Raw genomic sequence first — 56,152 nt, 5'->3', positions numbered from 1 at the left:
TTCCAGGTCCTCGGGCAGGTCGAACTCGCCGTCGCGGACCCCGGCGACGAAGGCGTCCCATTCCGCGGGGGTGAACACGAGGATCACGCCGTCGGGCTTGGAGGACTGGCGCATGGCCACGTAGGTGACGCCGTCGGTGTGCGGGACGAACGCGTACTCGACGCAGTCGTCCAGCGTGACACCCTCGGGTTCGGCGCGGATCCAGGCGGCCTCGCTCAGGTCCAGCTCGTGCCGGATGTGCGCCTTGTCGTCGACCGGCTGTTCACTCATGGGTGCCAGCGTATCTGCCCGCTCACCGAACGACAGCAAAGGTCCCCTGCTCTCTTCGGGCGGTCCTCATTGCCCGCTTGTTGCACCCCCCGAAACGCCGTGATGGCCTCCTTCACAGCGCTCAAGGCTGCGAAGGAGGCCATCACGGAACAACCGGGAGACTCAGGCGGTCTCGGTGATCGGCCGGTCGACCCAGGACATCAGGTCACGCAGCTTCTTGCCGGTCGCCTCGATCGGGTGCTGGTTGCCCTGCTCCTCGAGCTTGGTGAAGTTCGGCCGCCCGGCCTCGTCCTCGGCGACCCATTCGCGGGCGAACGTGCCGTCCTGGATCTCGCCGAGGATCTTCTTCATCTCCTCCTTGACCGCCGGCGAGATGACGCGCGGGCCGCGGGTCAGGTCGCCGTACTCGGCGGTGTCGGAGATCGAGTAGCGCTGACGCGCGATGCCGCCCTCGTACATGAGGTCGACGATGAGCTTCAGCTCGTGCAGCACCTCGAAGTAGGCGATCTCCGGGGCGTAGCCGGCTTCGGTGAGCACCTCGAAACCGGTCTGCACCAGCGCCGACGCGCCACCGCAGAGCACGGCCTGCTCGCCGAAGAGGTCGGTCTCGGTCTCCTCGGTGAACGTCGTCTTGATGACACCGGCGCGGGCACCGCCGATGGCCGCGGCGTAGGACAGCGCGAGCGCCTGGGCGTTGCCGGAGGCGTCCTGCTCCACCGCGATCAGCGCCGGGACGCCCTTGCCGTCGACGAACTGGCGGCGGACCAGGTGGCCCGGGCCCTTCGGCGCGACCATGGCCACGTCCACATTGGACGGCGGCTTGATCAGGTCGTAGCGGATGTTGAAGCCGTGGCCGAAGAACAGCGCGTCGCCGTCCTTCAGGTTCGGCGCGATGTCCTGCTCGTAGATGAAGCGCTGCTTGGTGTCCGGCGCCAGGATCATGATCAGGTCGGCCTCGGCCGACGCCTCGGCCGGGGTGAGCACGCGCAGGCCCTGCTCCTCGGCCTTCGCCCGCGACTTGGACCCCACGGGCAGGCCGATGCGGACGTCGACACCGGAGTCACGCAGGCTCAGCGAGTGGGCGTGGCCCTGGCTGCCGTAGCCGATGACAGCGACCTTGCGTCCCTGGATGATCGAGAGGTCGGCGTCGTCGTCGTAGAAGATTTCCACTGCCATGGGGGTTACTGCTTCCTTTCCTGACTGCAAAAACTTGAATTCAACAAGCGGAGCGAAGCTCCTCCGTTGAGGGTGGTGGCGGGGGCATGGATGGAGATCAGCGGGGAGAAGTGGCGGTGATCGAGCGGGCCCCGCGTCCCACCGCGACCATGCCGGACTGCACGAGCTCCCGGATGCCGTACGGCTCCAGCATCCGCAGCAGCGCGCCGATCTTGTCCGAGGTCCCGGTCGCCTCGACGGTGAGCGCCTCCGGCGAGACGTCCACCACCTTGGCGCGGAAGAGCTGGACCGTTTCGAGGACCTGGCTGCGCACGGTGGCGTCGGCACGGACCTTCACCAGCAGCAGTTCGCGCTGCACGGCGGTGGACGGCTCCAGCTCCACGATCTTGATCACGTTGACCAGCTTGTTGAGCTGTTTGGTCACCTGTTCGAGCGGTAGCTCCTCAACGGCGACCACGATCGTCATACGGGACACCTCGGGGTTCTCCGTGGGCCCGACGGCGAGGGACTCGATGTTGAAACCGCGGCGGGAGAACAGCCCGGACACCCTGGCGAGCACGCCGGGCTTGTTCTCGACCAGCACGCTCAGCGTGTGCACGCTCATCAGTGTTCTCCTTCCGCGCTGACGTCGTCGTCATCGAACAGCGGCCGGATCCCGCGCACCGCCATGATCTCGTCGTTCCCGGTGCCGGCGGCGACCATCGGCCACACCTGGGCATCCTTCCCCACGACGAAGTCGATCACGACGGGGCGGTCGTTGATCTCCATCGCGCGGCGGATGGTGGCGTCGACGTCCTCGCGGGTCTCACACCGCAGGCCCGCGCAGCCGAGCGCCTCGGCGAGCAGGGTGAAGTCCGGGATGCGGTGCTTGTGCGTGCCGAGATCGGTGTTGGAGTACCGCTCGGAGTAGAACAGGTTCTGCCACTGGCGGACCATGCCGAGGTTGCCGTTGTTGATCACCGCGACCTTGATCGGCGCGCCCTCGATGGCGCAGGTGGCCAGCTCCTGGTTGGTCATCTGGAAGCAGCCGTCGCCATCGATCGCCCACACCGGCTTGTCCGGGACGCCGAACTGCGCGCCCATCGCCGCGGGCACGGCGTAGCCCATGGTGCCGAGGCCGCCGGAGTTGATCCAGGTGCGCGGGTTCTCGTACTTGACGAACTGCGCGGCCCACATCTGGTGCTGCCCGACGCCCGCCGCGTACACCGCGTCCGGGCCGACCAGCTCGCCGATCCGTTCGATGACGTACTGCGGCGACAGCGAACCGTCGTCGGGCCACTCGTAGCCCGCCGGGTAGTTGTCGCGCCAGTCGTTCAGCTGCGTCCACCAGTCGGCCAGGTCCGGCTTGCCGTGCTCCTGCTGTGCTGATGCGTTCTCGGCGGTAGGGCGTGCCTCGAACTCGGCGCGGACCGCAGCGATCAGCTCGCCGATGATCTCCCTGCAGTCCCCGACGATCGGCACGTCGGCCTTGCGGTTCTTGGAGATCTCGGCGGGGTCGATGTCCGCGTGGACGATCGCGGCGTCCGGCGCGAACGACGACAGCTGGCCGGTGACCCGGTCGTCGAAGCGGGCACCGAGGGCGATCAGCAGGTCCGACCGCTGCATCGACGCGACCGCGGCGACCGTGCCGTGCATCCCGGGCATTCCCAGGTGCTGCGGGTGAGAATCGGGGAACGCGCCGCGCGCCATCAGCGTCGTGACGACCGGGATGCCGGTCAGCTCGGCCAGCTCCCGCAGCTGCTCCGACGCCTCCGCCTTGATGACGCCACCGCCGACGTAGAGCACCGGTCGCCGGGATTTGGCGATGAGCCGCGCGGCCTCGCGGACCTGCTTGCCGTGCGGGCGCAGCGTCGGCCGGTAGCCGGGCAGCCGCAGGTCAGCGGGCCACGAGAAGGACGTCATCTCCTGCAGGACGTCCTTGGGGATGTCCACCAGGACCGGGCCGGGGCGGCCCGTGGCGGCGATGTGGAAGGCCTCGGCGATGGTCCTCGGGATGTCCGCCGGGTCGGTGACCAGGAAGTTGTGCTTGGTGATCGGCATCGTGATGCCGCAGATGTCGGCTTCCTGGAACGCGTCGGTGCCGATCAGCGCGCGAGTCTGTTGCCCCGTGATGGCGACGACCGGGACCGAGTCCATGTTGGCGTCGGCCAGCGGCGTGACCAGGTTCGTCGCGCCGGGGCCGGAGGTGGCCATGCAGACGCCGACCTTGCCTGTCGCCTGCGCGTACCCGGTCGCGGCGTGCCCGGCGCCCTGCTCGTGCCGGACCAGGACGTGCCGGACCTTCGTCGAGTCGAGCAGCGGGTCGTAGGCGGGCAGGATGGTCCCGCCCGGAATGCCGAAGACGACTTCGGCGCCGACCGCTTCGAGCGAGCGCACGAGCGACTGCGCGCCCGTGACCCTTACCGGGGTTCCCGCCGGCGGTGCCGGCTTCGGACGTGCTCCTGGGACACCGGGCGCTGTGGGCCCGGGCTTCGCGTCGCTGCGCGACGTGGCACTGGTCATCGGTCTCTGCCTCGTGGGTCTCGGTGTCACTCGTTCGGGTAGTGCTGCGGGGGTGGAACTGGCTCCGGGCCACGCTGCGTCGGAACATGGCTGTGTTTGAACACGCTGTGTTCAAACACAAAAAACCCCCGCCGACCGATTGGTCGCACGAGGGTCGCGCGTCGACGCAGCGGAGACTTCCTAAGCGTCGACGCGCTTGGGAAGTACGAGGCCGGTCTGCGTTGTCACGTGGCAGACCGTAATCCGCGCTCGGGCGAGGTGTCAACTCTGCGGGACGCACGTTCCGCATGGTGGACGTCGCGGCGGTGCCCGGCACCCGCTTTCGAGCCGTCGCGCGCGGGCGTGCACCATCTTGGTCGTGGCCGAAAAAGAGCAGCGCAACCAGGCAGACGAGGGCCGGACGGCCGTCTTCAAGATCCCGGGCACCGCGTACGCGGCGATCGCCCTTCTCACCGTGTGTGTGACCCCTATCGCACTGGGCGAGATCCCCGGGCTCGAGTTCCTCTACCTCGCCCCGATCGCGTTGTTCGTCTTCGTGCTCCGGACCCGCACGGTGGCCACCCGGCAGGGGCTGGCGGTCCGCACCATGTTCGGTAAGCGCGACATCCCGTGGTCGTCACTGAAGGGCCTCGCCATCACGAAGAAGGCGCGGGTGCGTGCCGTACTGAAGGACGACACCCAGGTCACGCTGCCGACCGTGCGCACCCGGCACCTCCCGGTGTTGTCGCTGGTCAGCGAGGGCCTGGTGGCCGACCCCAGCGGGTTGCTCGACAACGAAGAGCCGTCGCCCGGAAAGCCCGCCGCGGACAAGCCGACCGAGACCGGCCCTTCCGGGGCGGCGACCCAGGAGTAGAATTGGTAGGACCAGTTTTGCGGGCCTCCCGAACCCCCTGCTGGTCCATCCACCTCCACCTGGGAGAACGCCGTGCCTCAACTCCGTTCCCGGACCACCACCCACGGCCGCAACGCGGCGGGCGCGCGCTCGCTGTGGCGAGCCACCGGGATGACCGACAGCGACTTCGGCAAGCCGATCGTGGCCATCGCCAACTCGTACACCCAGTTCGTGCCGGGGCACGTGCACCTCAAGGACCTCGGCGAGATCGTGGCCGAAGCGGTGGCCGAAGCGGGTGGCGTCGCGCGTGAGTTCCACACGATCGCCGTCGACGACGGGATCGCCATGGGCCACTCCGGGATGCTGTACTCGCTGCCCTCGCGCGAGATCATCGCGGACTCGGTGGAGTACATGGTCAACGCGCACCAGGCCGACGCGCTGGTGTGCATCTCCAACTGCGACAAGATCACACCGGGCATGCTCAACGCCGCGATGCGGCTGAACATCCCGACCGTGTTCGTCTCCGGCGGGCCGATGGAGGCAGGGAAGGCCGTCGTGGTCGGCGGGGTCGCGCAGGCTCCCACCGACCTGATCACCGCGATCGCGGCATCGGCGAACAGCGAGGTCGACGAGGACGGGCTGGGGATCGTCGAGCGGTCCGCGTGCCCCACCTGCGGTTCGTGCTCGGGCATGTTCACCGCGAACTCGATGAACTGCCTGACCGAGGCGCTCGGCCTCTCGCTGCCGGGAAATGGCTCCACATTGGCGACGCACGCCGCGCGGCGCGCGCTGTTCGAGAACGCCGGACGCACGGTTGTCGACCTGTGCAAGCGCTGGTACGGCGAGGACGACGACTCGGTCCTCCCCCGGTCCATCGCCACGCACAAGGCATTCGAGAACGCGATGGCGCTGGACATGGCCATGGGCGGTTCGACGAACACCGTGCTGCACATCCTCGCCGCCGCGCAGGAGGGCGAGGTCGGCTTCACCATCGCCGACATCGACGAAATCGGGCGACGCGTGCCGTGCCTGTCCAAGGTCGCGCCGAACTCCGACTACCACATGGAAGACGTCCACCGCGCGGGCGGAATCCCGGCGATCCTCGGCGAACTGCACCGCGGCGGACTCCTGCACACCGACGTCCATTCGGTGCACTCGCCCGACCTCGAATCGTGGCTGGCCGAATGGGACGTCCGCGCGAAGGAGCCTTCGGCGACCGCGCTGGAGCTGTTCCACGCGGCGCCGGGCGGGGTGCGGACCACGCAGGCGTTCTCCACCGATGCCCGTTGGTCCTCTTTGGACACCGACGCCGCCGGTGGCTGTATCCGCGACGTCGAGCACGCCTACACCAAGGACGGCGGCCTCGCGATCCTGCGCGGCAACCTCGCCGAGAACGGCGCGGTGATCAAGTCCGCGGGCATCGACGAGGACCTGTGGCACTTCGAGGGACCCGCCCGGGTGCTGGAGAGCCAGGAGGAAGCCGTCTCGGCGATCCTCAAGAAGGAGATCCAGCCCGGCGAGGTCCTGGTGATCCGCTACGAGGGCCCCGCAGGCGGGCCGGGCATGCAGGAGATGCTGCACCCGACGGCGTTCCTCAAGGGCTCCGGTCTCGGCAAGAAGTGCGCGCTGATCACCGACGGCCGGTTCTCCGGCGGTTCGTCGGGCATCTCGGTCGGGCACATCTCGCCGGAGGCCGCCGCCGGTGGCCTGATCGGGCTCGTCGAGAACGGCGACCGGATCCTGCTGGACGTCCACGAGCGCCGTCTCGAACTGCTCGTCGACGCCGAGGTCCTGGCCGAGCGGCGCTCGAAGATGGAGGCCTCGGAACGGCCGTGGCAGCCGAAGGAGCGGCAGCGCCCGATCACCGCCGCGCTGCGGGCGTACGCCCGGATGGCCACTTCGGCCGACACCGGCGCCGTCCGCGACCCGAACAAGTAAACCCCCGGCACCGCTCGGCGGCCTACGATGATCGCGTGTCACCGGAGGTCGCCGAGCGCTGCGCCCGGGTAGTCGGCCCTTGCGACGTCGTCGCGGACCTTTCGTGGCCACACGGCGAGGCCAGGGTCCTCGCGCTACGCGGCGAAGACGAGCGCGAGTGGATCGCGAAGACCGTGCTCCAGAAGCGGAACTACCAGCGGGAGCGCGACGCCTATCTGAATTGGGCGTCGCCGTTGCGTGGCCACGTTCCCGAACTGCTCCACCATGACGACGAGCTGCGCCTCCTGCTGCTTGCCCGGTTGCCCGGCGAGCTGGTGCAGGATCACCCGGCCGAGTTCTCCGCCGACGTCCACTTCCAGGCGGGCGCGCTCACCCGGCGCCTGCACGACGTCGCCGCGCCGGAAGCCGATCCGGAGTTCGGCGCACGTCTGCTGCGCAAGTTCGAGAACGTCGTCGCCCGGGCCGATGGACTGGTCCCGGCCGACGGGGTGACGTTCACCCGCCGGATGTTGCGGGCACTGATCGACCAGCCGCCGCCCAGCGTGGTCCCGTGCCATCGGGACAATCAACCGCGGAACTGGCTGATCGACGACGCGGGCGTGGTCCGATTCATCGACTTCGGACGTGTCGAACGCGACGTGTGGGTAGCCGATCTGCACCGGCTTCACTTCCGCGAGTGGGCTACGCGGCCGGACCTGCGCGAGGCGTTCCTCAGCGGCTACGGCCGCCGCCCGTCCGCCCCGGATCTCGCGCTGTTCCGGACCTACAACGCCTTCTCGGCGGTGAGCACGATCGTGTGGGCGCATGAGCACGACGACGTCGCCTTCGAGGCGCATGGCCGCACGATGCTCACGGAGGTCCTCGACGGCTCGGCATGAGTTGCCGAAATTCGGCAACGGCCGCTGACCTGGGCTAACGCGTCAGCACGATGACGACGACCGACGCGGCCGCCGCCAGCAGCACTCCACCGACAGCGAACGGGAACGGCCGCTTGCGCCACGGGGTGTTGCGGTCCAGCGCGAACCGGCCGGAGCCGGTGAAGAGCAACGCCAGCGCGACGGCGCCCAGCAGCAACTCGAACTCGAAGCCCTGCCCTTGGCCCTGGAAGAACCCGCCGTGGAACTTCGCGTACACGATGTTGGCGGCCACCCCGAGCAAACCCGCGGCACCCAGCCAGGTGAACAGCCCGGCGACCACGAGCACGGCGCCGCCGAGCTCGGTGATTCCGGTGATCCACGAGAGCAGGGTCGTCTGCTTGTGGTAGCCGAACATCTCGAGCGCCCGCGCGAACCCGCCGATGCCCGGACCGCCGAAGAGACCGAACAAGTGCTGGAGCCCGTGGGCACCCATGATCACGCCGAGAGCGAGCCGGAGTACCAGCAGCCCCAGATCGGACCCGCCCGAACGCGATTCGTCGTCAGTGTCCTCCACGCCGGACAAGATACTGGTGCTCTGGTAGTCGTCGGCTTCACTGCTCACGCGCGCAGGTTAGGGGATACGTCACATCCCCGCGACCCGGATCGCCGGTCAGTACTCCCCTCGGACGATATTGTTCGGCAGTTCGCCCCCTGCGTACCGCGCGATCTCCGCCGCCGCCACCGCGTAGGAGCGGCTACGGCCACCGCGCACCGTGCCGCCGACATGCGGAGTGAGCAGCAGGCCCGGCACTTTCCAGAGCGGGTGATCCGCGGGCGGCGGCTCCGGATCGGTGACGTCGAGCGCGGCACGCAACCGGCCTGTCGCCAGCTCGGCGACGAGCGCGTCCGTCGTCACCACAGTGCCACGGGAGACGTTGACCAGCACCGCGCCGTCCGTCATCGCCGCCAGGAACTCCTCGTCGACCATGCCCCGGGTACGCGAGGTCAGCGGCACCATCAGCACGACCACGTCGTGCAGGCCGAGCAGATCGGGCAGCTCATGGACACCGTGGACGCCTTCGCGCGCCGACATACCGACCATCGTGCAGCGAGCGTCGAACGGCTCGAGCCGACGGCGCAGGTGCTGCCCGAGATCGCCCGCACCGACGATCAGCACACGCTTGCCCTGCAGTGTGTCGGTGGTCTGCCGGTCCCAACGCCCTTCGCGCTGTCCGGCGGCGAAGACGTCGAGCTGCCGATAAATCGACAACAGGACCGCGACCACCCATTCGGCCGTGCTGCCGCCGTGCGCGCCACGGCAGGTGGACAACAGCACGCCGTCGGGGACCTTGCCGACCCAGTCCTCCGCGCCCGCGGTGAGGAGCTGGATGAGCTTGACGTTCGGCACCGCGCCCCACAACTCGGGGCCGGCACGATGTCTGCCGGGAATGAGGACCTCGGCGTCGGCCGCCTCCGGCGGAGTCGGCTCGCCCCACAGATAGCGCACCGCCCGCACCCTGGCTACCTCGGAAAGCACCGCCACGCCTTCGTCGTCGGGGACCAGCACCGTAAGGCTCATGATCACCACGTTATACGCCTACCGCTTACCCGTGGCTCACGTATCGCCACCTAGGCTTGGTAATCGTGCGTACCCGGTACCGGCGGATGTGGTCTTCGCCGCTGGCTTTGCTGGCCTGCGGCGGTCTGCTGCTCGCCGGCTGTGCCCGGTTCGACGGCCCGGGCACCGGCGCGGGACAGACGTTCACTCCCGCACCACGTCCCAGTCCCGAAGCTCCTCCGTCGGTCCAGGGTCCCGGCGGGGCAGGTGGCAAGAACGAGAAGGGCCAGCCGGGACAGCCGACGCCGGTCCCGCCACCGCAGGGCTGCAAGGACTTCGACAAGGCCGTTCTCGCGACGTGTCTGGACACGGTTTCCGCGGTCGCGGGGCTGCCCGGTGACGGATCCGCCCCCAGCGCGCTGGCCGGGGAACGGAAATCCGGTCGGGTGCTCCTGGCCAGCGCAGGCAAGAGCGCCGCGGACTTCGCGAAACTCGACGTCGACGCCGCCGGTGACGGTGGCCTGACCGGGCTGGCGCTGTCGCCAGGTTATGCCGAAGACCAACTCGTCTTCGCGTACGTCACGACGCCGTCGGACAACCGCGTGGTGCGGTTCGCCAGGGGCCAGGCGCCGAAGCCGGTACTGACCGGGATCCCGAAGGGCGCGACCGGAAACCGCGGGGCGTTGCTCTCGGACGGCAAAGGCGCGCTGCTCGTCGCCACCGGGGACGCCGGCAACGCGGCGGCCTCGGCCGACCCGAACTCGCTCGCCGGGAAAGTGCTGCGCATCGACACCTCCGGGAAGGCCGCGCCGGGCAACCCGACCGGCACCGCCGTGTTCGCCAGCGGCCTGCACGCGCCGGGAGGGCTCTGCTCGTCGGCTGACGGTGGCCGCCTGTGGGCCACCGATCGCCTCGGCGACAAGGACGTCATCTACCGCCTGCAGCCCGGCCAGTCGCTCACCGCGCCCGCGTGGTCGTGGCCGGACAAGCCCGGTGTGGCCGGCTGTGCCGACTTCGTGGACGCGAACGGCTTCCTCGCGATCGCGACGTCGGGAACGGGGAACATGCAGAACCTCCCGGTCAAGCCCGACGGCTCGGTCGGCGGCAAACCGTCGGTGACCCTCGACGGCAAAACCGGGAAGCCACCGCTCACCTACGGCAAACTGGCCGGGATGAGCATGATCAACCCGCAGATCGCCGTGGCGGGGACGATCAACAAGGACGGCGGCAACCCGGTGTCCAGCGACGACCGGGTCGTGATCATCACCCCGGCGTCGGTCAACGGCGGCCAGGGCAAGGATTAGCCCGGCTGGTCAGAGCGGTTTCAACTCGACGCGACGACCTTCCACCGACGAGGTCAGTCCTGCTTCGGCCAGTTGGAGGCCCCGCGCGGCGGCGAAGAAGTCGTAGCGGTGTGGCCGTTCCGCGGCGACGTCGCGAACGAACTCGTCCCATTGAGCCTTGAACCCGTTGTCGAACTCGCCGTTGTCCGGCACTTCGGCCCACTGATCGCGGAAACGTTCGGTTGCCGGGACGTCCGGATTCCACACCGGCTTCGGCGTCGCCGACCGGTGCTGGACACGGCATCGCCGTAATCCGGCGACAGCGCTTCCCTCGGTGCCGTCGACCTGGAACTCGACCAGCTCGTCCCGGAAGACGCGGGTACACCAGGACGAGTTGATCTGCGCGATCGTGCCCGGCTCGAGTTCGAAAATCCCGTATGCGGCGTCGTCGGCCGTGGCCGTGTAGGACTCGCCCTGTTCGTCCCAACGTCGTGGAATGTGCGTTGTGGCTTTCGCCGTCACGGCGGTGACCCTGCCGAACAGGTTTTCCAGCAGGTAACTCCAATGGCAGAACATGTCGAGCACGATCCCGCCGCCGTCCGCAGCGCGGTAGTTCCAGCTCGGACGCTGCGCGGACTGCCAGTCGCCCTCGAACACCCAGTACCCGAATTCCCCTCGTACGGACAGCATCCGGCCGAAGAATCCGCCGTCGATCAGCCTCCGCAGCTTCCGCAGGCCGGGCAGGAACAGCTTGTCGTGCACCACGCCGTGGCAGATCCCCGCTTCACGGGCCAGCCCCGCCAGCTCCAACGCGTGCGGCAGTGACTCCGCGAGCGGCTTCTCGGCGTACACGTGCTTGCCCGCCGCGATGGCCTTGCGCACCCACGGTTCCCTGGCCGATGTCAACTGCGCGTCGAAGTAGATGTGCACGTCCGGGTCGGAAAGCGCGGTGTCGACGTCGGTAGTCCACCGGTCCACTCCGTGCCGCTCGGCCATTTCCGCCAGCTTCGCCGCATTGCGCCCCGCGAGAACGGGCACCAGCCGCACCCGGGACCCGTCGGGAAGTTCCACCCCGCCTTGCTCCCGAATGGCCAGCACCGACCGCAGCAGATGTTGCCGATAGCCCATCCGGCCGGTGACCCCGTTGAGCAGGACACCCAGTTCGGGCTGGTTCATCGTTTTCCGCCTTTCCGTTCGGCGACGACGGCGTGACTGGACCAACCGTTCACCCTACGGACGGCCGGACCCGCGTCCCGGAAACTTCCCGGCTGCCGGAACGCGCTGAGAGCCTCCTGAGAAAGCGCTTTCTCAGATTACGACCATTGCCGTATCCCGACCACCACAACGGGTCAGCGCCGACGCGGCATCCTGCTCTCCGCACGTGCCGCGCGGATATCGAGAATCGAAACCGCGAAGGACACGAGAGCGGCGGCGAGGCCGAGATAACGACCGTAGCCGAGGCCGATGACGATGCCCCCGGCGTCGAAGAGCCCCCGCTGGTCGGCGGTGAACTGCCAGTCGTTCGTCACCCAGCCGATGAGCATGAGCACCAGAACCGCCGCGACGGCGACGAGCCAAAGCTGGGGGAGGCCGCTGATCCGGACCTTGCGGAGCTGCCCGAACAGTGTCACCGCCAAGCCGGCGACGAGCAGGAGGAGCGGCGGAAACCACGAGAAGAAGTCCGAATTCCACGCGTCGCGCACGACGTCGTCGTGGGGCAGCGATTTCAGCGCGTCCTCGACGTCGGGACGGCTGGTGCTCAGCGTGGTCCAGGGCAGGAAGGTCGCCACGAGCGCGAGCAGCCCGGCGGCGAGGCCGAGCCACTCGCGCCACGTGACGCGGTTGACCGAGAAGGACACTCAGGCCCCTCAGGAACCGACGCGCTCGATGATCAGCTCACGAACGCGCTTGGCGTCGGCCTGTCCCTTCGTGGCCTTCATGACCGCGCCGACGATCGCGCCCGCGGCGGCGACCTTGCCGCCGCGGATCTTCTCGGCGATGTCCGGCTGCGCGGCCAGCGCCTCGTCGATGGCGGCGAGCAGCGCCGAGTCATCGGAGACGACCTTCAAGCCGCGCTTGTCCACGACCTCGCGCGGTTCGCCCTCACCGGCGAGCACGCCCTGGACGACCTCCTTGGCCAGCTTGTTCGTCAGCTCACCGGAGTTGACCAGCGCGATCACCTCGGCCACCTGGGCAGGCGTGATGGCCAGATCGCCGAGTTCGACCTCGCGGGTGTTGGCCTCCTGCGCCAGCGTGTTGACCCACCAGCTGCGCGCCTCGTCCGGCGTCGCTCCCGCCTCGACCGTGGCGGCGACGAGTTCGACCGCGCCGACGTTGAGCAGGTCACGCAGTGCCTCGTCGGTCAGGCTCCACTCGGCCTGGATCCGCTTGCGCCGCTCGGAAGGCATCTCCGGAAGGGTGGCGCGCAGCTTCTCGACCCATTCGCGGGAGGGCGCGATCGGAACGAGGTCGGGCTCCGGGAAGTACCGGTAGTCCTCGGCGGTCTCCTTCGTACGGCCCGACGACGTCGTGCCGTCGGCCTCCTGGAAGTGCCGGGTCTCCTGCTTGATCGTCCCGCCCTCGGCGAGGATCGCGCCCTGCCGCGTCATCTCGTAGCGGACAGCGCGTTCGACGCTGCGCAGCGAGTTGACGTTCTTGGTCTCGGTCCGCGTGCCGAATTCGGCGGCATCCTTGGCCATCAGCGAGACGTTCGCGTCGCACCGCAGCGAGCCCTGGTCCATCCGGACGTCCGACACACCCAGCGCGCGCAGCAGGTCGCGCAGCGCCGTCACGTACGCGCGGGCGACCTCGGGAGCCCGCTCGCCGGTGCCGACGATCGGCTTGGTGACGATCTCGATCAGCGGCACCCCGGCGCGGTTGTAGTCCAGCAACGAGTGCTCGGCACCGTGGATCCGGCCGGTCGCGCCGCCGACGTGCAGCGACTTGCCGGTGTCCTCTTCCATGTGCGCGCGCTCGATGTCGACCCGCACGATCTCGCCGTCGTCGAGGGTGACGTCGAGGTAGCCGTCGAAGGCGATCGGCTCGTCGTACTGCGAGGTCTGGAAGTTCTTCGGCATGTCCGGGTAGAAGTAGTTCTTCCGGGCGAACCGGCACCATTCCGCGATTTCGCAGTTCAGCGCGAGGCCGATACGGATCGCGCCCTCGACGGCCTTGCCGTTGACCGCCGGCAGCGCGCCGGGCAGGCCGAGGCAGGTCGGGCAGACGTTCGTGTTCGGCTCACCGCCGAAGACGTTCGCACAGCCGCAGAACATCTTGGTCCTGGTGTTGAGCTCGACGTGCACCTCGAGCCCGAGCACCGGGTCGAACCGGGTGACGACCTCGGCGTAGTCCATCAGCTCGGCCACGGCAGTCATCAGGCCTTCCTTCCCAGCTCGGGCACCTGGTGTACCAGCGATCCTCCGGCCGCGGCGTCGCGCGCGACCTCGTAGGCGGCGCCGACGCGGTAGAGCCGGTCATCGGCCAGCGCCGGGGCCATGATCTGCAGACCGACCGGCAGACCGTCCTCATGGGACAGTCCACTCGGGACGCTCATGGCGGCGTTGCCCGCCAGGTTCGACGGGATGGAGCAGATGTCCGACAGGTACATCGCCATCGGGTCGTCGACGCGCTCACCGAGCTTGAACGCCGTGGTCGGCGTGGTGGGCGAGACGAGCACGTCCACCTTCTCGAACGCGTTGTCGAAGTCGCGCGTGATGAGCGTGCGGACCTTCTGCGCCGATCCGTAGTAGGCGTCGTAGTAGCCGGATGAGAGCGCGTACGTGCCGAGGATGATGCGTCGCTTGACCTCCGCGCCGAAGCCCTTCTCGCGGGTCAGCGCCATGACCTCTTCGGCGCTGTGCGTGCCGTCGTCGGCGACACGCAGGCCATAACGCATCGCGTCGAACCGGGCGAGGTTCGAGGAGCACTCGCTCGGCGCGATCAGGTAGTACGCGGGCAGCGCGTAGGTGAAGTGCGGGCAGGAGACCTCGACCACCTCGGCGCCGAGTGCACGCAACTGCTCGACCGCGGCCTCGAAGGACCGCAGCACACCCGGCTGGTAGCCGTCGCCGCCGAACTCCTTCACCACGCCGACGCGCACGCCCTTGAGGTCACCGTTCATCCCCTCACGGGCCGCGGCCACCACCGGGGGCACCGGCGCGTCGATGGACGTCGAGTCCAGCGGGTCGTACCCGGCGATGACCTCGTGCAGCAACGCCGCGTCGAGGACGGTGCGAGCGCACGGACCGGCCTGGTCCAGTGACGACGAGAAGGCGACGAGGCCGTAGCGGGAGACACCGCCGTAGGTCGGCTTGACCCCGACTGTCCCGGTCACCGCACCCGGCTGGCGGATCGAACCGCCGGTGTCGGTGCCGATGGCCAGTGCCGCCTCGAACGCCGCGATCGACGCCGACGAACCGCCGCCGGAGCCGCCCGGGATACGGGCGTGGTCCCACGGGTTGTGGGTCGGGCCGAAGGCCGAGTTCTCGGTGGACGAGCCCATCGCGAACTCGTCCATGTTGGTCTTGCCCAACACCACGACACCGGCCTCGCGCAGCTTGCGCGTCACGGTGGCGTCGTAGGGCGGAAGCCAGCCTTCGAGCGTGCGGGATCCGCAGGTCGTCGGGATGCCCTTGGTGGTCAGCACGTCCTTGAGCGCGAGCGGGACCCCGGCCAGCGGCGAAACGGGCGTCCCGTTGGCGACGTCCTCGTCGACCTGGTCGGCCGCGGCGAGCGCGCCCTCGGTGTCCACGTGCAGGAAGGCGTGGACATGGTCGTCGACCTCGGCGATGCGGTCCAGGTGGGCCCGCGTGACCTCGGCGGCCGACACTTCGCGACGGTGGATCAGCCCGGCGAGGTCGGCGGCGGTCTTCTTGATCAGCTCGGTGTCGGTCATTGCTCTTCCCCCAGGATCCGCGGCACCCGGAAACGGCCTTCTTCGGCGGCCGGCGCACCGGCCAGCGCCTGCTGCTGGCTCAACCCGGGACGGACGACGTCGTCACGGAAGACGTTCGTCAGCGGCACGGCGTGCGAGGTCGGCGGGACGTCCTCGGCGGCGACCTCGCTCACCTTGGCCACCGAGTCCAGGATCTGGTCCAGCTGGCCGGCGAAGACGTCGAGCTCGTCGTCGGTCACGGCCAGCCTGGCCAGCTTCGCGAGGTGCGCGACCTCGTCTCGGGAAATGTTGGGCACGCGGGTGACTCCCGGGTTGTGCTGTGCGGGTTCTCTCGGAAGCTGCAAGTCTATGGTGACGGCGTCGGCCGACTCGACTGGGTTATGCCGGGCAGGCCATGGGCGGAAATCCCGCTCGGCGGACAGCGGGTCCCGGTCCGCGGTCCCGTCTGTCACAATCGGCGCCCGGCAAACGCGTTCCACGGCGAGGCTGGAACGCCAGAGGTGAGAGGGGCGCGTGGTGTCGTTCCTGATCCGGGTCCTGCTTCCGGACAGTCCGGGAACCCTGGGTGCGGTGGCCACCGCGCTCGGCACGGTCGGCGCCGACATCCTCAGCGTGGACGTGGTCGAACGCGGCAACGGCGTCGCCGTCGACGACCTGGTCGTCGAGCTGCCGTCGGGCCGGCTTCCGGACGCCCTGATCACCGCCGCGGAGAGCGTCGAAGGCGTCGCGGTGGACGCCGTGCGCCCGTACGCGGGTGTGCTGGACACACATCGCGAACTGGAACTCGTCGAGGACATCGCCGCGCAGCCGAAGTCCGGACTGGAGATCCTCGCCGAGGGTGTGCCGAGGATCATCCGGGCGGGCTGGGCCGTCGTCGTCGAGCACACCGACGCGGGCGCACGACGCCTGTCCTCGTCCAGCGCCGCACCCGAGACACCCATCACGGATCTCCCGTGGCTGCCGCTCGAACGCGCCACAGTTCTGGATGGCGAGGACACCTGGGTACCGGAGACCTGGAAGGAACTGGGCACCGAACTCGCCGCCACCCCGCTGGGCAAGCCGGGCAAGGCGCTGCTCGTGGCCCGTCCCGGCGGCCCGAACTTCCGGGCCGCCGAGGTCGCCCGGCTCGCGCACTTCGCCGGGATCGTCGCGGTCGTCCTGGACGGCTGAGAGCAAGGGACCTTTGCTATCGCCTGCTATCGCCGCCGCGTGAGCCTCTTCACAGCGCGAGCCCGTACGCGACGAGCGTGATGTGCGGCAGAGGCCGCCAATCACGCTCGGGAAGCCGGGTGAACCCGATTCGTTCGTAGAGGCGATGCGCGGCCTTCATCCCGTCCTGGCTGCTCAGCACCACCCTGGTGCGCCCGAGCTCCCGTGCGCGGTCCACGACGGCTCTGGTCAACGCTTCGCCGATGCCCCGGCCCCGCGCGGCGGACGCGACGGCGAGCATGCGGAACTCCAGCTCGCCGGTACGGGACACCTCGGCCAGTTCGGTGTCGGGGTGCACGATGACGACAGAGCCCAGCACTTCCCCGGCCCCGTCCACAGCGACCAGCAGCTCGCTGTGTGCGGCGCGGCCCTCGACGTCCCGCAGGTCCGCCTCATAACGCGGCTCGACACCGAGGTAGCCGTCGTCCCGGTAGGCCGCCACGGTGAGGTCACCCACCGCGGTGAACTCGTCCCGGCGCGGGGCGCGGATCTCGACGTCAGTCATCGCTTTCCGCCTCCCCGGCTCCGCTCTCGGCCTCGTCGCCGTCCGTTGGCAACGCCACCTCCATGGCCGCGTCCGGGCCGCGGTCGAGCAGCATCTGGAAGCCTGCCTCGTCGAGCACCGGAACCTTGAGCTGGACAGCCTTGTCGTACTTCGAACCGGGCGCGTCCCCGACCACGACGAACGCCGTCTTCTTGGAGACCGAACCGGCCGCCTTGCCGCCGCGGGCCATGATCACTTCCTTGGCCTCGTCACGCGAGAAGGTGTCGAGCGAACCGGTGACGACGATGGAAAGACCTTCGAGGGTGCGCGGAACGGACTCGTCACGCTCCTCCTCCATCCGCACCCCGGCGCGTCGCCATTTTTCGACGATCTCGCGGTGCCAGCCGACCTCGAACCATTCCTGAGTGGCATGCGCGATGGTGGGACCGACGCCATCGACCGCGGACAACTCCTCCTCGCTGGCCTGCTCGATCCGCTCCAGCGAACCGAATTCCCTGGCCAGTGCCTGTGCCGCGGTCGGCCCGACGTGCCGGATGGACAGCGCGACGATCACCTTCCACAGCGGCCGGTCCTTGGCCGCGTCGAGGTTGGCCAGCAGCTTGCGCGCATTGGCCGACAGCTCCCCCGCCTTCGTGCGGAACAGCTCGACCTCGGCCAGGCTCTCCTCGTCGAGGTCGAACACATCGCCTTCGTCCGCGACGACCCGCGCGTCCAGCAACGCCACCGCGGCCTCGTAGCCGAGCACCTCGATGTCGAATGCACCCCGGCCCGCCAGGTGGAACAGCCGTTCCCGCAGCTGCGCCGGGCAGAACCGGGTGTTCGGGCAACGGATGTCGATATCGCCCTCTTTTTTGGTACGCCAGCTCGGTGCCGCACTCCGGGCATTCGGTCGGCATGACGAACTCACGCTCTTCGCCGGTACGAGCTTCCACGACCGGTCCGAGCACCTCGGGGATGACGTCACCGGCCTTCCGGAGCACGATCCGGTCGCCGATCAGCACGCCCTTGCGTTTGACCTCTTCCTGGTTGTGCAGCGTCGCCCTGGCCACCGTGGAACCGGCGACCTTGACCGGCTCGGTCACCGCGAACGGCGTGACCCGGCCGGTACGGCCGACGCCGACCTGGATGTCGAGCAGCGTCGTGATGGCCTCTTCCGGCGGGTACTTGTAGGCGATCGCCCAGCGTGGCGCCCGGGACGTCGTGCCTAGCCTGCGTTGCAGCGAAACCTGGTCGACCTTGATCACGACCCCGTCGATCTCGTGCTCGGCGTCGTGCCGGTGCTCACCCCAGTAGGCGATGTGATCGGTAAGTTCCTTCGCCGACCGCAGGACCTTGCTGTGCGGCGAAACCGGGAGCCCCCACGCGGCCAGCGCCTCATACGCCTCGGACTGGCGCTCGGGTTCGAAGCCTTCGCGGCGGCCCAGCCCATGGCAGATCAGCCGCAGCCGCCGCTCCCGCGTGATCCGCGGGTCCTTCTGCCGCAACGATCCCGCCGCCGTGTTGCGCGGGTTCGCGTACGGCGGTTTCCCCGCCTCGACCATCTTCGCGTTGAGCTCAAGGAAGTCCTCGACCCGGAAGAACACCTCTCCGCGGATCTCGACCAGTGCCGGAACCGGGAACTGCTCGGTACCGGTAAGCGTTTCCGGGACCTGCTCGAGCGTGCGCGCATTCAGCGTCACGTCCTCGCCCGTGCGGCCGTCGCCCCGCGTAAGCGCGCGGGTGAGCTGACCGTTCTCGTACAGCAGGTTGACGGCGAGACCGTCGATCTTCAGCTCGGCGAGGTACTCGGTGCTTCCGATCTCTTTCTCCACCCGCTCGACCCAGGCGAGGAACTCGTCGGTGTCGAAGACGTTGTCGAGGCTGAGCATGCGCTCGAGATGGTCGTGCGCCACGAACTCCGTGGAGAACGTGCCACCGACGTTCTGCGTCGGTGAGTCGGGCGTGACCAGGCCAGGATGAGCGTCCTCGATCCGCTGCAGTTCGGCGAGCAACTCGTCGAACTGGCCATCGGAGACGATGGGGGCGTCCAGCACGTAATACCGGAACTGGTGGCCGCGAACCTCTTCGGCGAGCGCGGCATGCCGCTCACGGACCTCGGCCGGCACCTCCGTGACGTCCTCGGCGGCGTCGAGGGCGGCCTGGTCGGTGATCTGGTCCTGGGGAAGCTCGGTGCTCACGGGTAGTAACCCTAGCCGGAGTCACCGACATTCTCGCCCGGTCGGCTGCTGAGCGTTCGGACCAGGTCACGGAGTTCGAGGAGGGTGATGGCTGCCTCCGGCTCGGCCTCCGCGGTCTCGACACGACGCAGCCGTTCCGCGGCAACGCGCTCACCGAGCGTGGCGTCGAGCGGCAGGAACGTCATCGTGGTCCGCGCGCCGGAATCGAGTTCGGCGAAGGCCGGGTGGAAGACAGCGACGTCGACAACCGCAGCGGATTCGTCGACCTGGGCGGCCACCCGGACGTCGGCGAGCGAAATCTGGTGCTCCCCCAAGTTGACCGTGACCCCGCTCGGATCGGGGACCGGCGGCACGGAGTCGTGGTACTCCCAGATCGTGTCGTCGGGCGGCGCGGCGGCCTTCCACGCATCGGTGTAAGGCCGCAGTTCCGGATCCTCCTGGCCGGTGACCACCAGCGCGTAGATGGCCAGCTGACCACGTTCGAGCGAGAAATGCAGCCGCGGATGCAGCGCCTCGACCAGCTGACACAGATCGTGCTCGACGCGGTGCGGCTCCTGATCCCCCAGCGCGGCGCTGACCTGTGGCAGCAACGCGAACCATCCGCGCCAGAATTCCGCGGCCGCGGCCTCGGCGTCGTCCGGGACCGGCTGGTCGGGCCATGCCGTACGCGGGTCGGGTGGATCGGCGGTTTCGCTACGACGGCGGCGGAACAAGCGCATGTCTTGAAGAGTCCTCGTTCGATCGGGTTCCCCGACACGCTACGCGTCCAGTAGGGCCGCCGTCTGCCGTTCACCAGGTCTCGGGCGGTTCGGCGAATGCCCTGCCGAGATCGCGGGTGAGGGAAAGAGCGCGACGCATCCACTCGGTGGTTGCTCCCGCGAGGCCACAGGCCGGAGTCGGCACGGCTCGTTCGGCAAGAATGCCGCGGTTGAATCCGAGCCGGTCGACCAGGTTGAGCGCGGGCTCCGCGACGTCACGCAGGCCGGGCCGGGTACCCGGATCAGTAGTGGGAACAAGTCCGAGGAACAAGGTGGCGCCGCTGTCCCACGTCTCTCCGATCTCGTCGAGCAGCGAGGACGATGTCCGATCGAGGGCGGACAGATCGAAAGCGACGGCCCCAGCCCCCGCCGCGCGCAGCAGCGCGAGCGGCGGCCGCGCTGCGCAGCAATGCACGACCACGGGCTGCCCCGTGATCTCCGCGGCACCTTCGATAACCGTCGACAGCAGGTCACGAGCCTCTGGCTCGGGCACTGCGGAAATGTTGCCGTAGCCAGAAGGAGTCGGCAGATCCCCGGCGAGGACGGCGGGCAACGACGGCTCGTCGAACTGCACGACTACGGGAGCACCGGTGCGCGCGGTGATCTCGGCGACGTGTCCGGCCAGCCCTTCGAGCATGGAGGACACGAAGTCCCGAAGGGCACCACGATCAGTGAGCACGCGGTGACCACGAACTAGTTCGATACCCGCCCCGAGCGTCCATGGCCCAGCGAGCTGAGTCTTGATCACCGGCGGCGCGGCGCCGGCCTTCTCTCGAGCCTCCTGGAGTGCGTCCAGGTCCCAGCGAAGCAGATCCGCACCCCGCCGATGATCGTGGCCGGGCCTGGCGGCGACACGGTAACCGCTTGGTACCACCTCGACGGCAAGATCGACGAGCAGCGCCGCCGTACGGCCGAGCAGGTCAGCCCCGACTCCGCGCGCAGGCAGCTCCGGGAAGTGCGGAAACGCCGGCAGCTCGCCGAACACGACGGCAGCCGCTTCGGCGGGGTCGGTCCCCGGCATGGAGCCGATCCCGGTGGCGGCGCCGGCTGGCCAGGCAGGTTGATTCACGACCTCTGATTCTGGCCGAAGCACTCCGGCCGCAGTAGAGGGCCCCCACCTCACCCAGTTCACGGAACTGTCGCCAGGACCCGCGTCCCACGCCCAGTACCCGTCGTCACGGCGCCGATTCGGCGCCGCTGCCAAGTGACCGGTGTCTCATCGCGTCCCGGTAGACACCGGGCTGCCCACGGCTCAAGGTGAGAAATGGTCAGGACATCGACGTCCTGCCGGGACGGAGGTTGCCGTGGAGCCGTTGCCCGACAACAGCAACCGGAACTGGGCGGAGCCCGGAATCTACGAGGTCGCGCCTGGCGTTTACCGGATTCCATTGCCACTTCCCGACGACGCGCTCCGCGCGGTCAACGTCTACGCGGTCACCGACGGCACGAAGCTGGCCTTGATCGACTCGGGCTGGGCGCTGACTGAGGCCAGGCAACGGCTTGCCGCCGCATTGCAGGGAATCGGCGCGGGCTTCGCGGATGTCACCGAGTTCTTGGTGACACACGTCCACCGCGACCACTACACCCAAGCTGTGGCGCTCCGCCGCGAGTTCGGCATGAAGGTCGCGATGGGCCAGGGAGAAGAACCATCCCTGAAAGCCTCGGCCAATCCGGAGCGACTGCCGATGGCTCCCCAGGTCCACCTTCTCCGCCGTTGCGGAGCCGACGAGGTGGTGGAAGCGTTGGCACGGTTGTTCGGCACCGACGTACGACACCATGAAGCCGATCTGTGGGAAGCCCCCGACGAATGGCTCCTGCCTGGTCGCCGCACGATCATGCCCGGGCGCGAGCTCGAAATCGTCCACACGCCAGGGCACACCGCCGGACACGTCGTCTTCGTCGATGGCGCGGGCGGCCTGCTGTTCTCCGGTGACCACGTACTGCCGCACATCACCCCCTCGATCGGCTTCCAGCCTGTCCCCGCCGAGTTGCCGCTGAACGACTACATCGACTCGCTGCGGCTCGTCCGAGCCATGCCCGACCGACGATTGCTGCCCGCGCACGGTCCGGTCACCGACAGCGTGCACGCCCGCGTCGACGAGTTGCTCGAACACCATCGGCAACGACTCGAGACCATGGGACAACAAGCGTTGGCCGGCGCGAGCACAGCCTTCGAAATCGCCTCTCGTCTGGGCTGGACGCGCCGCGGCCGCAAACTGTCCGAAATGGACGCGTTCAACCAGATGCTCGCCGTTCTGGAAACAGGCGCCCACCTGGACCTGCTTGTTTCGCAGGGCAAACTTGCCGCGCACGATGTCGATGAAGTACGTCACTACTCTGCACCCTGAGCGAGACACGTCCTCGCAACCTGCGAGTAGCCGGCGCTTGGCCGCCTGCTCGGGCTTCCTTGCATACTGGTCGAGATGGAAGTCATCAGACGGGCACGGCGAGCGGACATCGCAGCGGTCGCCGCGCTCTTCCAGACGCCTGCTCAACCGCTGCTCGACGCCTTCGAAGCGCTTGACGCCGACCCTCGGGTCGCGTTGGTCGTGGCGGAGGACGATCACGGCATCGTCGGCACAGCGCAGCTGACGGTACTCCGAGGATTGTCCTGGCAGGGCAAGCCACGCGGGCTTGTCGAAGGCGTCCGGGCCACCCGCCGGGGCGTCACGAGCGCGCTGCTGACCTGGGCGATCAAGGAAGCCACGAAACGTGGTTGCACCAGGCTCCATTTGGATTCCGGGCTCGCACGGGGAGATCTGAGCAGCTACTACGCTCGGTTCGGGTTCGAATACAGCTATCAAGGGTTCACTCGTTCGCTGGGACACTCGCCACGTGAATAATCCTCAGATCCGCCAAGCGAGACGCGACGACGTCGAAGCCATCGTCCGCATGATCATCGACGACCAGCTCGGCGCCAAGCGAGACTCGGTCGACGACCTCGTTCCGTATCTTCGAGCCTTCGACGAGATCGAACACGATCCGAATCAGCTCCTCGTCGTCGCAGCTGTCGAGGACGAGCCGGTCGGAACGCTTCAGCTGACGATCATCCCCGGCATGGCCCGCAAGGGAGCGCGCCGTGGCCAAATCGAGGCAGTCCGGGTGCGCAGCGACCATCGTGGTTCCGGCCTCGGCGGCCGGCTCGTTCGCTGGGCTGTCGCAGAATCGCGCCAACGGGGTTGCGCGCTGGTACAGCTGACTTCGGACGTCTCGCGGGTGAACGCACACCGCTTCTACGAGCGGCTTGGTTTTGTCGCGAGCCACACGGGTTTCAAGCTTGCGCTCTGAACGCTCCACCATGACGAGTGCGCTCCTCATACGACCTCCGTCCTCAAGGCCGATGTCATTTCAGCCTTTCGTCGTCGTGGACAAGTGATTCACTCAACGTGTCGACAGCCCACGCCGCGGGTGGGGTCAGGATGACCTCCCCGCCACCGCAAGTCAAATAGCCGATGGCACGAGCGGACCATTCGTACCATTTTCCGGCAATTTTCTTCCGCTCGCGTTTTTTCGTCTTCCCCATGGCGTACGGTCGCCGACATGACACCTTCACCGCGACCCCTGCGCGATACCAGGGACACAGAAGAACGAGAAGACCCGGCAAACTCGGCCTTTATGCGACGAATGATCCGCATGGATCCCAAAGTCTTGCAGCGCATGCAGGACGACGCGATCCTGCAGATCGTCCAGGACACAGGCGCGGAAATTGCTCGGATACAGGCGCTGCAGCTCCGCTGCATCGCCGAATTCAACCGACGTAACCGTGACTCCCAGAGCGTGCTGACCGAAATCGCCTCCGTCCTGTCCAGTACGGAACATCATGCGAGCGCGGTGATCTCCGCCGCCGAAGCTCTCACCACACGGCTACCGCGCACGCTGCAACTGATGGACGATGGCGAGCTCGATCTCTTCCGCGCCATGAAGGTCACGGACGCCACCTCGTGGCTCTCCGATGAGCACGCGGCTATCGTCGACGTGGTTCTGGTGGGCCGTTTGCCCGGAAAGAACGCGACTCAGGTCCGGAAAGCCACCACTCACGCCGCCATGAAGGTGGACCCCAACGGAGCCGCCCACCGCGGCGCACGGCGACGCGCCGAGCGGCGTGTGGTGCTGAGCCACAGCGCTTCGGGGGTTTCGCGCCTGTCCGTCGACAACGCGCCAGCGGAGAAAGCGACAGCGGCCTATCTTCGGATCGACCAGGCCGCACGTGCTCTGAAGACTCCCGACGAAGAACGCACATTGGACCAGTTGAGGACCGACGTCGCGCTGGATCTGCTGCTCAACGAGGACGGCGGCTGTGAGGAACGAGCAGAGGTCTTTCTGTACATGGACCTTGCCACCTACCTCGGCCTCAACAACGACCCTGTCGAGATGGCGGGCCACGGTCACATCCCCGCGGTACTCGCTCGCCGTATCGCCGCGGGGCCGGACACAGCGCTTCGGCGGATCATCACCGATCCGCTGACCGGACAGATGATCGAGCTCGGGGGCACCCGCTACCGGCCCACACCCGAAATGGACGAGTTCGTTCGTGTCCGCGACCGAGAGTGCAGGCAGCCGGGCTGCACAAGGCCGGCGCAGAACTGCAAAATCGAAAACACTCGCTCCCGGAACGAGGCCGGCGCCGAGACGACGTCGATGAGGCCTGTGACCTTCTGCCCTCGCCACCGTCGGCTGAAACGCCGGGCCGATTGGCATTATGAGGTGTCGCCGGACGACAGCCTCACTATTACGACCCCGACCGGAAGAACTCAGCGCAGCTCTGCTCCGCCGTTCCACGAGCCCCGTCCGGATGCTTCGCCAGGCAGTTCTCGACACCGGTGAAGGGAACGGAGAGCCAGGACTACCCGTTTGGAGCGGCCATCACAGAACGATGCGAAGGCAGTATTCAGTGCGCCCTAGGCTCCTGTTGTCTGTGCTACCGCTGCGCGAGATCAGCGAGTACCCGAGATCTTCGCGCTCCCGAGGACAAGATCACCCGATACGGCATCGGGACGGTAAAGAACGACGACCTGTCCCGGTGCGACGCCACGCAAGGGCTCCCGCAACTGGACCGTCACCTGGTCGGAGTCGACTTCGGCTACAGCATCGACGATGCCGCCATGAGCCCGCACCTGGACGACGCATTCGGTCGGGCCGCGCAGTGGCCGTCCGCCGGGCCAGATCGGACGATCCGCCTCGATCACCCGCACTCCCAGACCTGCCGCGGAGCCGACCTTGACCGTGCCGGACACGGGTTCCAACGACAGCACGTACCGCGGCCGGCCGTCAGGCGCGGGCGCCTCGATCCCAAGGCCTTTGCGCTGCCCCACCGTGAATCCGTGCACGCCGGTGTGCCGACCAAGCACTGCTCCGGTTTCCGCGTCGACAAGGTCGCCCGGGTGCTGGCCCAACCGCTTCTCCAGAAACGTCTTGGTGTCGCCGTCCGGAATGAAACAGATGTCGTGGCTGTCGGGCTTCCTCGCCACGGACAAGCCACGGCGCTCCGCTTCGGCTCGCACGTCGGACTTCCAGGAGTCCCCGAGTGGGAACATCGCGTGACTGAGCTGCGCGGGAGTCAACGAGGCGAGAACGTAGGACTGGTCCTTGCCCTCGTCGGCGCTGCGGCGCAGTTCCGGAACGCCGTCATGCACTGTCAGACGGGCGTAGTGGCCAGTCGCCACCGCGTCGAAGCCAAGTGCCATGGCCTTCTCCAGCAGGGCCTCGAACTTGATCTTCTCGTTGCAGGTGACGCACGGGTTGGGGGTACGCCCCGCGGCGTATTCCCCGACAAAGGTCTCCACTACTTCTTCGGTGAAGCGCTCAGCGAAATCCCAGATGTAGAACGGTATCCCGAGGATATCGGCAGCCCTGCGGGCGTCGTGCGAATCCTCGATCGTGCAACAACCCCGCGAGCCGGTACGCAGGGTGCCCGGCTTCGCCGACAACGCCAGGTGGACGCCGACCACGTCGTGGCCGGCGTCCACCGCGCGTGCCGCGGCGACCGCCGAATCCACTCCCCCACTCATCGCAGCCAGTACTCGCATGCCCTACACCTCTTGCTTCTGCTTACGCATCCCGGCCAGCCCCGCCTGCCGCGCACGCGTCACGACGCCGCCGATCTCCTCGGCGAGCGCCGCAACGTCAGCCGCGGAGGAGGTGTGACCGAGCGAGAACCTCAACGAGCCACGGGCGGCGACAGGGTCCGCACCCATAGCCAGCAGTACATGGCTCGGCTGGGCGACCCCGGCCGTACAGGCCGAACCCGTCGAACACTCGATTCCCTTGGCATCCAACAACATCAGGAGGCTATCGCCCGCACACCCCGGAAACGTGAAGTGAGCATGCCCAGGCAGCCGGTTGTCCTCACCACCGTTGAGCACCGCGTCCGGCACCTCGCGAAGCACAGCCTCGATGAGCCCGTCACGGAGATGAGTGAGCGCCTTGGCCTGTTCTTCCTGCGCTTCGACACACACACGCACAGCAGCCGCGAAACCGACGATCGCCGGTACGTCCAGGGTGCCGGACCGGACGCTGCGTTCCTGGCCACCGCCATGCAGAAGTGGCACACAAGCGGTGTCCCGGCCGAGAAGCAGTGCGCCGACCCCATAGGGACCGCCGAGCTTGTGCCCGGTGAGACTGAGCGCCGCGGCTCCGCTGGCGGCGAAATCCACCGGGATCGCTCCGACCGCCTGCACCGCGTCGGTGTGCAGCGGCACACCGAATTCCGCGCAAACTGCCGCGAGTTCGGGGACCGGATTGATCGTCCCCACCTCGTTGTTGGCCCACATGACCGTGACCAGTGCCGCGGACTCCGGTTCCCGGGCGATAGCCGAACGCAGCGTCTCAGGCGAGACACGACCCTGGCTGTCGACCTCAAGCCAGGTGATCTCCGCTCCGTCGTACTCCTCGAGCCATTGGACCGTGTCCAGGACCGCGTGGTGTTCGACCGTGCTACACAGCACGCGGCGCCGTTCGGACCGCTCGTTTCGGCGCGCCCAGTAGATCCCCTTGACGGCGAGGTTGTCGCTCTCCGTGCCGCCTCCGGTGAAGATCACTTCCGACGGCCTGGCACCCAGCGCCTCGGCGATCGTCTCGCGGGCCTCCTCGACAATCCGCCGCGCGCGCCTGCCCGAGGAATGCAGCGCTGAGGCGTTGCCCACGGTGGGCAACGCCTCGGTCATCGCCGCTATGGCTTCCGGCAACATGGGAGTGGTCGCCGCGTGGTCGAGGTAGGTCATCGCCCCTTCAGGGTAGTCCGCTTCAGCGGGTGACGAAGCCCACCCTCGCAGTCAGAGTGGGCTGTCACACCTTCGTCGGCCAGCGGCCTGTCAAACGAGCCCCTAGTGCGGCGAGCGCGATGAGCACCGCACTGAGCACAGCCATTGCAGGCGAGGGACGCTGCGCCGACGCTATGAGGCCGAGCAGGACTCCGCCCAGGCCGATGAGCAACGCGGATCCCACCCAGTCGGCAAGCTGCATCGCCGAGGTGTTGAACCCCCGCTCCCCTTCGGGCGAATACCGCAACAGAAGCACCGAGACAGCGGGCATCGCGATTCCCATCCCTGCCCCGCCCACCGCACAGACCACGAAGGCGATCCATGCCGGGAACAGTGGCTGGGACACCAGCCCGAACCCCACAAGACCCGCTGTGACCAGGAGGAACCCGACTCGGAGCGACGCTTCTCTCGACCAGTCGACGAACCTTCCCTGCACCGCGGACGCCGCCGACCAGCCAAGCGCCGTGATGGTCAGTGGCAAGCCGGCGAGTGCGGGGCCATAGCCATGGACCGCACTCATCGTCAATGGCAGGTAGGCCTCCATACCGGCGTAAGCACCGGCAAGGAGCGCCCGCGAAGCCACGACCGTCGGCAGCCCCGGACGGGAGGTCAAGGTGCCCTTCGGCAGGAGTTTGCGCAGCGAGTATGCCAAGACGACAAGCCCGGCTGCTCCCACGATGAGGGCGTACGGCGAGCGTTGCTGGGAAGCCCAGGTCAAGGCGGCTACCCCGAGTGCGGCGACCACCGCGGTGATCACACCGGCCTGCCGTCCAGTGGCCGCGGGAACATGCGGCGGCAACCGGCGAGCAACGACGAGGAGCATCGCGATACCCACGATGACCAGGGGGACCAGCCCGAGGAAGACCCAGCGCCACCCGACACTCACCGTGATCACGCCCGCCAATGACGGCCCGACGACCGCGGGCAGCACCCACGCCGCCGCGTTCGCGGCGTAGATGACCGGCCGTTCCCGGTCAGTGAACGTCAGGGCGATGAGCAAGGAGACCGAGACCAGCAGAAGCCCCGACCCGAACCCTTGCAACGCCCGGCCGACGAGCAGCAACGGCATCCCGGTCGCGGTGCCCGCCACGATCAGTCCGCAGGTGAAGAGGACAGGACCGGCCAGCAACGCGGGGACCGGGCCACGACGGTCGCCTATCCGGCCCGACAACACGGTGGCGACCACGCTGGCGATCAAGAACGTGACGAACGGCCAAGCGTAGAGCGAAAGCCCTCGCAGCTCTGCCACGAGCGTCGGCATCGCGGTGGCGACGCCCATGTTCTCGAACGCGACCAAGGTGACGACGAGCAGCAGCGCGGCAGTGGTCAGCCTGCGTTCAGGCGCCCAAAGCACACTGCGGCGGGCGGGCGCTTCGATCGTCCGGCTCATGATCGCCAGCCTGCAACCTCCAGCTCAGTGGAGGTCAAGACGCGCACCGCAAGGGGCGCTGGATCAGCTGTTCACCGGACGCCTCGGCGCCGAGACACGAGCCGACTTGCGACGTTGTACCGGGATGCGGACCGTGCCGAGCGCCGAATGCACCGCCGCCTCCGCCAGTGACGCCAGCTCGCGACGGTTCGACGCACGTCCAGGTGCGATCTCGGGACACACATGCACCTCGAGCACCAGCCCCCGCAAGGCGGCTACCCGGCGAAGTGAAGCGACAAGGGACTCTGGACCGATGAACGCCGGCTGGCTGGTCTCCCTGCCGTCGGCGAGCCGGTACCGCAACGCTATCGGACGCACGGGTACCCCGCCGTCGATCGCGGCCTGGAAGGTGGCCGTCGTGAACCTGCCGGAGGCCAGCCCGCACCAGGTGGTGCCTTCGGGGGTCACGTTCACCAACGACCCGGAGCGCAAGGCGGCGGCGAGTTCGTCCATCGTCCCCGGCAACGTGCGAAGCCTTTCCCTGTCAAGGAAAATACTTCCGCCACGAGAGACGAGACTCCCGAGCACCGGCCAGCCCGCGATCTCGCGCTTCGCCAGCGCGCGCATCGGCCGGAGCGCGTTGATCGCCACGATGTCCAACCAGGAGATGTGGTTGTTCACGACCAACGCCCCACGCCCCGCCGGCGCCGCCAGAAATCCTTCTGCCCCGCGTAATACCAATTTCACGCCGAAAGCGCGCAACACCCCGCGGAACACCGCCCTGATCAGTCGTTCCCTGCCACTCCCGCGGAGAACGAGCAGCAGAGGGGCGCTCAGCACCGCCACGAGGACAACACCAATCGCCGCGGTGAACCGCACCACTCGACGAGGCAACGCCACCGTCCGTGCGCCTTCGGTCAGACAGCCGTCCCCGCACGGAGAAGTGGGCATCCAGGGATGGCTCATAACTGAGCCCCGAGGAAGAACTTGAGATAGCGCTCATCGACGTTGTGCAGGTCGAGCAGCACGAAGAAGTCGGCGACACCGAAGTCCGGGTCGTGGGCGGGCGGGCCGCACACCTTGGCGCCGAGCCGGACGTAACCCTTGATCAGCGGTGGGAGCAGCGAGCGTGCGGGACGCGCGATCCCCTCGTCCAGCCACGGCTGCAAGGGGGTGACGCGGGCCGACTCGTCGGCGTAGTGCTTGGCGCGCAACACATCCCACACACCGGCCGCGAAGCTTCCACCGTCGGTCAACGGCACGGATGCACAGCCGGCGAGGTAACGGTGCCCGGAAAGCAGCATGTACCGCGCGATCCCGGCCCACACCAGGCTCACGACAGCGCCACTGCGGTGCTCGGAATGGACGCAGGAGCGTCCGGTCTCGACCAACGACGGCCGGAGCCCGTTGATCGCGGTGAGGTCGAATTCGCTGTCGGAGTAGAGTTTCCCGGCCTGTGCTGCGCGCTCGGGCGGCAGCATCCGGTAGGTACCGACGATTTCGCCCGTGTTGTCGTCGCGCACGACGAGGTGGTCGCAGAACTCGTCGAAGTAGTCGACGTCGAGCCCGGCCTGGAGGGTATTGAGATTCGCCCCGACTTCTTCGGCGAAGACCTCGTATCGCAGCTTTTGAGCGGCGACGACTTCGTCATTTCCGTGGGCGACGAGCAAGGAGTACCTGGGTGCACCGGCCGGAACCTCGACACCCGCCTGGTCAGTACTGACGAGGAGCTGTGACGTCGTCATGGTCAAGGTGTACCCGGCGGGAAGAACCGCGAGGAGTGCCATCCGGTGACCGAATAGTGCACGTTCAGTGAATTGCGGGTTCTCAGGGTTCTCTCAGGTCCATGGCTCACCCGAAGATGCCGAAGGGCCCTCCGGGAACCATCCCGGAGGGCCCTTCGAATCGATTCGGCGAGAGCTCAGCCCTTGCGCTTCTCGACCGCCTCGGTCAGCTGCGGGGCCACGTTGAACAGATCGCCCACGACGCCGAAATCGGCGATCTCGAAGATCGGCGCCTCGGGATCCTTGTTGACCGCGATGATCGTCTTCGAGGTCTGCATGCCCGCGCGGTGCTGGATCGCGCCGGAGATGCCGAGCGCGATGTACAGCTGCGGCGACACGGTCTTGCCGGTCTGGCCCACCTGGAACTGCGCCGGGTAGTAACCGGAGTCGACAGCGGCGCGGGAAGCGCCGACGGCCGCGCCGAGCGAGTCGGCCAGCTTCTCGACGACATCGAACTTCTCCGCCGAGCCGACACCACGACCACCCGAAACGACGATCGACGCCTCGGTCAGCTCCGGCCGGTCGCCGCCCACCACCGGCTCCACGCCGGTGACCCGCGCGGACTTCGCCGGGTCGGCGGCCGGGATTTCGACGGTCTCCTCGGCCGCGGCACCCTCGGCGGCCTCCGCCTCGACCGCACCGGGCCGCACCGAGACGACCGGTGCGCCCTTGGCGGACTTGGACTTCACGGAGAACGCGCCACCGAAGATGGACTGGTCCACGCTGCCGTCGCCGTTGACGCCCACGGCGTCGTAGAGGAGACCGGAGCCCAGCCGGACGGCGAGCCGCGCGGCCACCTCCTTGCCCTCGGCACCGGCCGCGACGAGCACGGCCGCCGGGGAGGCCTGCTCGGCCAGCTTGGCCAGCACGTCCACCTTGGGGGTGACCAGGAAACCGGTGGCGTCGTCACCCTCGGCGACGTACACCTTCGCGGCACCGTGCGAAGCCAGCGCTTCCTTGGCCTTCGCCGCGGAGCCCGTCGGGCCGACGACGACCGCGGACGGCTCACCGAGGGCGCGGGCGGCGGTCAGCAGCTCGAGCGTGACCTTCTTGACCTCACCGTCGACGTGGTCGACGAGGACGAGTACTTCAGCCATTTCCCTATTCCTCCTCGAAACCTGTCTCAGATGAGCTTCTGGCCGACCAGGTACTCGGCGACCTTGCTGCCGCCGTCACCCTCGTCCTCGACCTTCTCGCCCGCGGTGCGCGGCGGCTTCGGGGAGGCTTCGATGACCGACGACCAGGCGTTGCCAAGGCCGACCTCGCCCGCGTCGATGCCGAGGTCGGCGATGGTCAGGGTCTCGACCGGCTTCTTCTTCGCGGCCATGATGCCCTTGAACGACGGGTAGCGCGGCTCGTTGATCTTCTCGCCGACGCTGACCAGCGCGGGCAGGTTCGCCTCGAGGTGCGTGATGCCGTCCTCGGTCTCCCGGTCGGCCTTCACCGCCGTGCCCTCGACGTTCAGCACGCGGACGTAGGTCAGCTGCGGCAGGCCGAGCAGTTCGGCGAGGATCGCGGGGACAGCGCCACCGCGGCCATCGGAGGACTCGTTGCCGGCGATGATCAGGTCGTAGCTGCCGACCTTCGCGATGGCGGCCGCGAGAACCTTGGCGGTGGCGATGGCGTCGGAGCCGTGCAGCGCCTCGTCGGAGACGTGGATGGCCTTGTCGGCGCCCATGGACAGCGCCTTGCGGATCGCGTCCGTCGCGCGGTCGGGGCCGACCGAGATCACGGTGACCTCGCCCTCGCCGGCTTCCTTGATCTTCAGGGCTTCTTCGACGGCCTTCTCGTTGATCTCATCGAGCACGGCGTCGGCGGATTCACGGTCAAGGGTGTGGTCGGCGCCGGAGAGCTTCCGCTCCGAGTAGGTGTCCGGTACCTGCTTGACCAGGACAACGATGTTCGTCATGGGTCTTCTTCGACCTCCCGGTAGTGGCCGGCGTCGGCCACGGGACAGTGCTCTACTGGCCGGTAGATTAGAGCCATCCGGCGCGCCTGACCCGGCGAGGTGACGGCATTCACCTGGATGAGCAAACTAGCTGGACGATCGTCCCGGTAGTTTTGGGTTGCCCCATATCGTGGACCGCTCCGCCGATCGGGCGAACGGCGGCCTACTCGGAGTAGGTGGTTAATTGTTAACCTCCGGCACCATGTCCGCCTCCATCGCCGTCATCACGGACTCGAGTTCGTGCCTGCCGGAGCAGCTCGCCGCCCGCTGGGGCATCGGTGTCGCCCAGATCCAGCTGCACGTCGGCGACCATCTCGACGACGAACACCGCTTCGACCGCGTCGAACTCATCGAGTCGATGCGCGCCGGAACCCCGGTCAGCACCACACCGCCGGATCCCGGCGCGTTCTTCTGGGCTTATCAGGACGCGGCCGCCCGTGGCGCGTCCGCCGTCGTGAGCGTCCACATCTCGGGGCGCATGTCCGCGACGCTGGAGGCCGCCCGCGAAGCCGCCCAGCAGGTGCGCATCCCCGTGCACATCCTCGACAGCGGGACGCTCGGCATGAGCCTCGGCTTCGCGGCCGTTTCCGCCGCCCGCGCCGCCGCGGCGGGCGCTCAGGTGGACCGGGTGATCGCAGCGGCGGAACGCCGCTTCCGCACCAGTACCGAACTCGTCTACGTGGACACGTTGGAGTACCTCCGCCGCGGGGGCCGTATCGGCGCCGCACAGTCGATGCTGGGCACAGCGCTGTCGATCAAGCCGTTGCTCACCGTGACCGGGGGCGAGGTCTCCCCGGCGGCCAGGGCGCGCGGCGTCAAACGCGCGTTGAGCAAGCTGGTCGACCTGGCGGTGAAGACGGCAGGCACCCAGCAGGTGGACGTCGCGGTGACCCGCTTCGGCGGGCCCGACGAGCGAGAGTACGAAATCGGCGGAGCGCTCCGGCAGCGGGTGGCCGGCCTCGGCGAGGCCATGCTCGTCGAGGCCAGCACCGTCATCGGCGCCCACGTCGGCCCGGGCGCCATCGGCATCACGGTGTCTCCGGTGGCTTGATCCGCCGTCCCGGCAGCAGGATCAGGACCAGCGGCACCAGCGCGCCCAGCGCCGTCGTCACCACGATCAGGACCTGGTCCAGCGCTTCGAAATGGGCGAGGTGGCCGAGGTGGTACGCGAAGTGCGGCGCGCCGAACAGCAGCGCCGCGACGCCGGCGAGACGGACTGCCGCCGCCGTGCCGATCACCGCCGCGCCGACCAGGACGGCGGCGAGTGCGAGGTTCAGCCCGCCGAAGTCGCGGATGAGGTGCTCGTTGAAGGCGCCGTCCATCGCCACCCAACCCCGCCGGAGTCCCGGGAAGTCCTGGTAGAAGCCCAGGGGCGACACCAGCGGCCACAGGCCGACACCGGCCTCGATCGCACCGAAGATCACGAGAAGTACACGTGTGAAGGTCCATTGCATACCCCATGGACAAGACAGCTCACCAAGACGTGACATCGCCTGCTGTCCTGCCCGTTCCGGCCAGGTCACCCGCTAGGGTCGCGAGCGTGACCACCCCAGCCACCCGGGCCGAAGCGCTGCACCTCACCGGCGAGCGAACCGTCCCCGGCATCGCCGAGGAGAATTATTGGTTCCGGCGTCATGAGGCCGCGTATTTCGCCTTGCTCCCCCACTGCGCGGGTGCGACAGTCCTGGAGGCAGGGTGCGGCGAAGGGTACGGAGCGGGTCTCCTCGCCGAGCACGCCCGGCGTGTGGTGGCGCTCGACTACGACCAGCCGACCACCGAGCACGTCGCCCGCCGCTATCCCGCGGTCACGATCGCGCGGGCGAACCTCGCGTTCCTGCCGCTGCGGGACGCCTCGGTGGACGTCGTGGCGAACTTCCAGGTGATCGAGCACCTCTGGGATCAGGCCGGGTTCCTCGCCGAATGCCGTCGTGTGCTCATACCGGGCGGGCGGCTACTGGTGACCACCCCGAACCGCCTGACCTTCACCCCGGACAGCGATACTCCGCTGAATCCGTTCCACACCAGGGAACTCGCACCATCCGAAATGGACTCACTGCTGACCGATGCGGGATTCGAGGTCGAGACACTGCACGGTCTGCACCATGGTGAACCACTCCGCGCGCTCGACGCGCGTTACGGCGGCTCGATCATCGACGCCCAGCTCGACGTCGTGATGGGCGAATTGCCCGGGCAGGCGACCTGGCCGCCCGCGCTGCTGGCGGACGTCGAAGCCATTCGCGCCGAGGACTTCGTCATCCACGGCGAAGACCTCGACGCGAGTCTCGACCTGGTTGCCGTGGCGGTGCGCCGGTGAGCGAGTACGAGGGCACCTTCTGCCTGGTGGTGCACAGCCACCTGCCATGGCTCGCCCATCACGGCAGCTGGCCGGTCGGCGAGGAATGGCTTTACCAGGCATGGGCGCATTCCTATCTGCCGATGGTGGACCTGCTGCACCGCTTCGCCGAGGAGGGCCGCCGCGACGTCCTCACACTCGGCATGACGCCGGTGCTGGCCGCTCAGCTCGACGATCCGTATTGCATCTCGGCATGCCACGACTGGCTCGGCCACTGGCAGCTGCGCGCGCAGCACGCGGCAACACTGTGGCGTGGCGACCCGCTCCTGCGCGAACTCGCAGCGGCCGAGCACCGCACCGCCACCCGTGCCACCACGGAACTCGAAACTCGGTGGCGCCACGGGTTTTCGCCGATTCTGCGTTCCCTTGTGGACAGTGACACGATCGAACTGCTCGGCGGCCCACTGGCCCACCCGTTCCAGCCGCTGCTGGAGCCGCGGGTGCGCGAGTTCGCACTGCGCGGCGGCCTCGACGACACCGCACTGCGCATCGGCCGCCGTCCGGAAGGAATCTGGGCGCCGGAGTGCGGCTACGCGCCCGGCATGGAACGAGACTACGCGGCCGCGGGTGTCCGCCGGTTCATGGTGGACGGCCCGTCGCTGCGGGGCGACACGGCGTCGGCGCGCACGGTCGGTGACTCCGACGTCGTCTGCTTCGGCCGCGATCTCGAAGTCACCTACCGCGTCTGGTCCCCCAAAGCGGGCTACCCCGGACATGCCGCCTACCGCGATTTCCACACCTGGGCACACGAAGTCGGGTTGAAGCCGTCTCGTGTCACCGGCAAGCAGATCGAGCCGCCCGACAAGGCGCCCTACGATCCCGCGCTCGCCGCCGACGTCCTGGGGCTGCACGTCAAGGACTTCGTGGACACCGTGGTCACGCGGTTGCGCGAACTGAAGGACCTGCGCGGTCGTGAATCGCTGGTGGTGGCCGCCTACGACACCGAACTGTTCGGACATTGGTGGCACGAAGGCCCGGCCTGGCTGGAAGGCGTGCTACGGGCCCTGCCCGAGTCCGGGGTCCGGGTGACGACGCTGCGCGGCGCGATCGAGGCGGGACATCTCGGCAGCCCCATCGACTTGCCCGCGTCGTCCTGGGGTTCGGGCAAGGACTGGCGGGTCTGGGACGGCGAGCAGGTCGCCGACATGGTCACCGCCAACACCGCGCTCCAGCACAGGCTGCTCGATCTCGTCGAAACCGTGGACAGTACCGCCCGCGACACCGTGGCCGACCAGGCGGTCGCCGAAGCGATGCTCGCCTTGTCGAGTGACTGGGCGTTCATGGTCACCAAGGACTCCGCCGCCGACTACGCGCGACGCCGCGCCCGTGTCCACATCGAACGGTTCGACGCGTTGGCAGCGCTGTTGCGCGAAGGCGACCGCGCTCGGGCACACGAACTCGCGTCGACATTCCGCGGCGACGACAACCCGTTCGGTCATCTCGACGCCAGGGCGCTCAAGAAGCGCTGACCACGAAGGAAGGGGCACCATGGGGATCCGGGACATTCCGCTCAAGACCCTCGCCGGGGAGGACACCACACTCGGCGCACTCGGCGGCAAGGCCTTGCTGCTGGTGAACGTCGCTTCGAAGTGCGGGCTGACCCCGCAGTACACCGGACTGGAGCGGCTGCAGGAGCAGTACGGCGACCGAGGATTCTCCGTCGTCGGCTTCCCGTGCAACCAGTTCGCCGGGCAGGAGCCCGGCACCGCCGAGGAGATCCAGACGTTCTGCTCGACGACTTACGGCGTCTCGTTCCCGCTGTGCGAAAAGATCGAGGTCAACGGCGAGAACCGGCACCCGCTCTATGCCGAGCTGACCCGCACCGCCGACGCCGAAGGCTCGGCAGGCGATGTCCAGTGGAACTTCGAGAAATTCCTCGTCGGCGCCGACGGCTCGGTGCTCGGCCGGTTCCGCCCGCGCACCGAACCTGGCGACGAAGCCCTCGTCAAGGCGATTGAGGCGGCCCTGCCGAACTGACGTCCGCACCGGCGCTGCCCGCCGCGATCACCGCGCGGTTGCGGGCGGCGACGGTCGCGAGGTCGAGTTTGACGACCCGGCGGTTGTAGGTGAGGAAGCCGTTGACCTCGTTTTCCACATCGGTGATCTGCGTGTAGATCGCCCCGGCCAAGCCGGTTTCCCGCGCCAGCCGTTCCAGCCGCTCGCTGAGTTCGACGTAACGTTCGGTGAGCTGCTGGGCGGTCGTCGCCATTTCGTACGCCTGCGGCGGCCCCGGCCAGCGATGCTCGTCGAGGACGAGCCCGAGGCCGCCGTATTCGCCGTCGAAGACGACCCGCTCGTCGTCTTTCGGCGGCTCGCCGGGGCCCACATAGGTGTGATCGTCGTAGACGTCGCCGACGAGGCAGTCGGGTCTGGAGAAACAGCAGTTGACGCCACTGTTGGCGATGACCAGCCTGCCCGGATCCAGCTTCTTCACCGACTCCGCGATCCGCGCGGTGTCGAATTCGCCCCAGCCCTCGTTGAACGGCACCCAGCCGATGATCGAGGTGATCCCACGCAGCTGCGTGATCATCTCGGTCAGTTCGGCCTCGAACCGCACTTTCGCTTCCGGCACCGGATCCGGTGCCGGGCCGGGCGGGCCGTCGAAGGACACGGTCAGCGAGGGCATGTCCTGCCAGACCAGCAGACCCAGCCGATCGGTCCAGTAGTACCAGCGGGCCGGTTCGACCTTGACGTGCTTGCGGACGGAGTTGAAGCCGAGTTCCTTGGTGCGCTCCAGGTCGAAGCGCAGCGCGTCGTCGGTCGGCGCGGTGTAGATCCCGTCCGGCCAGTAACCCTGGTCGAGCGGGCCGTGCACGAACGTGACGCGGCCGTTGAGAGCGATCCGCGGGCGGCCATCGGCACCGGGAACGACCTCGACGGTGCGGAGACCGCCATAGCTGCCGACTTCGTCGAGGACATCGCCGTTCCGGTCGAGCAGGCGCACGGTCAGCTCGTAGAGGAAGGGATCCTCGGGGCTCCACAGCCGTGGCCGGGAAATGGCGACGCGCACCGGCTCGCCGACCTCGCCCGTCGCACGCACCTGGTCGTCGCCGGAATTCGGCGATGCCACGATCTCGACCCGCGCACCACCGGTGACCTGCGGTAATACCGTGAAGCTGGTGAGGTCCGACGTGATTTCGAGTGCTCTGACATGCGCTGCGGGCACCGGTTCGAGCCACACGGTCTGCCAGATTCCCGACGCCGCCGTGTAGCAGATGCCGCTCGGGTCGTTGCGTTGCTTACCGACCGGGAAGGTCGCGGTGTCGGTGTGGTCCTCGGCCCGGACGGTGAGCTCCTGCGAACCGGACGCGCGGAGGACGTCGGTGATGTCCGCGCTGAACGCGGTGTGCCCGCCCTCATGAGTGGCGACCCGCTGGTTGTTCACCCACACGGTCGCCGACTGGTCGACCGCGCCGAAGTGCAGCAGCACCCGCCCGCCCCGCCAGTCCTCCGGGATTTCGAACACACGCCGGTACCAGAGAACCTCGTCGTGCCTGCCGATTCCGGAGAGGGCCGATTCGGGCGGGAACGGCACCAGGATGCGTTCGCCGTAGCCGGACGGCCGCGGCTCGTCGCCGGAAACCGGCCATCCGGCGTACTCCCAGACGCCGTTGAGGTTCAGCCAGCGTGGCCTGGTGAGCTGGGGCCTCGGGTAGTCGGGCAGAACCTCGCCGGGCCCGACCTGAGCGGTCCACGGCGTCGACAGCGGCGGGTCCACGCGCTCGAGAAAAGTCATCGCCTCCAATGGTGGCAGAGATTCATTGAGCAGCGGGTGACCTATTTCACATATTCGTCGTTCCGGCCCGAACCCCCTTCGCGGCCCTCCCAGCTAACACCGTGTACCAAACCCGCTCGGCCTGTCGAACCATGCGGCGGGGGCGTCCGGGCGGGGCCAACTCGCGAGTAACCTCCTCCCATGCGCGTGCTGATGCTGTCCTGGGAGTACCCGCCCGTGGTCGTCGGCGGCCTGGCACGGCACGTGCACGCGCTTGCCCGCCATCTCGCCCGGCAGGGTCACGAGGTCGTGGTGCTGTGCCGGCACACCGCGGGCACGGACGCGGAAACACATCCGCGCACCGACCGGGTGGTCGAAGGCGTGCGGATCATCCGGGTCGCCGAGGACCCGATGCACGTGACCTTCGAACGTGACCTCGTCGCGTGGACGCTGGCGATGGGGCACGCGATGATCCGCGCCGCGCACGACCTGCTGCGCGGCTGGCAGCCCGACGTCGTGCACGCCCACGACTGGCTGGTCACCCACCCGGCGATCGCGATCGCCGAAGCCGCGCGGGTCCCGCTGGTCGGCACGATCCACGCGACCGAAGCGGGCAGGCACTCGGGCTGGCTGTCGCATCCGCTGAATCAGCAGGTGCACTCGGTCGAGTGGTGGCTCGCGAACCGCGCGGACGCGCTGATCACCTGCTCGCAGGCAATGCGCGCGGAGGTCGCGCACCTCTTCGAGATCGACGGCGCGGACGTCACGGTGATCCACAACGGCATCGAGGAGCGCAGCTGGCAGGTCCCGGCCGGCGAGATCGCCCGCGCCCGCGAGGTCTACAGCCCGGACGGCGCGCCGCTGCTGCTGTATTTCGGCAGGCTGGAATGGGAAAAAGGTGTTCAGGACCTCCTCTCGGCGTTGCCGCGGATCCGCCGCGAGCATCCGGGCACGCGGCTCGTCGTCGCCGGAAAAGGGCGACACTTCGACGAGCTGGTCGACCAGTCGCGGCGGCTGCGGGTGCGGCGTGCGGTCGACTTCGTCGGGCACCTTTCCGATCGGGACCTGCGTGCCGTGCTGGCCGCGGCGGACGCCGTCGTGCTGCCCAGCCGGTACGAACCGTTCGGCATCGTCGCACTCGAAGCGGCAGCGGCGAAAGCTCCGCTCGTCGCTTCGACGGCGGGCGGGCTCGGTGAGGTCGTCGTGCACGGCGAGACCGGGTTGGCGTTCTCGCCCGGCGATGTCACCGCGTTGGCCGACGCCGTCGAGGCGGTACTGAGCGACGGCGACGCGGCCACTCGCCGCGCGCTGGCCGCGCAGTCCCGGCTGGCCGCGGACTTCGACTGGAACCGGATCGCCGAGGCGACCGTCGCCGTTTATCGGCGAGCCCGCCCCGGCGAACCGGCCGAGCTGGGCCGCCCGAAGATCGCCACCGGCAACGCCTTCGGAGTCTGAGCCGCGCTCATCGCGGCACTCGGCCGGTCAGCAGGCGGACTCGCACCGATTCGACGAACGGCATGTGCGGCGCCAGCGCCTCGCGGACGCGAGCGGCGAACTCCGCACGTCGTTCCGGCGCGGGCAGCCGGTCGACGCTCATCGCCGAAAAAACGCCACCGACGATGGTGTCGACGTCGAGGTCCCCGGCGTACTCGATGGTCCGGACGTCGACCTGGTATCCGGCGGCGGCCAGCTCTGCCCGATAGCGCTCGCGGCTGACCTCGTCGGTGCCGCACGTGCGCGTGAGCCGTGTGCCCAGCCAGCCCTCCAGGACGTCCCGCAGCGCGCGGGACCACGGGGTGGCCTGGAGCCACAACGGTTCGCCGTTCGTCACCACCGCGACACCGCCACCGGGACGCGACAACGGCCACAACGCGCGGAACAACGGGGCCGATTCCATCCAGTGCAGGGCCTGGCCGATCGTGGTCACGCCGAGCCGATCACCACCGAGCAAGGCCCCGAGGGCGGGGACGTCGGCGTCGCCGCCGAGCAGCCACGTCACGTTGCGCACGTCCTCGTCCAGCGCCGCGCGCCGTGCCCGCACGAGCATGTCGGGCTCGGGATCCATGCCCAGCACGGCGCGGACCCGCGCCGCGATCGGACGGGCCAGCTGGCCGGTGCCGCAGCCGAGGTCGAGGACGACATCGGCGGCGGACAATCCGAACACCTCGGTCAGCGCGTCGAAGACGGCGGGCGGATAACCTCGCCGATACCGGTGATAGAACTCGGTCACCTCGCCGCCGAATCCCAGGCTCATGCACACAGCCTGCCGTGGCGAGGCTTCGGCGACGGGCTTTTTCGCTTTCGGCTGAGCGCTTTCGGCTGAGTGCTTCCGCGGTCAGAAGACCGGAAGCAGGAGCCCGTGGTCGGATTTCGGCCGCGGGCCGTGGATCCGGCGGTCGGCCTCCGCGATCGGCACGTCATTGATGCTCGCCTCACGACGGCTCATCAGCCCGTCGTCGCTGAACTCCCACAGTTCGTTGCCGTAACTGCGGTACCACCGGCCGTCGGCGGTGCGGCACTCGTACTGGAACCGGACCCCGATCCGGTTCCCCCGGAAGCCCCACAGCTCCTTGCGCAGCGCGTAATCCAGTTCCCGTTCCCACTTCTCGGTCAGGAATTCGACGATCTGCGGGTGCCCCACGACATACCGGTCACGGTTCCGCCAAACCGAGTCCTCGGTGTAGGCGAGCGCGACCCGCTCGGGGTCACGAGTGTTCCACGCGTCTTCGGCGGCCTGGACCTTCTGGCGAGCCGTGTCCTCGTCGAAGGGCGGGAACGGTGGGCGTGACGTCATCGGATCTCCTTTCCAGCAGTGGAGAACGTCCGTTCTCCTCCTGTGGGCTACAGTAGAGAACGTTCGTTCTCCACGCCAGAGGCAGGTGACATGGATCCCGCGGAAGCGACCGAACGGCTCCTCGAAGCCGCCGAGACGTTGTTCTACGCCCACGGCATACAGGCTGTCGGCATGGATGCCGTACGCGAACGCTCCGGCGTGTCCCTGAAGCGGCTGTACCAGTGCTTCCCGTCGAAGGACGATCTCGTCGAGGCTTATCTGTTGCGACGCGACGAGCGTTGGCGCGCTTCGCTGCGCACCTTCGTGCGCGCGCACGGCGACGATCCGCTGGCGGTGTTCGAGTGGCTCTACGACTGGTTCCGCGAGCCGGACTTCCGGGGATGCGCGTTCATCAACTCGTTCGGCGAGTTCGGTGAACCCTCACCCGGGGTCCTCGCGGCGATCCGCAAACACAAAGACGAAGTCCGCGCGTACATCCGTGAACTGGTGCCCGATCCTCCGCTCGCGGACCAGCTCTTCTCGCTCATGGAGGGCGCGACGGTCCTCGCGGCTATCAGTGGCGACGCCGGGGAAGCGGCGACGGCGCACCAAGCGGCGGCGGTCTTGCTCAAGGCGCAAAAGAAGCGCCGGACATGAGCGAGCCCGGTGGCGGGGAGCCTCCGCCACCGGGCTCGCTCGGCCACACCGTCCCAAACCGATGTGGAACCCGGCCGCCCTTCGTCAGGTAAGGACGGCCGGAGCGCGAAACACTCTCTACCGGCGAGAGCGCATCGACACAGCCGTGCTCACCGAAGGTCGGTGAGGTACCGCGCGTAGGCGCCCGTCGTGAGGAAGCTCGGCAGCTTCTCGCCCAGCGCGGTTTCGGTGAAGATCGCGTAGGCGTCGTCGAGCCGGGTACCTTCGCCGAGGTCGGCGCGCACCGAAGCCAGTTCGTCGTCCAGGAACTCGACCGCGAGTTCACGCGTCAGCACGGTCCCGTCCTCGAGCTTCGTGCCGTTGCGGATCCACTGCCACACCTGGCACCGCGCGATCTCCGCGGTGGCCGCGTCCTCCATCAGGTTGTGGATCGCGGCCGCACCGGTGCCCCGCAGCCAGGCGTCGACGTAGCGCAGCGCGACGTTGATGTTCGCGCGGACCCCGGCCTCGGTGACCTCGCCGCCAGCGCTCGCGACGTCGAGCAGGTCCTCGGCGGTGACGTCGACGTCCTCACGCAGCTTGCCCAGCTGGTTGGGCCAGCCGCCGAGCACGGTGTCGAACACTTCGCGGCACACCGGGACCAGGCCGGGGTGCGCCACCCACGAGCCGTCGAACCCGTCGCCTGCCTCGCGTTCCTTGTCCTGACGGACTTTTTCCAGCGCGGTGGCGTTGACCTCCGGGTCGCGGCTGGGGATGAACGCGGCCATCCCGCCGATCGCGTGCGCGCCGCGCCTGTGGCAGGTGCGCACCAGCAGTTCGGTGTAGGCCCGCATGAACGGCACGGTCATGGTGACCTGCGCGCGGTCCGGCAGCACGAAGTCCGCGCCGTGCGAGGAGAAGTTCTTGATGACGCTGAAGATGTAGTCCCAGCGGCCCGCGTTGAGCCCGGCTGCGTGCTCGCGGAGTTCGTAGAGGATCTCGTCCATTTCGAACGCCGCGGTGATCGTCTCGATCAGCACCGTGGCACGGATGGTGCCCCGCGGGATCCCGAGTTCCCGTTGCGCCAGCAGGAAAACGTCGTTCCACAGCCGCGCTTCGAGGTGGCTTTCCAGCTTCGGGAGGTAGAAGTACGGGCCGCTGCCGCGCGCGATCAGCTGCCTCGCGTTGTGGAAGAAGTACAGCCCGAAGTCCACGAGGCTCGCCGAAACCGGGCGGCCGTCGATGCGGATGTGCTTCTCCACCAGGTGCCAGCCGCGCGGACGGGCGACGATCGTGGCCGGCTCGTCGCCGACGACGTAGCGTTTCCCAGCCTCGGTGGTGAAGTCGATGTTGCGACGGATGGCGTCGTAGAGGTTGAGCTGCCCGTCGATCACGTTGTGCCAGGTCGGGGACGTCGCGTCCTCGAAGTCCGCCAGCCACACCTTCGCGCCGGAGTTGAGCGCGTTGACCGTCATCTTGCGGTCGGTCGGCCCGGTGATCTCCACGCGGCGGTCCTCGAGCCCCGGCGCGGATTCGGCCACGCGCCACGTCGAGTCGTTGCGGACGGCGTGGGTCTCGGGCAGGAAGCCGAGCGGCTGCTCACCGGACTGGAGCTTTTCGCGGCGCGTGCGGCGTGCGTCGAGCAGCTCGCTGCGGCGACCGGCGAAAGCGTTGTCGAGCTTGACCACGAAGTCGATCGCGGCGGGGGTGAGGATCTCGGCGAACCGGTCACCGGCGGGCCCGGCGACCTCGACGCGGTGGGTGAGGCTGTCGAACATGACACACCTTCCGTTGTGGCCGGTGTGGTGCGGCCCCTCGGGAAGGGCCGCACCACGAGCAACCGGGCAGGATCAGAACTGGGCTTCCTCGGTGGAACCCTTGAGCGCGGTCGTCGAGCTGGCCGGGTTCAGCGCGGTCGCGACCTGGTCGAACCAGCCGGTGCCGACCTCGCGCTGGTGCTTCGTCGCGGTGTAGCCGCGGTTCTCCGAAGCGAACTCGCGCTCCTGCAGGTCGACGTAGGCGGTCATGCCCTCGCGGGCGTAGCCGTGCGCCAGGTCGAACATCGAGTAGTTCAGCGCGTGGAAACCGGCGAGGGTGATGAACTGGAACTTGTAACCCATGTGGCCGAGCTCGCGCTGGAACTTCGCGATCGTCGCGTCGTCCAGGTGCTTCTTCCAGTTGAACGACGGCGAGCAGTTGTAGGCCAGCATCTGGTCCGGGAACTTCGCCTTGATGGCCTCGGCGTACTTGCGAGCCACCTCGAGGTCCGGCTCCGAGGTCTCCATCCAGAGCAGGTCGGCGTACTGCGCGTAGGCCAGGCCACGCTCGATGCACGGCTCGATGCCGTTGCGCACCTCGTAGAAACCTTCGGCGGTGCGGCCGCCGGTCAGGAACTGCTGGTCGCGCTCGTCGACGTCGCTGGTGAGCAGCGTCGCGGCCTGCGCGTCGGTGCGGGCGACGACCAGGGTCGGCACGTTCAGCACGTCGGAGGCCAGACGGGCCGCGTTCAGGGTGCGCTCGTGCTGCTTGGTCGGGATCAGGACCTTGCCGCCGAGGTGGCCGCACTTCTTCTCGGACGCGAGCTGGTCCTCCCAGTGCACGCCGGCCGCGCCGGCCGCGATCATGCCCTTCATCAGCTCGAACGCGTTCAGCGGGCCACCGAAACCGGCCTCGGCGTCGGCGACGATCGGGGCGTACCAGTCGATGTCGGTGTTGCCCTCGGCCCAGGTGATCTGGTCGGCGCGGCCGAGCGCGTTGTTGATGCGGCGGACGACGGCGGGCACCGAGTTGGCCGGGTAGAGGCTCTGGTCCGGGTAGGTCTGCCCGGCGAGGTTGGCGTCGGCGGCGACCTGCCAGCCCGACAGGTAGATCGCGCGCAGCCCGGCGCGGACCTGCTGGACGGCCTGGTTACCGGTGAGCGCGCCCAGCGCGTGGATGTAGTCCTCGGTGTGCAGCAGGTTCCACAGCTTCTCGGCGCCGCGGCGGGCCAGGGTGTGCTCCTCGACGACACTGCCGCGCAGCTTCACCACGTCGGCGGCCGAGTAGGTCCGCTGGACGCCTGCCCAGCGGGGGTCGGTCTCCCACTGCTTGGCCAGCTCCTCGGCCGCCTGCTTGGCCTGCTCAGTCATCGAAGTCTCCTGGTGTTGCGAAGTTTGCGATTGCTCGCCTTTCCTGCCGTGACCTTGGCATGCCACGGAAAATCCGGTCCAGGTCTCCAATTTGCCAATTTCTGCGAAGCTTCCGTACGCTTCTGTGAAGGTTGCGAATCAGCGGTTCACAACTGGGCCGAAAAACGCCGGACTTGATCGTTCACGTAATCGTTCAGGGCCGGAAACCTTGCGGACTCCGGAGGTCTTGGTGGATAAAATTTTCGCCGGCGCGCGTGTGCGGCATCTGCGGGAAAACCGGTCGATGAGCCAGGCCGACCTCGCCCGTGTGCTGGAGATCTCACCCAGTTACCTCAACCAGATCGAGCACAACTCGAGGCCGCTGACCGTCCCCGTGCTGCTGCGGATCACGCAGGCGTTCGGCGTCGACGCGGAGTTCTTCGCGAGCACGGACACCTCACGCCTGGTCGCCGACGTCCGCGAGGCGCTGCTCGACGAGGTCCTCGGCATCGACGTCACCACCGGCGAACTCAACGAGCTGGCCTCGAACCTGCCCACGATCGCGCAAGCGCTGGTCAAGCTGCACCGCAGCTACCGCAACGCCGTCGAAAACACCGCGGCGCTGACCACGGAAAACGGCCTCGGCCTGCACGGAAGCGCCGCCGCACCGCTTCCGCACGAAGAGGTCCGCGACTTCTTCTACGAGCGGGAGAACTACGTCGCCGAACTGGACGATCGGGCCGAGCGGATGGCTGCCGAGATCCCGCTGCGCCGCGGCGAGGTACTGGTCATGCTCAAGCAGCGGCTGTGGCAGCGCTACGGCGTCGAGGTCACCAGCGCCGGGATCGACGAATCGGCGGGCGAACAGCATCGCTACGAACCACAGGGCCGCGTGCTCCGGCTGGCGCCGAGCCTGCGCGTCGGCCAGCAGGCGTTCCGGATGGCTTCGCAGATCGCGTTGCTCGAATACGACGATCTCATCACCGAACTCGCCGATTCGTGGGCGTTTTCCGGCCCTGCCGCCCGATCGCTGGCGCGGGTCGGGCTGGCGAACTACTTCGCCGGGGCACTGGTCCTGCCCTATGGCGCTTTTCTGACCACGGCCGAGAAGTTCCGCTACGACATCGAGCGGCTGTGCGATCACTTCGGCGTCGGTTTCGAGACGGTGTGCCACCGGCTGTCGACGTTGCAACGCCCGAAGCAGCGCGGGGTGCCGTTCTCGTTCGTCCGCGTCGACCGCGCGGGCAACATGTCGAAGCGGCAGTCCGCGGCCGGGTTCCACTTCAGCCGGGTGGGCGGCGCCTGCCCGCTGTGGAACGTCTACGAGGCGTTCACCTCGCCCGGCAAGATCCTGACGCAGATCGCGACGCTGCCCGACGGCAAGAGCTACTTCTGGGTCGCGCGGACCGTGTCGCGGAACATCGGCGGCTACGGCAGCCCCGGCAAGACGTTCACCGTCGGGCTCGGCTGCGAGCTGCGGCACGCGGGCAGGCTGATCTATTCGACCGGGCTCGACCTGGACGAGCCCGCGGCGGCGACGCCGATCGGGATGGGCTGCAAAGTCTGCGAACGCCCGGCCTGCCCGCAGCGGGCGTTCCCGACCATCGGCAAGCAGCTCACCGTGGACGAGAACACCAGCACCTTCGTGCCGTACCCGGCCGTGCCCAAGGGCTGACCTCCCGCAGCGCGCGGTGGCGTTTCAGCGGGTTCGCTCCTGTTGCCGCTTTTCGGCTACGCGCAGGTCAGCGGCATTGAAAGCTGCTTCGGGCCGGGCAGTTGCCGCCATGATTGTTTACCATCCGGGAGCCGGAAAGTGGAGGAGCGGATGCCTGCCGACACCGCCCAGGGCGCCGTTGCCGCGCGACGGGTGTTGTCCGCGCTGCGGCGGGCGATCCAGGACGGCGACATGGCGCCCGGCCAGCGCCTCGTCGAGACCGAGCTGGCCGAGACCTACCGTGTGACCAGGGCCAGCGTGCGGGCGGCACTCATCGAGCTGGCCTCGGAAGGCCTGGTCGAACGCGTCCCGAACCGTGGCGCCCGGGTGCGCGCCGTCCCCCTGGCGGAGGCGATCGCGATGACCGAATGCCGCATGGTGCTGGAGGGACTCTGCGCCGCCAAGGCGGCCGAAGTGGTTACCGACGAACAGATCGGCCTGTTGCGCATGATCGGCGACCAGTTGACGCGCGCGGCGGGCGAGGCCGAACCGCTCCGGTACGCGGAGCTGGATACCGAGCTGCACCGGCTGGTGCGCGAGATTTCCGGTCAGGAAGTGGCCACCGGCCTCATCGCCCGGCTACGCGGCCCGATCATCCGGCGCCAGTTCCGGCTGTCACCGGCCTCTGGCAGGCCCAAGGCGTCGGTCCGCGAACTCCTGGCGCTCATCGAGGCCATCTCCGCCCGTGACCCGGCGGCCGCCGAGCTCGCGGCGAGGAAGCACGTCGCCGGCGTCGTCGACGCGCTGCGGGCCACCGCGGCCGGATAGCCGAACGCCGGTACCGCGAACCGGGTCAGTACATTCGTCGAGGTGCACGACATCGACACGGTGACAGCCGAACTCGTCGAGCAGGCCGCGCGCCGGCTCGCCGGAGTGGTCACCAAGACGCCACTGGAGCCCAACGCCCGGCTTTCCTCCCGCGTGGACGCCAGGGTGTGGCTCAAGCGCGAAGATCTGCAAACGGTCCGTTCGTACAAGATCCGCGGCGCGTACAACTTCATCGTCCAGCTCGACGAAGCGACCCGTGCCCGCGGTGTCGTGTGCGCGAGTGCCGGGAACCACGCGCAGGGCGTGGCGTACGCATGCCGTCGGCTCGGCGCGAACGGCCGTGTCTACGTCCCGGGCACGACACCGCGACAGAAGCGCGAGCGCATCGCGACACTCGGCGGCGCGCACATCGAGGTCATCGTCGTCGGCGAGACGTACGAGGACGCCTTCGCCGCTTCGCGAGAGGACGCGCAGCGTACCGGCGCGACGCTCGTGCCCGCCTTCGACGCCGTGCAGACCGTCGCCGGGCAGGGCACGGTCGCACTGGAGATCGTGGAACAGCTGGGGTTCGTCCCGGACGTCCTGGTGGTGCCGGTCGGCGGCGGCGGGCTGCTCGCCGGGATCACCAGCTGGGTCGGGCAACGGCATCCGGAGATCCGCGTAGTCGGCGTCGAACCCGCGGGAGCGACCTGCATGGCGGCCGCGCTGGAGGTAGGGCACCCGGTCCGGATCGACGCCGTCGACTCCTTTGTGGACGGTGCGGCGGTGCGCGAGGCGGGCGCTGTCACCTACCCGCTGGTGCGCGACAGCGGCGCCGAACTGACCTCGGTCGCAGAGGGCGCGGTGTGCACGGAAATGCTCGCGATGTACCAGTCCGACGGCGTGATCGCGGAACCGGCGGGCGCGCTCGCCACCGCCGCGCTCGGCGATCCGGTGAAGATCGAGCCCGGCCAGACCGTGGTGTGCGTCGTGTCCGGCGGCAACAACGACGTCAGCCGTTACGGCGAGATCGTGGAACGCTCACTGATCCACGAAGGCCTCAAGCACTACTTCCTCGTCGGTTTCCCGCAGGAACCCGGTGCGCTGCGGCAGTTTCTCGACGAGGTGCTCGGACCGGACGACGACATAACCCGCTTCGAGTACGTCAAGCGCAACAACCGCGAGACCGGGCCCGCGCTGATCGGCATCGAACTCGCGCGGGCCGGGGACCTCGACGGGCTTCTCCACCGCTTGGCCGCCAGCCCGCTGCAGGTCGAACGGGTCGAGCCGGGCAGCCCGCTGTTCCACTTCTTGGTGTGACACAGCTTGGTATGACACAGCTTGGTGCTCAGGCCGGATAACGCAGCAGGCCGGCGTCGATCTTCTCCCACGCCGCCCGCAGCTCCGCCAGCCTCGGTGCCTCGGCACGAGCGCGGTCGGCCTGCTCCCGCGGGTCGCTCACGACGTCGAAGAGCTGGTCGGCACCGGCCGGGGTCCGGTAGTACTTCCACCGGCCACGGCGCAACGCCCGCTCGGCACGGGTCCGCCAGAACAGATCGTGCGCAGGCGCTTTCCGGCCACGCAGGAGGTATCCGGCGAGGCTGCGGCCGTCGAGTGGATACCGCGTATCCACCTTCGCGCCCGCGATGTCGAGCAGCGTCGCGGTCCAGTCCGGGGACACGACCGGGACGTCGCTGACCTGACGCGGCCGGATCGCGGCGGGCCAGCGCAGGATCGTCGGGACGCGGATACCGCCTTCCCGCAGGCCGAACTTCTCGCCCGACAACGGCCACTGATACGACCATCGCTCGCCGCCGTTGTCGCTGGCGAACAACACGAGCGTGTCCTCGAAACGGCCACGGACGCGCAGCGCGTCGAGCACGGCGCCCACGGAACTGTCGAGGTGCTCGACCATCTTCCGGTAGGTCTCGAGCGAACCACCGTCCGAATGCGACAGCACGTTGCGCTCCCCCGCCCGGATCCGCGCGCTGAGCTCGTCGCTGACGGCCTTGTCGTCCCGCGTTTCCCACGGCCAGTGCGGAGTGGTGAAGTTGAGGTTGAGCGACCACGGCCGGTCGTGGTCGCGGCGCACGAACTCGACGGCCCGTTCGGTGATGATGTCGGTGTAGTAGCGCAGGTCGGCGTATTCGACCTCGCCCTCGTACAAATCGTGGCGCCCGGCGCCGTCGAGCTTCGAGAAGTAGTCGATCGCGCCGCCGAAGTTGCCGAAGAACTCCTGCCAGCCGGCCCGGGTCGGGCTGAACCACGGTAGGTACCCGCAGTGCCATTTGCCGATCAGCGCCGTCGAGTATCCGGCGTCGGCCAGCAGCGAAGCCAGGGTCGGGTGGTCGTACGGGATGCCCTCGAGTTCGTTCGGCGACGCGATCGGTTCGGCGAGGCCGCCACGCAACCGGCCCGGGTAGCGGCCGGTGTAGAGGCTGAACCGGGTCGGCGAGCAGGTCGCGGAGCCGGAGTAGGCGTCGGTGAAGCGGACGCCTTCGCGGGCGAGCCGGTCGAGGTTCGGGGTGCGGATGTGCGGCGACCCGTAGCTGGACAGATCGGCCCAGCCGAGGTCGTCGCCCAGGATGACCAGCAGATTGGGCCTGCGCACCGGGCGTTCCGGCGCCGCGCGGAACGGCTGTTCGCCGCCGTTTTCCGCCGACGCGGTCCCGGACGCGGCGAGGACACCCGCGCCGGTCGCCCCGAGCAACGTCCCGAACGCCCGCCTCGACAACCCCGCGGACTCGCCCATCCTGCCCTCCCACTGCCCGGCTTTTCGCCTGTCGAGCAGGAGCTTTTCGCCCGTCGCCGTAAAACGGCAACGACGCTCAAGCCTTGGGACGCACTTGCCAGGCCGTCAGGATTCGAGGGTCTTCTGCAGCGCCTTGTTCGCCTTGCGCGCCATGTCGGCGATGGCCTCGCGGCGCGCCGCGTCGGCGGCGTAGTCGTCCTGGCGGTTGCGCACCACGCGGGCGGGCGAGCCGACGGCGATCGAGTAGTCCGGGATGTCGCCCCGCACCACCGCGTGCGCGCCGAGGACACAGCCGCGCCCGACGCGCGTGCCCTTCAGCACGCTGACCTTCGTGCCGATCCAGGTGTCCGGCCCGATCCGGACCGGCGACTTCACGATGCCCTGGTCCTTGATCGGCACCGTGATGTCGGCGGTGACGTGGTCGAAGTCGCAGATGTAGACCCAGTCCGCGACGAGCGTGGCCGAGCCGAGTTCGATGTCGAGGTAGCCGTTGACCACGTTCTGCCGCCCGAAGACGGCTTTGTCGCCGATCCGCAGGGACCCCTCGTGACAGCGGATGGCGTTCCCGTCGCCGATGTGCACCCACCGGCCGATCTCCATCCGGCCGAACCCGGGGCGGCAGTGGATCTCCACGTTCTTGCCGAGGAACACCATGCCGCGCAGGATGATGTGCGGATTCGCGATCCGGAACTTGAGCAGCCGCCAGTAGCGCACCAGGTACCAGGGCGTGTACGCGCGGTTCCGCAGGACCCAGCGCAGCGAATCGGCGGTCAGGAACTTCGCCTGCCGCGGGTCGCGCCGGGCCTGGCGCCAGGCCCGCACCCGTGACAACGCGGGCGCACCCCACATCGACGTCATCCATGGAATCTAACAGCGGCGCGAAGCGCTTCCGTTGAGGGCGGTGGCGGGGAGGAAGGCGGTGCGTAATCTGTGATCGGACGGACCTGTGAACAGACGCCCGACACAGGCAAGGGGAGCTGATGGGGACGAAGCTGATCATCGACACCGACCCGGGTGTCGACGACGCCTTCGCGATCGCGCTGGCCGCGGTGTCGGCCGACGTCGAACTGCTGGGTGTGACCACCGTGTTCGGCAACGTGCCGCTGACCTCGACGACGGCGAACGCGCGGCGCCTGCTGCAGCTGTGCGACCGGCCGGACGTGCCGGTCGCGGCCGGTGCCGCGCGGCCGCTGGTCTACCGGAACCCGCACACCGCCGGGTTCGTGCACGGCGCGGACGGCCTGTCCGGGCGTTCCGCGACGCTGCCGGAGGCCACCCGGCCGCTCGAAAACGGCGACGCGGTGAGCCTGCTGGCGTCGTTGCTGGAGGCGTCCGACGAACCGGTCACGATCGCCCCGATCGGACCGCTCACGAACATCGCGGCGCTGCTGGCCGCCCATCCCGGCGTCCGGGAGAAGATCGCCCGGATCGTGATCATGGGCGGCGGGATCGAACGCGGCAACAGCACCGCCGCCGCGGAGTTCAACATCTGGAGCGACCCCGAGGCCGCGCGCCGCGTGCTCACCGAGGACGACGTCCCGTGCGTGCTGGTGCCGCTGGACATCACCCATCGGTGCGCGATCGACCGCGCCTGGCTGGCGAAGCTCGCCGCGTCCGGTCCACTCGGTGCGACGTTGGAGAGCCTGACCACGGACTACACCGCCTACTACAGCCGTGTGCTCGGTTTCGACGGGATGGTCATGCACGACGCCGTGGCCGTCGCGGAGGCGATCAGCCCCGGGATCCTGCGGACCGAGGCGTATCCGGTGAACGTCGACTGCGGCGCCGGGCCGGCGCGCGGGATGACGGTCGTGGATCGCCGCAAGCTCGGCCGCGACGATCCGGAGGCCAGTCCCGGTAGGACGGTCGAGGTCGCCGTGGACACCGACCTCGACGCGCTGCGGCAGTTCGTGCTCGACCGCCTGTCCGGAGGCCACCGATGACCCCGGAAACACCCGAGCCATCGCCCGGCGAGGCCGAAAACGTGGCGGAGCCCGAGGCCGCTGTCGCACAGCCATCGCGCCGTCGCCGAATATTGGTCATCGCCGCGGCCGTCGTCGTCGCCGCGGGCGCAGTGGTGGCGGCCGTGCAGTTGTCGCCGAAGGACCAGCCGCGGTCGTCGGCGGCCGCGGTCGCCTCGTCGACGCCGCCGAGCCCGAGCCCGTCGCTGCCGCAGGAAGCGCCGAAGGCACCCCCGCAGGCACCGAGCGAGTTCGACGCGTGGGTGTCGCGGACGAGCCAGTGGCTCGACATTCCGCTGCGGGCGATGACGGGCTACGCCAAGGCGACGGTGACGCTGGGCAAGGAGAACCCGGGCTGTCACCTTTCCTGGGTCACGCTGGCGGCGCTGGGGAAGGTCACCAGCGACCACGGCCGTGCCAAGGGCGGCACCCTCGGCGCCGACGGGACGATGAGCGCGCCCATCGGCACCATCGAGGTCCGCGACTTCTACGACAAGGTCGTCTCGACGGCGAACGCGAGCGGGCCGATGCAGCTGGCCCCGGCGACCTGGAGCAAATGGCAGCGGTCGGCGACCGGCGCCGCCCCGGACGCGCAGAACATCGACGACGCCGCGCTCACCACCGGCCGCGCGCTGTGCGGCGACGGCCGTGACCTTTCGCAGGGCCAGACCTGGTGGAACGCCGTCGGCTCGGTCCAGGCCGCGCCGCTGTACCTGCACCGCACGCTGGCGACGGTGAACGTCTACGGCACGGTCGGGCAGCACGACAAGGCGCCGAACCCCGCCGTGCTCAGCGCGGTCAACTTCGCGATCGACAAGATCGGCCTCCCCTACGTCTGGGGTGGCAACGGCACTGGCGGCCGCGACCCCGGTTTCGACTGCTCGGGGCTGACCACCGCGGCGTACGGCAGTGCGGGGATCAAGCTGATGCGCACGGCCGACACGCAGTACCGCAGCGTCAAGCGTGTCGACGAACCGGCACTGGGCGACCTCATCTTCTACGGCAATCCGGGCACCGAGATCCACCACGTCGGGCTCTACATCGGCAACCAGCAGATGATCGACGCGCCCACCGAGGGCCAGGCCGTGCAGGTGCACCCGTACCGCAAGCCGGGCGACGACTACGCGGGAGCCGGGCGACCGACCGAACGAGCCTGACGTCGTCGGCCCCGCGGCCGGCCGCACGGTCGCGGATTTTGTCGGGGGTCCGGGCTACGGTCCGGAACATGTACAAAGTCGACTTCGTCGAGTTCCCGTCCAGCTCGGCCACCGCGTCCGGGCAGTTCTTCGAGAAGGCGTTCGGCTGGGCGGCGACCCCGTACGGTCCCGACTACGCCGACGTCCAGGGCGAGGGCATCACACTCGGCTTCCAGGCGGATGTGGCCGAACAGCCGGGGGCGCCGTTGGTGACGGTCCGCACCGACGACCTCCACCAGGCGCGGCTGGCCGTGGAGGACGCGGGTGGCGTCGTCACGGTCGAACCGTTCGATTTCCCCGGTGGCCGGCGCTTCCACTTCCGCGAGCCGGGTGGCAGCGAACTCGCGGTGTGGTGCTCGACCAAGTGAACAGGCCGGTGCCGGGGCGCGTTTCGGCTCAGGCGCCGACGTAGCCCGCGAGGTGCTCGCCGGTGAGGGTGGAGCGGCCGGCGACGAGATCGGCCGGGGTGCCCTCGAAGACGATCCGGCCACCGTCGTGGCCGGCGCCGGGGCCGAGATCGATGATCCAGTCGGCGTGCGCCATGACCGCCTGGTGGTGCTCGATGACGATGACCGACTTCCCGGCGTCGACGAGCCGGTCGAGCAGGCCGAGCAGTTGCTCGACATCGGCGAGGTGGAGACCGGTGGTCGGTTCGTCGAGCACGTAGACGCCGCCCTTTTCCGCCATGTGGGTGGCCAGCTTGAGCCGCTGCCGCTCGCCGCCGGACAGCGTGGTGAGCGGCTGGCCGAGGCGGAGGTAGCCGAGCCCGACGTCGGAAAGGTGGGTCAGGATCTTGTGGGCCGCCGGCGTCTTCGCCTCGCCTTCGGCGAAGAACTCCTCGGCCTGGGCCACCGACATCGACAGCACCTCGCTGATGTCGCGGCCGCCGAACTTGTACTCGAGCACCTCGGCTTGGAAACGGCGCCCTTCGCATTCTTCGCAGGTGGTGGCGACGCCCGCCATCATCCCCAGGTCGGTGTAGATGACGCCGGCGCCGTTGCAGGCCGGGCAGGCGCCCTCGGAGTTGGCGCTGAACAGCGCGGGCTTCACGCCGTTGGTCTTCGCGAACGCCTTGCGGATCGGGTCGAGCAGCCCGGTGTACGTCGCCGGGTTGCTGCGCCGCGAGCCCTTGATCGCCGCCTGGTCGACCGACACCACCCCGTCGCGGCCCGAAACCGAGCCGTGGATCAGGGAGCTCTTGCCCGAGCCCGCCACGCCGGTCACGACGACCAGCACACCGAGCGGGATGTCGACGTCGACGTCCTGCAGGTTGTGGGTGTCGGCGCCGCGCACCTCCAACGTCCCCGACGGCGTCCGCACCGACGGCTTCAGGGAGGCCCGGTCGTCCAGATGCCGCCCGGTGAGCGTGTCGCTGCTCCGCAACCCCTCGACAGAGCCCTCGAACACCACTTCGCCGCCTTCGGTGCCGGCCCGCGGGCCGAGGTCGACGACGTGGTCGGCGATCGCGATCGCCTCCGGCTTGTGCTCGACCACCAGCACCGTGTTGCCCTTGTCGCGCAACTGGAGCAGCAGGTTGTTCATGCGCTGGATGTCGTGCGGGTGCAGTCCGATCGTCGGCTCGTCGAAGACGTACGTGACGTCGGTGAGCGACGACCCGAGGTGGCGGATCATCTTGGTGCGCTGTGCCTCGCCGCCCGAAAGCGTGCCCGACGGGCGGTCGAGGCTGAGGTAGCCGAGCCCGATCTCGACGAACGAGTCGAGGGTGTGCCGCAAGGATCCCAGCAGCGGCGCGACGGATGGTTCGTCCAGCTTCCCGACCCACTCGGCGAGGTCGCTGATCTGCATCGCGCAGGCGTCGGCGATGTTGATCCCGTCGATCTTCGACGAACGGGCCTCCTCGGACAGCCGGGTACCGTCGCAGTCCGGGCAGGTCGTGAAGGTGGCCGCCCGTTCCACGAAGGCGCGGATGTGTGGCTGCAGGGAGTCGATGTCCTTGGACAGCATCGACCTCTGGATCGTCGGGACCAGGCCCGCGTACGTCAGGTTGATGCCTTCGATCTTGACCTTGGTCGGTTCCTTGTAGAGCAGGTCGTTCAGCTGCTTCTTGGTGAACTTCCTGATCGGCTTGTCCGGGTCGAAGAAACCGCAGCCACGGAAGATGCGGCCGTGCCAGCCCTCCATGCTGTAGCCGGGGATCGTGACCGCGCCCTCGTTGAGCGACTTGCTGTCGTCGTACAGCGCCGACAGGTCGATGTCGTTGACCGAGCCCCGGCCCTCACAGCGCGGGCACATGCCACCGGTGATGCTGAAGCTGCGCCGCTCCTTGATCGTCTGCCCGGCGCGCTTCACGGTGACCGCGCCCGCGCCGCTGATCGAAGCGACGTTGAAGGAAAACGCCTGCGGCGAGCCGATGTGCGGCTTGCCGAGCCTGCTGAACAGGATCCGCAGCATCGCGTTGGCGTCGGTGGCGGTGCCGACCGTGGAGCGCGGGTCGGCACCCATCCGCTGCTGGTCGACGATGATCGCGGTCGTCAGCCCGTCGAGGACGTCGACCTCGGGACGGGCCAGCGTCGGCATGAAACCCTGGACGAAGGCGCTGTAGGTTTCGTTGATCAGCCGCTGCGACTCCGCCGCGATCGTGCTGAACACCAGCGAGCTCTTGCCGGAGCCGGAGACACCGGTGAACACCGTCAGCCTGCGCTTCGGCAGTTCGATGCTGACGTCCTTGAGGTTGTTCACGCGCGCGCCGTGCACCCGGATCAGGTCGTGGCTGTCGGCAGCGTGCGGCGCGGGCGACGGCGCTGATGCGCGACCGCTTCGCGCCGTCGCTGGGGTGTTCTTCCTCGTGGCCATGCTCGTGGTGTCTCTCTCTGTCGATCGGGGCGGTCGCGGCAAGGGCTCGTTCGTCTTCTTGGCCG

Annotated in this window: 52 protein-coding genes and 1 pseudogene (1 of these 53 only partly in view); 22 read left to right on the top strand and 31 right to left on the bottom strand. The window is 68.5% G+C overall.

Going from position 1 to position 56,152, the window contains the following annotated elements; genetic code table 11:
• The 4 genes from ACFWY9_RS05740 to ACFWY9_RS05725 all read right to left on the bottom strand — a co-directional run.
• Positions 1–270: the 5' portion of a DUF397 domain-containing protein gene (locus tag ACFWY9_RS05740; RefSeq protein ID WP_378325187.1), read on the bottom strand. It extends 30 nt beyond the left edge of the window; 270 of the gene's 300 nt are visible here — the first part of the coding sequence; the start codon lies at positions 268–270; the stop codon falls past the left edge of the window.
• Positions 271–432: 162 nt separating this feature from the next.
• On the bottom strand, positions 433–1,446 hold the full coding sequence (gene ilvC, locus ACFWY9_RS05735) for a ketol-acid reductoisomerase (RefSeq protein WP_378325186.1): 1,014 nt from the start codon (positions 1,444–1,446) through the stop codon (positions 433–435).
• A 97-nt stretch (positions 1,447–1,543) separates the two neighbouring features.
• A complete protein-coding gene (gene ilvN, locus ACFWY9_RS05730) occupies positions 1,544–2,050 on the bottom strand; it encodes an acetolactate synthase small subunit (RefSeq protein WP_345399851.1) in 507 nt (168 codons plus the stop codon).
• Positions 2,050–3,948 (bottom strand): acetolactate synthase large subunit, encoded by a 1,899-nt coding sequence (locus ACFWY9_RS05725; protein ID WP_378325185.1) that lies wholly within the window; start codon positions 3,946–3,948, stop codon positions 2,050–2,052. The genes ilvN and ACFWY9_RS05725 overlap by 1 nt, the downstream gene beginning before the upstream one ends.
• 358 nt (positions 3,949–4,306) lie before the next feature.
• On the opposite strand from ACFWY9_RS05725, the gene ACFWY9_RS05720 reads away from it, so the two are divergent.
• The 3 genes from ACFWY9_RS05720 (at position 4,307) to ACFWY9_RS05710 (ending at position 7,596) form a co-directional block, all read left to right on the top strand.
• Positions 4,307–4,801 (top strand): PH domain-containing protein, encoded by a 495-nt coding sequence (locus ACFWY9_RS05720; protein ID WP_378325184.1) that lies wholly within the window; start codon positions 4,307–4,309, stop codon positions 4,799–4,801.
• 72 nt (positions 4,802–4,873) lie between these two features.
• Positions 4,874–6,718, top strand: a complete 1,845-nt coding sequence (ilvD, locus tag ACFWY9_RS05715) for a dihydroxy-acid dehydratase (RefSeq protein ID WP_378325182.1) — start codon at positions 4,874–4,876, stop codon at positions 6,716–6,718.
• 35 nt (positions 6,719–6,753) lie between these two features.
• Positions 6,754–7,596 carry a phosphotransferase family protein gene (locus ACFWY9_RS05710; protein ID WP_378325181.1) on the top strand — a complete coding sequence of 281 codons (843 nt, stop codon included), beginning with the start codon at positions 6,754–6,756 and terminating at the stop codon, positions 7,594–7,596.
• 34 nt (positions 7,597–7,630) lie between these two features.
• Here ACFWY9_RS05710 and ACFWY9_RS05705 read toward each other — a convergent pair whose 3' ends face one another.
• Positions 7,631–8,161: a DoxX family protein gene (locus tag ACFWY9_RS05705; RefSeq protein WP_378325213.1), complete on the bottom strand. Its 531-nt coding sequence runs from the start codon at positions 8,159–8,161 to the stop codon at positions 7,631–7,633.
• An 84-nt stretch (positions 8,162–8,245) separates the two neighbouring features.
• On the bottom strand, positions 8,246–9,154 hold the full coding sequence (locus ACFWY9_RS05700) for a 2-hydroxyacid dehydrogenase (RefSeq protein ID WP_378325180.1): 909 nt from the start codon (positions 9,152–9,154) through the stop codon (positions 8,246–8,248).
• 65 nt (positions 9,155–9,219) lie between these two features.
• Here ACFWY9_RS05700 and ACFWY9_RS05695 point away from each other — a divergent pair, with 65 nt between their 5' ends.
• A complete protein-coding gene (locus ACFWY9_RS05695; RefSeq protein ID WP_378325179.1) occupies positions 9,220–10,437 on the top strand; it encodes a PQQ-dependent sugar dehydrogenase in 1,218 nt (405 codons plus the stop codon).
• Positions 10,438–10,446: 9 nt separating this feature from the next.
• Here ACFWY9_RS05695 and ACFWY9_RS05690 read toward each other — a convergent pair whose 3' ends face one another.
• From ACFWY9_RS05690 to gatC, 5 genes are all read right to left on the bottom strand, one after another.
• The gene (locus ACFWY9_RS05690; RefSeq protein ID WP_378338247.1) at positions 10,447–11,592 is read right to left on the bottom strand and encodes a Gfo/Idh/MocA family protein; all 1,146 of its coding nucleotides are present in this window, start codon (positions 11,590–11,592) and stop codon (positions 10,447–10,449) included.
• 173 nt (positions 11,593–11,765) lie between these two features.
• Positions 11,766–12,275 (bottom strand): hypothetical protein, encoded by a 510-nt coding sequence (locus ACFWY9_RS05685; protein WP_378325176.1) that lies wholly within the window; start codon positions 12,273–12,275, stop codon positions 11,766–11,768.
• Between the two features lie 9 nt (positions 12,276–12,284).
• On the bottom strand, positions 12,285–13,790 hold the full coding sequence (gatB, locus tag ACFWY9_RS05680; RefSeq protein WP_378325175.1) for an Asp-tRNA(Asn)/Glu-tRNA(Gln) amidotransferase subunit GatB: 1,506 nt from the start codon (positions 13,788–13,790) through the stop codon (positions 12,285–12,287).
• A complete protein-coding gene (gene gatA / locus ACFWY9_RS05675) occupies positions 13,790–15,310 on the bottom strand; it encodes an Asp-tRNA(Asn)/Glu-tRNA(Gln) amidotransferase subunit GatA (protein ID WP_378338246.1) in 1,521 nt (506 codons plus the stop codon). Before gatA ends, gatB begins: the two co-directional genes overlap by 1 nt.
• A complete protein-coding gene (gene gatC, locus ACFWY9_RS05670) occupies positions 15,307–15,606 on the bottom strand; it encodes an Asp-tRNA(Asn)/Glu-tRNA(Gln) amidotransferase subunit GatC (protein ID WP_345399821.1) in 300 nt (99 codons plus the stop codon). The genes gatA and gatC overlap by 4 nt, the downstream gene beginning before the upstream one ends.
• A 220-nt stretch (positions 15,607–15,826) precedes the next feature.
• On the opposite strand from gatC, the gene ACFWY9_RS05665 reads away from it, so the two are divergent.
• Positions 15,827–16,480, top strand: a complete 654-nt coding sequence (locus tag ACFWY9_RS05665; RefSeq protein WP_378325212.1) for an amino acid-binding protein — start codon at positions 15,827–15,829, stop codon at positions 16,478–16,480.
• 49 nt (positions 16,481–16,529) lie between these two features.
• Here the strand turns inward: ACFWY9_RS05665 and ACFWY9_RS05660 are convergent, their stop codons facing one another.
• A complete protein-coding gene (locus ACFWY9_RS05660) occupies positions 16,530–17,024 on the bottom strand; it encodes a GNAT family N-acetyltransferase (protein ID WP_378325172.1) in 495 nt (164 codons plus the stop codon).
• Positions 17,017–19,057, bottom strand: a pseudogene (gene ligA, locus ACFWY9_RS05655) (NAD-dependent DNA ligase LigA). The gene ACFWY9_RS05660 and the pseudogene ligA overlap by 8 nt, the downstream one beginning before the upstream one ends.
• Here ligA and ACFWY9_RS05650 point away from each other — a divergent pair.
• Positions 18,980–19,207 carry a hypothetical protein gene (locus ACFWY9_RS05650; RefSeq protein ID WP_378338253.1) on the top strand — a complete coding sequence of 76 codons (228 nt, stop codon included), beginning with the start codon at positions 18,980–18,982 and terminating at the stop codon, positions 19,205–19,207. The pseudogene ligA and the gene ACFWY9_RS05650 sit on opposite strands and share 78 nt — an antisense overlap.
• Positions 19,208–19,212: 5 nt before the next feature.
• On the opposite strand, the gene ACFWY9_RS05645 is transcribed toward ACFWY9_RS05650, so the two are convergent.
• Entirely contained in the window at positions 19,213–19,920 is a 708-nt protein-coding gene (locus ACFWY9_RS05645) for a hypothetical protein (protein WP_378325170.1), read from the bottom strand.
• Positions 19,921–19,990: 70 nt separating this feature from the next.
• A complete protein-coding gene (locus ACFWY9_RS05640) occupies positions 19,991–21,028 on the bottom strand; it encodes a methionine synthase (RefSeq protein ID WP_378338245.1) in 1,038 nt (345 codons plus the stop codon).
• Between the two features lie 235 nt (positions 21,029–21,263).
• On the opposite strand from ACFWY9_RS05640, the gene ACFWY9_RS05635 reads away from it, so the two are divergent.
• The 4 genes from ACFWY9_RS05635 (at position 21,264) to ACFWY9_RS05620 (ending at position 24,783) form a co-directional block, all read left to right on the top strand.
• A complete protein-coding gene (locus ACFWY9_RS05635; protein ID WP_378325169.1) occupies positions 21,264–22,307 on the top strand; it encodes an MBL fold metallo-hydrolase in 1,044 nt (347 codons plus the stop codon).
• A 75-nt stretch (positions 22,308–22,382) separates the two neighbouring features.
• Positions 22,383–22,802: a GNAT family N-acetyltransferase gene (locus ACFWY9_RS05630; protein ID WP_378325168.1), complete on the top strand. Its 420-nt coding sequence runs from the start codon at positions 22,383–22,385 to the stop codon at positions 22,800–22,802.
• A gap of 49 nt (positions 22,803–22,851) precedes the next feature.
• Positions 22,852–23,247, top strand: coding sequence for a GNAT family N-acetyltransferase (locus ACFWY9_RS05625; protein ID WP_378338252.1), 396 nt, complete (start codon positions 22,852–22,854; stop codon positions 23,245–23,247).
• A gap of 252 nt (positions 23,248–23,499) precedes the next feature.
• Positions 23,500–24,783 carry a DUF222 domain-containing protein gene (locus ACFWY9_RS05620; protein ID WP_378338244.1) on the top strand — a complete coding sequence of 428 codons (1,284 nt, stop codon included), beginning with the start codon at positions 23,500–23,502 and terminating at the stop codon, positions 24,781–24,783.
• A gap of 110 nt (positions 24,784–24,893) precedes the next feature.
• Here ACFWY9_RS05620 and mnmA read toward each other — a convergent pair whose 3' ends face one another.
• The 7 genes from mnmA to ACFWY9_RS05585 form a co-directional block, all read right to left on the bottom strand.
• On the bottom strand, positions 24,894–25,985 hold the full coding sequence (gene mnmA / locus ACFWY9_RS05615; protein ID WP_378338243.1) for a tRNA 2-thiouridine(34) synthase MnmA: 1,092 nt from the start codon (positions 25,983–25,985) through the stop codon (positions 24,894–24,896).
• 3 nt (positions 25,986–25,988) lie between these two features.
• Positions 25,989–27,179 carry a cysteine desulfurase family protein gene (locus ACFWY9_RS05610; protein ID WP_378325163.1) on the bottom strand — a complete coding sequence of 397 codons (1,191 nt, stop codon included), beginning with the start codon at positions 27,177–27,179 and terminating at the stop codon, positions 25,989–25,991.
• Between the two features lie 64 nt (positions 27,180–27,243).
• A complete protein-coding gene (locus ACFWY9_RS05605; RefSeq protein WP_378325162.1) occupies positions 27,244–28,608 on the bottom strand; it encodes an MFS transporter in 1,365 nt (454 codons plus the stop codon).
• Positions 28,609–28,671: 63 nt separating this feature from the next.
• On the bottom strand, positions 28,672–29,553 hold the full coding sequence (locus ACFWY9_RS05600) for a lysophospholipid acyltransferase family protein (protein WP_378325160.1): 882 nt from the start codon (positions 29,551–29,553) through the stop codon (positions 28,672–28,674).
• The gene (locus ACFWY9_RS05595) at positions 29,550–30,332 is read right to left on the bottom strand and encodes a GNAT family N-acetyltransferase (RefSeq protein WP_378325159.1); all 783 of its coding nucleotides are present in this window, start codon (positions 30,330–30,332) and stop codon (positions 29,550–29,552) included. The genes ACFWY9_RS05600 and ACFWY9_RS05595 overlap by 4 nt, the downstream gene beginning before the upstream one ends.
• A gap of 176 nt (positions 30,333–30,508) precedes the next feature.
• Positions 30,509–31,468 carry an electron transfer flavoprotein subunit alpha/FixB family protein gene (locus ACFWY9_RS05590; protein WP_378325157.1) on the bottom strand — a complete coding sequence of 320 codons (960 nt, stop codon included), beginning with the start codon at positions 31,466–31,468 and terminating at the stop codon, positions 30,509–30,511.
• A 26-nt stretch (positions 31,469–31,494) separates the two neighbouring features.
• Positions 31,495–32,280, bottom strand: coding sequence for an electron transfer flavoprotein subunit beta/FixA family protein (locus ACFWY9_RS05585; protein ID WP_378325156.1), 786 nt, complete (start codon positions 32,278–32,280; stop codon positions 31,495–31,497).
• Between the two features lie 241 nt (positions 32,281–32,521).
• Between ACFWY9_RS05585 and ACFWY9_RS05580 the strand changes: the two genes are divergently transcribed.
• On the top strand, positions 32,522–33,370 hold the full coding sequence (locus tag ACFWY9_RS05580) for a DegV family protein (RefSeq protein WP_378325154.1): 849 nt from the start codon (positions 32,522–32,524) through the stop codon (positions 33,368–33,370).
• On the opposite strand, the gene ACFWY9_RS05575 is transcribed toward ACFWY9_RS05580, so the two are convergent.
• On the bottom strand, positions 33,348–33,773 hold the full coding sequence (locus ACFWY9_RS05575) for a hypothetical protein (protein ID WP_378325208.1): 426 nt from the start codon (positions 33,771–33,773) through the stop codon (positions 33,348–33,350). The two genes, ACFWY9_RS05580 and ACFWY9_RS05575, sit on opposite strands and share 23 nt — an antisense overlap.
• A gap of 86 nt (positions 33,774–33,859) precedes the next feature.
• Here ACFWY9_RS05575 and ACFWY9_RS05570 point away from each other — a divergent pair, with 86 nt between their 5' ends.
• Genes ACFWY9_RS05570 through ACFWY9_RS05560 form a run of 3 tightly spaced genes read left to right on the top strand, consistent with a single transcriptional unit; the run spans position 33,860 to position 36,649 of the window.
• Positions 33,860–34,633, top strand: coding sequence for a methyltransferase domain-containing protein (locus ACFWY9_RS05570; RefSeq protein ID WP_378325153.1), 774 nt, complete (start codon positions 33,860–33,862; stop codon positions 34,631–34,633).
• Positions 34,630–36,141 (top strand): 1,4-alpha-glucan branching protein domain-containing protein, encoded by a 1,512-nt coding sequence (locus ACFWY9_RS05565; protein WP_378325151.1) that lies wholly within the window; start codon positions 34,630–34,632, stop codon positions 36,139–36,141. The genes ACFWY9_RS05570 and ACFWY9_RS05565 overlap by 4 nt, the downstream gene beginning before the upstream one ends.
• Before the next feature lie 19 nt (positions 36,142–36,160).
• Positions 36,161–36,649 (top strand): glutathione peroxidase, encoded by a 489-nt coding sequence (locus tag ACFWY9_RS05560; protein WP_378325149.1) that lies wholly within the window; start codon positions 36,161–36,163, stop codon positions 36,647–36,649.
• Here the strand turns inward: ACFWY9_RS05560 and ACFWY9_RS05555 are convergent.
• Positions 36,618–38,408, bottom strand: a complete 1,791-nt coding sequence (locus ACFWY9_RS05555) for a glycoside hydrolase family 2 protein (protein ID WP_378325147.1) — start codon at positions 38,406–38,408, stop codon at positions 36,618–36,620. The genes ACFWY9_RS05560 and ACFWY9_RS05555 overlap by 32 nt on opposite strands.
• Before the next feature lie 180 nt (positions 38,409–38,588).
• On the opposite strand from ACFWY9_RS05555, the gene ACFWY9_RS05550 reads away from it, so the two are divergent.
• Positions 38,589–39,842, top strand: coding sequence for a glycosyltransferase family 4 protein (locus ACFWY9_RS05550; RefSeq protein ID WP_378325145.1), 1,254 nt, complete (start codon positions 38,589–38,591; stop codon positions 39,840–39,842).
• 7 nt (positions 39,843–39,849) lie between these two features.
• Here the strand turns inward: ACFWY9_RS05550 and ACFWY9_RS05545 are convergent, their stop codons facing one another.
• Both ACFWY9_RS05545 and ACFWY9_RS05540 read right to left on the bottom strand, forming a co-directional pair.
• The gene (locus tag ACFWY9_RS05545) at positions 39,850–40,641 is read right to left on the bottom strand and encodes a class I SAM-dependent methyltransferase (RefSeq protein ID WP_378325144.1); all 792 of its coding nucleotides are present in this window, start codon (positions 40,639–40,641) and stop codon (positions 39,850–39,852) included.
• An 81-nt stretch (positions 40,642–40,722) separates the two neighbouring features.
• Complete coding sequence (locus tag ACFWY9_RS05540; protein ID WP_378325143.1) at positions 40,723–41,181, bottom strand: nuclear transport factor 2 family protein; 459 nt, start codon at positions 41,179–41,181, stop codon at positions 40,723–40,725.
• A gap of 90 nt (positions 41,182–41,271) precedes the next feature.
• Here ACFWY9_RS05540 and ACFWY9_RS05535 point away from each other — a divergent pair, with 90 nt between their 5' ends.
• Entirely contained in the window at positions 41,272–41,817 is a 546-nt protein-coding gene (locus ACFWY9_RS05535) for a TetR/AcrR family transcriptional regulator (RefSeq protein ID WP_378325141.1), read from the top strand.
• A 149-nt stretch (positions 41,818–41,966) separates the two neighbouring features.
• Here the strand turns inward: ACFWY9_RS05535 and aceB are convergent, their stop codons facing one another.
• The gene (gene aceB, locus ACFWY9_RS05530) at positions 41,967–43,574 is read right to left on the bottom strand and encodes a malate synthase A (RefSeq protein WP_378325140.1); all 1,608 of its coding nucleotides are present in this window, start codon (positions 43,572–43,574) and stop codon (positions 41,967–41,969) included.
• A 72-nt stretch (positions 43,575–43,646) separates the two neighbouring features.
• A complete protein-coding gene (gene aceA, locus ACFWY9_RS05525) occupies positions 43,647–44,924 on the bottom strand; it encodes an isocitrate lyase (RefSeq protein WP_378325139.1) in 1,278 nt (425 codons plus the stop codon).
• 229 nt (positions 44,925–45,153) lie between these two features.
• On the opposite strand from aceA, the gene ACFWY9_RS05520 reads away from it, so the two are divergent.
• The 3 genes from ACFWY9_RS05520 (at position 45,154) to ilvA (ending at position 48,684) form a co-directional block, all read left to right on the top strand.
• Positions 45,154–46,578 (top strand): short-chain fatty acyl-CoA regulator family protein, encoded by a 1,425-nt coding sequence (locus tag ACFWY9_RS05520; protein ID WP_378325138.1) that lies wholly within the window; start codon positions 45,154–45,156, stop codon positions 46,576–46,578.
• A 150-nt stretch (positions 46,579–46,728) separates the two neighbouring features.
• A complete protein-coding gene (locus tag ACFWY9_RS05515) occupies positions 46,729–47,385 on the top strand; it encodes a GntR family transcriptional regulator (RefSeq protein WP_378325137.1) in 657 nt (218 codons plus the stop codon).
• 42 nt (positions 47,386–47,427) lie between these two features.
• Positions 47,428–48,684 carry a threonine ammonia-lyase IlvA gene (ilvA, locus tag ACFWY9_RS05510; RefSeq protein ID WP_378338242.1) on the top strand — a complete coding sequence of 419 codons (1,257 nt, stop codon included), beginning with the start codon at positions 47,428–47,430 and terminating at the stop codon, positions 48,682–48,684.
• Between the two features lie 28 nt (positions 48,685–48,712).
• Here ilvA and ACFWY9_RS05505 read toward each other — a convergent pair whose 3' ends face one another.
• Positions 48,713–50,116, bottom strand: coding sequence for a sulfatase (locus ACFWY9_RS05505; RefSeq protein ID WP_378338241.1), 1,404 nt, complete (start codon positions 50,114–50,116; stop codon positions 48,713–48,715).
• A 105-nt stretch (positions 50,117–50,221) separates the two neighbouring features.
• Positions 50,222–50,974, bottom strand: a complete 753-nt coding sequence (locus ACFWY9_RS05500) for an acyltransferase (protein WP_378338240.1) — start codon at positions 50,972–50,974, stop codon at positions 50,222–50,224.
• A gap of 122 nt (positions 50,975–51,096) precedes the next feature.
• Between ACFWY9_RS05500 and ACFWY9_RS05495 the strand changes: the two genes are divergently transcribed.
• From ACFWY9_RS05495 to ACFWY9_RS05485, 3 genes are all read left to right on the top strand, one after another.
• Entirely contained in the window at positions 51,097–52,059 is a 963-nt protein-coding gene (locus ACFWY9_RS05495; RefSeq protein WP_378325133.1) for a nucleoside hydrolase, read from the top strand.
• Positions 52,060–52,151: 92 nt separating this feature from the next.
• Positions 52,152–53,234, top strand: coding sequence for a C40 family peptidase (locus tag ACFWY9_RS05490; RefSeq protein ID WP_378325207.1), 1,083 nt, complete (start codon positions 52,152–52,154; stop codon positions 53,232–53,234).
• A 68-nt stretch (positions 53,235–53,302) separates the two neighbouring features.
• On the top strand, positions 53,303–53,641 hold the full coding sequence (locus ACFWY9_RS05485; RefSeq protein ID WP_378338239.1) for a VOC family protein: 339 nt from the start codon (positions 53,303–53,305) through the stop codon (positions 53,639–53,641).
• Positions 53,642–53,669: 28 nt separating this feature from the next.
• Here ACFWY9_RS05485 and ACFWY9_RS05480 read toward each other — a convergent pair whose 3' ends face one another.
• On the bottom strand, positions 53,670–56,087 hold the full coding sequence (locus ACFWY9_RS05480) for an ATP-binding cassette domain-containing protein (RefSeq protein WP_378325131.1): 2,418 nt from the start codon (positions 56,085–56,087) through the stop codon (positions 53,670–53,672).
• Between the last annotated feature and the right edge of the window lie 65 nt (positions 56,088–56,152).

The sequence above is a fragment of the Amycolatopsis sp. NPDC059027 genome, from assembly GCF_042739735.1.
Classification (GTDB): domain Bacteria; phylum Actinomycetota; class Actinomycetes; order Mycobacteriales; family Pseudonocardiaceae; genus Amycolatopsis.
The sequence above is the reverse complement of the archived record's forward strand: the minus strand, read 5'-3'. Positions and strand labels throughout refer to the sequence as shown.

What these genes read in the sequence shown, in the direction of transcription:
- ilvC (WP_378325186.1), bottom strand. Translation starts at nt 1,446, where the DNA reads ATGGCAGTGGAAATCTTCTACGACGACGACGCCGACCTCTCGATCATC.
- ilvN (WP_345399851.1), bottom strand. Translation starts at nt 2,050, where the DNA reads ATGAGCGTGCACACGCTGAGCGTGCTGGTCGAGAACAAGCCCGGCGTG.
- ACFWY9_RS05725 (WP_378325185.1), bottom strand. Translation starts at nt 3,948, where the DNA reads ATGACCAGTGCCACGTCGCGCAGCGACGCGAAGCCCGGGCCCACAGCG.
- ACFWY9_RS05700 (WP_378325180.1), bottom strand. Translation starts at nt 9,154, where the DNA reads ATGAGCCTTACGGTGCTGGTCCCCGACGACGAAGGCGTGGCGGTGCTT.
- ACFWY9_RS05690 (WP_378338247.1), bottom strand. Translation starts at nt 11,592, where the DNA reads ATGAACCAGCCCGAACTGGGTGTCCTGCTCAACGGGGTCACCGGCCGG.
- gatB (WP_378325175.1), bottom strand. Translation starts at nt 13,790, where the DNA reads ATGACTGCCGTGGCCGAGCTGATGGACTACGCCGAGGTCGTCACCCGG.
- gatA (WP_378338246.1), bottom strand. Translation starts at nt 15,310, where the DNA reads ATGACCGACACCGAGCTGATCAAGAAGACCGCCGCCGACCTCGCCGGG.
- ACFWY9_RS05660 (WP_378325172.1), bottom strand. Translation starts at nt 17,024, where the DNA reads ATGACTGACGTCGAGATCCGCGCCCCGCGCCGGGACGAGTTCACCGCG.
- ACFWY9_RS05650 (WP_378338253.1), top strand. Translation starts at nt 18,980, where the DNA reads ATGAGCGTCCTCGATCCGCTGCAGTTCGGCGAGCAACTCGTCGAACTG.
- ACFWY9_RS05645 (WP_378325170.1), bottom strand. Translation starts at nt 19,920, where the DNA reads ATGCGCTTGTTCCGCCGCCGTCGTAGCGAAACCGCCGATCCACCCGAC.
- ACFWY9_RS05630 (WP_378325168.1), top strand. Translation starts at nt 22,383, where the DNA reads ATGGAAGTCATCAGACGGGCACGGCGAGCGGACATCGCAGCGGTCGCC.
- ACFWY9_RS05625 (WP_378338252.1), top strand. Translation starts at nt 22,852, where the DNA reads ATGATCATCGACGACCAGCTCGGCGCCAAGCGAGACTCGGTCGACGAC.
- ACFWY9_RS05620 (WP_378338244.1), top strand. Translation starts at nt 23,500, where the DNA reads ATGACACCTTCACCGCGACCCCTGCGCGATACCAGGGACACAGAAGAA.
- mnmA (WP_378338243.1), bottom strand. Translation starts at nt 25,985, where the DNA reads ATGCGAGTACTGGCTGCGATGAGTGGGGGAGTGGATTCGGCGGTCGCC.
- ACFWY9_RS05610 (WP_378325163.1), bottom strand. Translation starts at nt 27,179, where the DNA reads ATGACCTACCTCGACCACGCGGCGACCACTCCCATGTTGCCGGAAGCC.
- ACFWY9_RS05605 (WP_378325162.1), bottom strand. Translation starts at nt 28,608, where the DNA reads ATGAGCCGGACGATCGAAGCGCCCGCCCGCCGCAGTGTGCTTTGGGCG.
- ACFWY9_RS05600 (WP_378325160.1), bottom strand. Translation starts at nt 29,553, where the DNA reads ATGAGCCATCCCTGGATGCCCACTTCTCCGTGCGGGGACGGCTGTCTG.
- ACFWY9_RS05595 (WP_378325159.1), bottom strand. Translation starts at nt 30,332, where the DNA reads ATGACGACGTCACAGCTCCTCGTCAGTACTGACCAGGCGGGTGTCGAG.
- ACFWY9_RS05590 (WP_378325157.1), bottom strand. Translation starts at nt 31,468, where the DNA reads ATGGCTGAAGTACTCGTCCTCGTCGACCACGTCGACGGTGAGGTCAAG.
- ACFWY9_RS05585 (WP_378325156.1), bottom strand. Translation starts at nt 32,280, where the DNA reads ATGACGAACATCGTTGTCCTGGTCAAGCAGGTACCGGACACCTACTCG.
- ACFWY9_RS05580 (WP_378325154.1), top strand. Translation starts at nt 32,522, where the DNA reads ATGTCCGCCTCCATCGCCGTCATCACGGACTCGAGTTCGTGCCTGCCG.
- ACFWY9_RS05575 (WP_378325208.1), bottom strand. Translation starts at nt 33,773, where the DNA reads ATGCAATGGACCTTCACACGTGTACTTCTCGTGATCTTCGGTGCGATC.
- ACFWY9_RS05560 (WP_378325149.1), top strand. Translation starts at nt 36,161, where the DNA reads ATGGGGATCCGGGACATTCCGCTCAAGACCCTCGCCGGGGAGGACACC.
- ACFWY9_RS05555 (WP_378325147.1), bottom strand. Translation starts at nt 38,408, where the DNA reads ATGACTTTTCTCGAGCGCGTGGACCCGCCGCTGTCGACGCCGTGGACC.
- ACFWY9_RS05550 (WP_378325145.1), top strand. Translation starts at nt 38,589, where the DNA reads ATGCGCGTGCTGATGCTGTCCTGGGAGTACCCGCCCGTGGTCGTCGGC.
- ACFWY9_RS05545 (WP_378325144.1), bottom strand. Translation starts at nt 40,641, where the DNA reads ATGAGCCTGGGATTCGGCGGCGAGGTGACCGAGTTCTATCACCGGTAT.
- ACFWY9_RS05540 (WP_378325143.1), bottom strand. Translation starts at nt 41,181, where the DNA reads ATGACGTCACGCCCACCGTTCCCGCCCTTCGACGAGGACACGGCTCGC.
- ACFWY9_RS05535 (WP_378325141.1), top strand. Translation starts at nt 41,272, where the DNA reads ATGGATCCCGCGGAAGCGACCGAACGGCTCCTCGAAGCCGCCGAGACG.
- aceB (WP_378325140.1), bottom strand. Translation starts at nt 43,574, where the DNA reads ATGTTCGACAGCCTCACCCACCGCGTCGAGGTCGCCGGGCCCGCCGGT.
- aceA (WP_378325139.1), bottom strand. Translation starts at nt 44,924, where the DNA reads ATGACTGAGCAGGCCAAGCAGGCGGCCGAGGAGCTGGCCAAGCAGTGG.
- ACFWY9_RS05515 (WP_378325137.1), top strand. Translation starts at nt 46,729, where the DNA reads ATGCCTGCCGACACCGCCCAGGGCGCCGTTGCCGCGCGACGGGTGTTG.
- ACFWY9_RS05505 (WP_378338241.1), bottom strand. Translation starts at nt 50,116, where the DNA reads ATGGGCGAGTCCGCGGGGTTGTCGAGGCGGGCGTTCGGGACGTTGCTC.
- ACFWY9_RS05500 (WP_378338240.1), bottom strand. Translation starts at nt 50,974, where the DNA reads ATGACGTCGATGTGGGGTGCGCCCGCGTTGTCACGGGTGCGGGCCTGG.
- ACFWY9_RS05495 (WP_378325133.1), top strand. Translation starts at nt 51,097, where the DNA reads ATGGGGACGAAGCTGATCATCGACACCGACCCGGGTGTCGACGACGCC.
- ACFWY9_RS05485 (WP_378338239.1), top strand. Translation starts at nt 53,303, where the DNA reads ATGTACAAAGTCGACTTCGTCGAGTTCCCGTCCAGCTCGGCCACCGCG.
- ACFWY9_RS05480 (WP_378325131.1), bottom strand. Translation starts at nt 56,087, where the DNA reads ATGGCCACGAGGAAGAACACCCCAGCGACGGCGCGAAGCGGTCGCGCA.